Annotated in this window: 39 protein-coding genes and 2 pseudogenes; 25 read left to right on the top strand and 16 right to left on the bottom strand. The window is 39.0% G+C overall.

Annotation, left to right across the window (positions count from 1 at the left end; genetic code table 11):
• The first annotated feature begins 422 nt into the window (after positions 1-422).
• From J4N24_RS24575 to J4N24_RS24625, 11 genes are all read left to right on the top strand, one after another.
• Positions 423-1,484 (top strand): Ldh family oxidoreductase, encoded by a 1,062-nt coding sequence (locus J4N24_RS24575; protein ID WP_207536392.1) that lies wholly within the window; start codon positions 423-425, stop codon positions 1,482-1,484.
• Between the two features lie 69 nt (positions 1,485-1,553).
• Positions 1,554-2,552 carry a glycoside hydrolase family 43 protein gene (locus tag J4N24_RS24580; RefSeq protein ID WP_207536393.1) on the top strand — a complete coding sequence of 333 codons (999 nt, stop codon included), beginning with the start codon at positions 1,554-1,556 and terminating at the stop codon, positions 2,550-2,552.
• A 197-nt stretch (positions 2,553-2,749) separates the two neighbouring features.
• Entirely contained in the window at positions 2,750-4,426 is a 1,677-nt protein-coding gene (locus tag J4N24_RS24585; RefSeq protein WP_207536394.1) for a sodium/sugar symporter, read from the top strand.
• Positions 4,427-4,665: 239 nt separating this feature from the next.
• Positions 4,666-6,927 carry an NADP-dependent malic enzyme gene (locus J4N24_RS24590; protein ID WP_207536395.1) on the top strand — a complete coding sequence of 754 codons (2,262 nt, stop codon included), beginning with the start codon at positions 4,666-4,668 and terminating at the stop codon, positions 6,925-6,927.
• A 76-nt stretch (positions 6,928-7,003) separates the two neighbouring features.
• Positions 7,004-7,588: a Holliday junction branch migration protein RuvA gene (gene ruvA, locus J4N24_RS24595; protein ID WP_207536396.1), complete on the top strand. Its 585-nt coding sequence runs from the start codon at positions 7,004-7,006 to the stop codon at positions 7,586-7,588.
• 37 nt (positions 7,589-7,625) lie between these two features.
• The gene (sov, locus tag J4N24_RS24600; RefSeq protein ID WP_242691802.1) at positions 7,626-14,675 is read left to right on the top strand and encodes a T9SS outer membrane translocon Sov/SprA; all 7,050 of its coding nucleotides are present in this window, start codon (positions 7,626-7,628) and stop codon (positions 14,673-14,675) included.
• Positions 14,676-14,722: 47 nt separating this feature from the next.
• Positions 14,723-15,100: a glycine cleavage system protein GcvH gene (gene gcvH, locus J4N24_RS24605; RefSeq protein ID WP_207536397.1), complete on the top strand. Its 378-nt coding sequence runs from the start codon at positions 14,723-14,725 to the stop codon at positions 15,098-15,100.
• Positions 15,100-15,492, top strand: a complete 393-nt coding sequence (locus J4N24_RS24610) for a VanZ family protein (RefSeq protein ID WP_207536398.1) — start codon at positions 15,100-15,102, stop codon at positions 15,490-15,492. Before gcvH ends, J4N24_RS24610 begins: the two co-directional genes overlap by 1 nt.
• Before the next feature lie 190 nt (positions 15,493-15,682).
• On the top strand, positions 15,683-15,898 hold the full coding sequence (locus tag J4N24_RS24615) for a FeoA family protein (protein ID WP_207536399.1): 216 nt from the start codon (positions 15,683-15,685) through the stop codon (positions 15,896-15,898).
• A 13-nt stretch (positions 15,899-15,911) separates the two neighbouring features.
• Positions 15,912-18,026 carry a ferrous iron transport protein B gene (gene feoB / locus J4N24_RS24620; RefSeq protein ID WP_207536400.1) on the top strand — a complete coding sequence of 705 codons (2,115 nt, stop codon included), beginning with the start codon at positions 15,912-15,914 and terminating at the stop codon, positions 18,024-18,026.
• Between the two features lie 8 nt (positions 18,027-18,034).
• Positions 18,035-18,640 (top strand): SprT-like domain-containing protein, encoded by a 606-nt coding sequence (locus J4N24_RS24625; protein ID WP_207536401.1) that lies wholly within the window; start codon positions 18,035-18,037, stop codon positions 18,638-18,640.
• Here J4N24_RS24625 and J4N24_RS24630 read toward each other — a convergent pair.
• The 9 genes from J4N24_RS24630 to J4N24_RS24670 all read right to left on the bottom strand — a co-directional run bounded on the left by J4N24_RS24630 (position 18,637) and on the right by J4N24_RS24670 (position 31,680).
• Positions 18,637-19,740 (bottom strand): glycosyltransferase family 4 protein, encoded by a 1,104-nt coding sequence (locus J4N24_RS24630; protein WP_207536402.1) that lies wholly within the window; start codon positions 19,738-19,740, stop codon positions 18,637-18,639. The genes J4N24_RS24625 and J4N24_RS24630 overlap by 4 nt on opposite strands.
• Before the next feature lie 21 nt (positions 19,741-19,761).
• A complete protein-coding gene (locus tag J4N24_RS24635) occupies positions 19,762-21,027 on the bottom strand; it encodes a glycosyltransferase family protein (RefSeq protein WP_207536403.1) in 1,266 nt (421 codons plus the stop codon).
• 12 nt (positions 21,028-21,039) lie between these two features.
• Positions 21,040-22,020, bottom strand: a complete 981-nt coding sequence (locus J4N24_RS24640; protein ID WP_207536404.1) for a Gfo/Idh/MocA family protein — start codon at positions 22,018-22,020, stop codon at positions 21,040-21,042.
• Between the two features lie 8 nt (positions 22,021-22,028).
• On the bottom strand, positions 22,029-23,138 hold the full coding sequence (locus J4N24_RS24645) for a DegT/DnrJ/EryC1/StrS family aminotransferase (RefSeq protein WP_242691803.1): 1,110 nt from the start codon (positions 23,136-23,138) through the stop codon (positions 22,029-22,031).
• A gap of 150 nt (positions 23,139-23,288) precedes the next feature.
• Complete coding sequence (locus J4N24_RS24650; protein ID WP_207536406.1) at positions 23,289-24,881, bottom strand: gliding motility protein RemB; 1,593 nt, start codon at positions 24,879-24,881, stop codon at positions 23,289-23,291.
• Positions 24,878-26,827, bottom strand: a complete 1,950-nt coding sequence (locus J4N24_RS24655) for a polysaccharide biosynthesis protein (RefSeq protein ID WP_207536407.1) — start codon at positions 26,825-26,827, stop codon at positions 24,878-24,880. Before J4N24_RS24655 ends, J4N24_RS24650 begins: the two co-directional genes overlap by 4 nt.
• A 56-nt stretch (positions 26,828-26,883) precedes the next feature.
• Positions 26,884-27,876 carry an MraY family glycosyltransferase gene (locus tag J4N24_RS24660; protein WP_207536408.1) on the bottom strand — a complete coding sequence of 331 codons (993 nt, stop codon included), beginning with the start codon at positions 27,874-27,876 and terminating at the stop codon, positions 26,884-26,886.
• A gap of 176 nt (positions 27,877-28,052) precedes the next feature.
• Positions 28,053-29,123, bottom strand: a complete 1,071-nt coding sequence (locus tag J4N24_RS24665; protein WP_207536409.1) for a lipopolysaccharide biosynthesis protein — start codon at positions 29,121-29,123, stop codon at positions 28,053-28,055.
• Positions 29,124-29,127: 4 nt separating this feature from the next.
• A complete protein-coding gene (locus tag J4N24_RS24670) occupies positions 29,128-31,680 on the bottom strand; it encodes an SLBB domain-containing protein (protein ID WP_207536432.1) in 2,553 nt (850 codons plus the stop codon).
• A gap of 265 nt (positions 31,681-31,945) precedes the next feature.
• On the opposite strand from J4N24_RS24670, the gene J4N24_RS24675 reads away from it, so the two are divergent.
• Positions 31,946-33,520: an NHL repeat-containing protein gene (locus J4N24_RS24675; RefSeq protein ID WP_207536410.1), complete on the top strand. Its 1,575-nt coding sequence runs from the start codon at positions 31,946-31,948 to the stop codon at positions 33,518-33,520.
• Between the two features lie 221 nt (positions 33,521-33,741).
• Here J4N24_RS24675 and gmd read toward each other — a convergent pair whose 3' ends face one another.
• The gene (gene gmd, locus J4N24_RS24680) at positions 33,742-34,878 is read right to left on the bottom strand and encodes a GDP-mannose 4,6-dehydratase (protein WP_207536411.1); all 1,137 of its coding nucleotides are present in this window, start codon (positions 34,876-34,878) and stop codon (positions 33,742-33,744) included.
• Between the two features lie 187 nt (positions 34,879-35,065).
• Positions 35,066-35,938: a glucose-1-phosphate thymidylyltransferase RfbA gene (gene rfbA / locus J4N24_RS24685; protein WP_207536412.1), complete on the bottom strand. Its 873-nt coding sequence runs from the start codon at positions 35,936-35,938 to the stop codon at positions 35,066-35,068.
• A gap of 1,028 nt (positions 35,939-36,966) precedes the next feature.
• On the opposite strand from rfbA, the gene J4N24_RS24690 reads away from it, so the two are divergent.
• From J4N24_RS24690 to J4N24_RS24740, 10 genes are all read left to right on the top strand, one after another.
• Positions 36,967-38,325: a lipopolysaccharide biosynthesis protein gene (locus J4N24_RS24690; protein ID WP_207536413.1), complete on the top strand. Its 1,359-nt coding sequence runs from the start codon at positions 36,967-36,969 to the stop codon at positions 38,323-38,325.
• A gap of 29 nt (positions 38,326-38,354) precedes the next feature.
• The gene (locus J4N24_RS24695) at positions 38,355-38,960 is read left to right on the top strand and encodes an acyltransferase (protein ID WP_207536414.1); all 606 of its coding nucleotides are present in this window, start codon (positions 38,355-38,357) and stop codon (positions 38,958-38,960) included.
• 38 nt (positions 38,961-38,998) lie between these two features.
• Positions 38,999-39,841, top strand: a complete 843-nt coding sequence (locus J4N24_RS24700) for an alpha-1,2-fucosyltransferase (RefSeq protein WP_207536415.1) — start codon at positions 38,999-39,001, stop codon at positions 39,839-39,841.
• A 47-nt stretch (positions 39,842-39,888) separates the two neighbouring features.
• Positions 39,889-41,139 carry a hypothetical protein gene (locus J4N24_RS24705; protein WP_207536416.1) on the top strand — a complete coding sequence of 417 codons (1,251 nt, stop codon included), beginning with the start codon at positions 39,889-39,891 and terminating at the stop codon, positions 41,137-41,139.
• Between the two features lie 124 nt (positions 41,140-41,263).
• A complete protein-coding gene (locus J4N24_RS24710) occupies positions 41,264-42,034 on the top strand; it encodes a hypothetical protein (protein WP_207536417.1) in 771 nt (256 codons plus the stop codon).
• Between the two features lie 18 nt (positions 42,035-42,052).
• A complete protein-coding gene (locus J4N24_RS25960; protein ID WP_207536418.1) occupies positions 42,053-42,802 on the top strand; it encodes an EpsG family protein in 750 nt (249 codons plus the stop codon).
• Between the two features lie 411 nt (positions 42,803-43,213).
• The gene (locus tag J4N24_RS24725) at positions 43,214-44,314 is read left to right on the top strand and encodes a hypothetical protein (RefSeq protein WP_207536420.1); all 1,101 of its coding nucleotides are present in this window, start codon (positions 43,214-43,216) and stop codon (positions 44,312-44,314) included.
• A 52-nt stretch (positions 44,315-44,366) separates the two neighbouring features.
• The gene (locus J4N24_RS24730; protein ID WP_207536421.1) at positions 44,367-45,227 is read left to right on the top strand and encodes a glycosyltransferase; all 861 of its coding nucleotides are present in this window, start codon (positions 44,367-44,369) and stop codon (positions 45,225-45,227) included.
• Between the two features lie 4 nt (positions 45,228-45,231).
• A complete protein-coding gene (locus tag J4N24_RS24735; RefSeq protein ID WP_207536422.1) occupies positions 45,232-46,380 on the top strand; it encodes a glycosyltransferase family 4 protein in 1,149 nt (382 codons plus the stop codon).
• Positions 46,381-46,383: 3 nt separating this feature from the next.
• Entirely contained in the window at positions 46,384-47,277 is an 894-nt protein-coding gene (locus tag J4N24_RS24740) for an NAD-dependent epimerase/dehydratase family protein (protein WP_207536423.1), read from the top strand.
• 107 nt (positions 47,278-47,384) lie between these two features.
• On the opposite strand, the pseudogene J4N24_RS24745 reads toward J4N24_RS24740, so the two are convergent.
• Positions 47,385-47,591, bottom strand: a pseudogene (locus J4N24_RS24745) (IS66 family transposase); the annotation flags it as partial.
• A 159-nt stretch (positions 47,592-47,750) separates the two neighbouring features.
• On the opposite strand from J4N24_RS24745, the gene J4N24_RS24750 reads away from it, so the two are divergent.
• The 3 genes from J4N24_RS24750 to J4N24_RS24760 are packed head-to-tail and all read left to right on the top strand — an operon-like array spanning position 47,751 to position 50,876.
• Positions 47,751-49,010: a tyrosine-type recombinase/integrase gene (locus J4N24_RS24750; protein WP_207536424.1), complete on the top strand. Its 1,260-nt coding sequence runs from the start codon at positions 47,751-47,753 to the stop codon at positions 49,008-49,010.
• A 20-nt stretch (positions 49,011-49,030) separates the two neighbouring features.
• The gene (locus J4N24_RS24755) at positions 49,031-49,879 is read left to right on the top strand and encodes a tyrosine-type recombinase/integrase (RefSeq protein WP_207536425.1); all 849 of its coding nucleotides are present in this window, start codon (positions 49,031-49,033) and stop codon (positions 49,877-49,879) included.
• Positions 49,866-50,876 carry a site-specific integrase gene (locus tag J4N24_RS24760; RefSeq protein ID WP_207536426.1) on the top strand — a complete coding sequence of 337 codons (1,011 nt, stop codon included), beginning with the start codon at positions 49,866-49,868 and terminating at the stop codon, positions 50,874-50,876. Before J4N24_RS24755 ends, J4N24_RS24760 begins: the two co-directional genes overlap by 14 nt.
• Positions 50,877-50,963: 87 nt before the next feature.
• Here the strand turns inward: J4N24_RS24760 and tnpC are convergent, their stop codons facing one another.
• The 4 genes and pseudogenes from tnpC to rfbD all read right to left on the bottom strand — a co-directional run bounded on the left by tnpC (position 50,964) and on the right by rfbD (position 53,884).
• Positions 50,964-52,277 carry an IS66 family transposase gene (gene tnpC, locus J4N24_RS24765; RefSeq protein ID WP_207536427.1) on the bottom strand — a complete coding sequence of 438 codons (1,314 nt, stop codon included), beginning with the start codon at positions 52,275-52,277 and terminating at the stop codon, positions 50,964-50,966.
• A 49-nt stretch (positions 52,278-52,326) separates the two neighbouring features.
• A pseudogene (gene tnpB, locus J4N24_RS24770) lies at positions 52,327-52,654 on the bottom strand (IS66 family insertion sequence element accessory protein TnpB).
• Positions 52,655-52,758: 104 nt separating this feature from the next.
• Positions 52,759-52,926: an IS66 family insertion sequence element accessory protein TnpA gene (gene tnpA, locus J4N24_RS24775; protein WP_207536429.1), complete on the bottom strand. Its 168-nt coding sequence runs from the start codon at positions 52,924-52,926 to the stop codon at positions 52,759-52,761.
• A 91-nt stretch (positions 52,927-53,017) separates the two neighbouring features.
• On the bottom strand, positions 53,018-53,884 hold the full coding sequence (rfbD, locus tag J4N24_RS24780; protein WP_207536430.1) for a dTDP-4-dehydrorhamnose reductase: 867 nt from the start codon (positions 53,882-53,884) through the stop codon (positions 53,018-53,020).
• Positions 53,885-54,246 lie beyond the last annotated feature (362 nt).

Consider the following 54,246-nt stretch of genomic DNA (forward strand, 5'->3'; position numbering starts at 1 on the left):
ATGACCAAATACGGTCTGGATGCAGAACACATCGTTAAAGCTGTTCAGAAAGTAATTGCAAGAAAGAAGAACGCTTAATAAACACAAATAAAATTGGATAAAGGCACCGGGGGAGCTTCCCTTTGGTGCCTTTGTTGTTTACAAACTTCCCCAAAAAAGCTACACTAGAACATTCCAGTCAATTAACTAAGAAGAAAGATCCAGAGCTAAACCATGTTCTCCTTTTAAGCATATCTCAACCCTATTTGAACCGTATCTTAACCGACTTCGAAACGACCAGAGTAGTTGAAAGTGTAGACAAAGGAGGTTTAAAATATATTTCTTTATAGTAAAAATAGAAGGTTTGTTAATAAATAGCCTCTTGCTTTTTGCTGATTAAGATGAGCTCTCCTATTTTTACAAAAACACACAAGTCAACCCGAATGCCAGTACCAGAGCAAAAGAGATTTAAGGCAACAGATCTAATTAATTATTCAACTCAATTATTGGAACTTGAAGGATTGGGATTTGCAATGGCAAATACTGTAGCGAAAACGCTTGTTGAAGCAGATATGATGGGACATAGTACTCATGGTTTGCGATTACTCCCTGCTTATCTGAAGGAGTTAGAAACAGGGGGAATGGCTGCTACTGGAAAAGCTACGGTGCTGAAAGACTTCGGCGGCACTATTACACTTGATGGAAACTTTTTACCAGGGCCCTGGCTGGTACATCAGGCTATTGATCTTGCTTTAGAGCGTATTAAAGAACACCCGGTAGTAACTGTAGTGATCAAAAAAAGTCATCATATTGCCTGCCTTGCCACCTATCCTGAAAGGGTAACAAAAGAAGGTTTGTTAATGATGCTCACCTGTTCAGATCCTAACACTAAAACTGTAGCTCCTTTTGGGGCTATTACTCCTGTATTAGGCTCTAATCCTATTGCAGCCGGTATTCCCGCTAGAGCATCCACAGTTATTTTTGATATAAGTACCTCAGAAACAGCAAATGGCCAGATTCAACAAACTGAAGCAGAAGGTAAGCGCCTTCCTCATCCCTGGATCGTAACTAATGATGGAACGCTCTCTGATGATCCTGCGGATTTTTTAAATACCCCCGGTGCTTCTGTTCTCCCTTTAGGCGGAACTGCTACTGGTTATAAAGGGACTGCACTTGGTGTATGGGTAGAAGCCCTTACCAATGGTCTAAGTGGTTACGGTCGCAAACAAAATCCAGGTCGATGGTGTGCTTCTGTATTCCTTCAAATAATTAATCCTGCAGCTTTTGCTGGTGAGGACGAATTTTTGCAGGAGACCCAGTTTCTGAACGAAGCTTATCTAAGCGCAAAACCCATGGAAAAAAGTCAGGTCAGGTTGCCCGGAGAACGGGCTTTAAGATTAAGAGACGAGCAGATGAAGAATGGTTTGATAATGACCGAGAGTTTATTCAAATATTTACAGACTAACCTTGCTCAGTACCAACCAGCCTTTCCTGAGCCGTTTTAATTGTTCCTTTAACAATTATTTGAGAGATGGAAAAAATGCCTAAATTTAGCGTTATAAACACTAATTTAGATGAAACGGATCTTTCTACTAATTCCACTATTATTTCTGGTACTGCAGCTTTCTGCGCGTAAAAAGCCTATTTGGGCCTTTTGTTATTTTAAGGGGAATGGTGTGGATGGATTACATCTGGCCTACAGTGAAGATGGTCTTAATTGGAAGGCCTTAAAGAAAGACAGCTCGTTTCTTCGTCCGCAGGTAAGTAAAGATAAATTAATGCGCGACCCTAATATTGTTAAAGGAAAGGACGGCCTTTACCACATGGTATGGACAGTTAGCTGGACCGATAAGGGAATTGGTTATGCAAATTCAAAGGATCTGATTCATTGGTCAGAACAACGATTCCTACCGGTAATGGCCTATGCTCCAACAGTAAGAAATACCTGGGCTCCTGAAATTACCTATGATGATAAGAATGATCAGTATATGATCTACTGGGCAAGCACAATTCCCGACAAGTTTACGGAAACAGCCAGTACGATGGAAGCGGGCTACAACCACCGGATCTATTATACAACTACCAAGGATTTTAGATCATTTAGTGATACAAAAGTTTTATATGATCCTGGTTTTAATAGTATCGATGCAACTATTTTGAAGGACGGAAAAAGGTGGGTAATGTTCATCAAAGATGAAACGAGGGAGCCAGCGCAGAAGAACATCAAAATTGCTTTTGCAGATAACCTTACAGGTCCCTACACAAAGGCCAGTGCTCCGATTACCAAAAATTACTGGGCAGAAGGACCAACAGTATTAAAGGAAGGAGATGAGTGGATTGTTTACTTTGACAAATATCGCGATCACAAATACGGAGCAGTATCTTCAAAGGATTTAGAAAACTGGGAAGATATTTCGAACAAAATATCCCTTCCAGGGGGTATCAGGCATGGCTCAATTTTTCAAATATCGAAAAAGGACTTAGCCAAATTGAAGCGGCTTTCATCAAGTAACCTCTTGTTTTACAGCTTTTTGAATAAGCATAACAGTTCAGGATGGCTGCCTGAGAAATAAAATCACTCGGGCTAAAAAAATATCGGAAATATTCCTACTTTAAGCCCCGGAAATAAGAGTGTTTTCCGGACACTAAGTGTCTCCACCAATTATCAGGAATTTTTAGGTGTACTATTGACAATTAAATTGTTTTTTCTCACCTTGTAGTTCCAATTATCTTGAAAAATTAATTAATATTTATATAAACCTTTCTTCAAATGAATAGGCTCGAAACGAAAGATTACATTGTTTTTCTAATTTACTTTCTCATTGTATCCGTTTACGGTATCTGGATATATCGTCGTAAGCGCTCTGAGAGTTCAGGCTCGAAAGATTACTTCCTTGCCGAAGGATCTTTAACATGGTGGGCAATTGGTTCATCACTTATTGCATCAAATATCTCCGCAGAGCAATTTGTGGGAATGAGTGGTTCAGGATTTCAGGTAGGTCTTGCCATTTCAACTTACGAATGGATGGCTGCTTTAACCCTTATTATAGTAGCTACGTTCTTTATTCCGGTATATCTTAAGAACAAGATCTTTACGATGCCTCAGTTCCTGCACCAACGTTATAATGGTACAGTAGCGATGATCATGGCTGTGTTCTGGTTATTACTTTATGTAATCGTTAACTTAACATCTATCCTTTATTTAGGAGCTATTGCTGTTCAGGGAATTTCTGGTCTGGACAGAACCTATATCATGTATGCCCTTGCTATTTTCTCCATCATCATCACATTAGGAGGAATGAAAGTAATTGGTTATACAGACGTAATTCAGGTATTCTTCTTAATCCTTGGAGGTTTGGCTACAACTTATCTTGCATTAAACCTGGTTGCTGAACACTACGGATCAACAGGGGTGGTAAATGGTTTTAACCTGATGATGCAGAATGCTGATGACCACTTCCATATGATCTTTAATAAAGAGGATAATGAGAAGTTTATGGATCTTCCGGGCTTAACAGTACTATTAGGTGGTATGTGGATTGTAAACCTTAACTATTGGGGTTGTAACCAATATATCACTCAGCGTGCTTTAGGTGCTGATTTGCCAACTGCTCGTAATGGTATCCTTTTCGCTGCTTTCTTAAAGCTTTTGATGCCGATCATCGTGGTATTACCTGGTATTGCAGCTTATATCCTTTATAAGGAAAATGCAAGTGGGTTCCATCAGGAAATGACTGAAGGTGGAAAAGTATTGGCTGACAAGGCATATCCTTCCATGCTTAACTTGTTGCCAGCAGGTCTTAAAGGTTTATCTTTTGCTGCTCTTACTGCTGCTATTGTGGCTTCATTGGCAGGAAAAGCGAATAGTATTGCAACTATCTTTACCCTTGATATTTATAAAAAGGCGATCAATCCTGAAGCTAGCGAAAGCAAATTAGTTAATATTGGTAAGATCACTGTGGTGATCACAATGATCCTGGGTGTAATCATTGCACCTCACTTAGGTATTGAAAAGGGTGGATTTAAATACATTCAGGAATATACCGGATTCGTTTCTCCAGGTATCTTCGCCATGTTCTTGTTAGGTTTCTTCTGGAGAAAAGCTACCTCTAACGCAGCTCTTTTTGCAACAATAGGTGGTTTTATCATGTCTTGTATACTGAAATTCTTGCCTGGATGGATGGATCTTTCTTTCCTTTACCCTGCAGGTTTTGCAGTTCCAAACGCAGATGGTATTTATGAAATTCCTTTCCTTGACCGTATGGGATTCGTATTTATTTTCTGTATCATCGGTATGTACATTATCAGTATGGTAGAAAATAGCAAAGGAGACCGTGTAAACGGACTAGAGGTTGATAAATCAATGTTTAAAACCCACCCAAGCTTTACAGCGGGTTCATTACTTATTATCGGAATACTAGTTGCACTTTACACTGCATTCTGGTAGTAGGTCAGAAACATCAGATAAAGAAGAGGCTGAGCGCATGCGTTCAGCCTCTTTTGCTTTTATAACAAGTTTTTCGAGTGCTTTGTCACCTGAATTTGAGTAAGCTCATTTTTTTCTTAAACATCTATCTCGTCTTTTGTCAGGTCGGGGAAAATCAGGTTAATACATAACCTTTTAAAAACCACCTCGTACTTTAATAAAAGATGTTATTTTTACGCACGCTCAACCAAAAAGTGTTTATGTCTAAATTAACGCGCAAACAGGATGCTTTAGATTATCATTCTACTGGACGTCCTGGTAAAATTGAGGTAATTCCAACGAAGCCTACCCATTCTCAAAGAGATCTTACTTTGGCCTACTCGCCAGGAGTAGCAGAACCATGCCTTCAGATAGCTGAAAATGTAGATGACGTGTATAAGTATACGGCTAAAGGAAACCTGGTGGCTGTTATTAGTAATGGCACAGCAGTATTGGGACTTGGCGATATTGGCCCTGAGGCTGGAAAACCAGTCATGGAGGGAAAGGGGCTCCTTTTTAAGATTTTTGCAGACATTGACGTATTTGATCTCGAGCTGAATACAAAGAACGTTGATGAGTTTGTACAGATAGTTAAAGCTCTCGAACCAACGTTTGGCGGTATAAACCTCGAGGATATTAAGGCGCCTGAATGTTTTGAAATAGAAAGAAGACTGAAGGCTGAGATGAATATCCCGGTAATGCATGATGACCAGCATGGTACAGCAATCATTTCCTCTGCGGCATTGATCAACGCTTGTGAGTTACAGGGTAAGGAGATCGATAAAGTTAGAATAGTAGTGAATGGGGCAGGTGCTGCAGCAATCTCATGTGCAAGATTATATGTTAGCGTTGGTGCTTCTAAGGAAAATATCGTCATGATCGACCGCTCCGGGGTTATCCGCAAAGACCGCGAGAAGCTTGAACCGATTAAGGCTGAGTTTGCAACAGATCAGGATCTAAACACTCTCGAAGAAGCTATCCTGGGAGCAGATGTATTTATAGGCTTGTCTACAGCAGATGTTTTAAGCGCAGAAATGCTTAGCACAATGGCAGAGAAGCCCATCGTATTTGCTATGGCAAATCCTAATCCGGAAATTGCTTATGATCTGGCAGTTGCTACCCGTAGTGATATCATTATGGCTACCGGTCGATCCGATTATCCTAACCAGGTGAATAATGTACTGGGATTCCCTTATATTTTCAGGGGTGCAATGGATGTACGGGCAACTACTATAAACGAAGAAATGAAGATTGCTGCGGTGCGGGCGATTGCTGAAATGGCCAAGAAGCCAGTACCTGAAGCAGTAAATCTTGCCTATAACATTCAGAACCTGCGCTATGGAAAAGACTATATCATTCCTAAGCCAATGGACCCCCGATTAATTACAGCAGTATCTCCGGCTGTGGCAAAAGCTGCAATAGAGTCAGGAGTAGCCCGTAAGGAAATTGAGGATTGGGATGCTTACACAGAAGGACTGAGATTGCGTCTAAGTAAAGAAGACGCGCTCCTGAGATCACTCAACCTGAAGGCTAAGTCAGCTCCCAAAAGAGTAGTCTTTGCAGAAGCTGATAATTACAAAATTTTAAAGGCTGCGCAGATCGTGAAAGATGAAGGGATTGCAACACCAATCCTCCTAGGGAACAAAGAAGCTATCTCCCATATAATTAAAGAAAATTGTCTTGATCTTACGGGCGTCAGGATAATTGATCCGAAGGATGAAGCTGAAAAGCTTGGTAAATATGCCGAGTTCCTCTATAAAAAAAGGCAAAGAAGAGGTGTAAGTCCGCAGATGGCTGCAAGGCTTGTTACCGATCGTAATTATTTTGGTTCATGCATGGTAGAGTTTGGAGAAGCCGACGTGCTGATATCAGGACTAACCAAAGATTATGCTACCACCGTAAAACCTGCATTACAGGTTATTGGAACAAAGCCAGGAGTTGACAGGGTAGCTGGAATGTACCTGATGCTGACTAAGAAAGGTCCTATATTTTTTGGAGACACCACGGTTAATAAAAATCCTACAATAAATGAGCTTGTAGATATTACTGTTTTAATTGAAAAGGCTGTACGTACCTTTAATGTTGAACCCCGGATTGCAGTTCTTTCCTATTCCAATTTCGGAACAGTAGAGGGTGAGGTGCCTGAAAAAACCCGCGAAGCGGTGCGAATACTTCATGAAGATTATCCTGAAATGGTAGTAGATGGGGAAATGCAAGCTAACTTCGCCATTAATTCTGAGCTACTGAAGAATAATTTTCCGTTTAGTACGCTACGGGATCAACCGGCTAATACCTTAGTATTTCCCAATCTTGAATCAGGCAATATTGCTTATAAGTTATTACAGGAATTAGGAGAGGCGGAAGCAGTAGGACCTATTCTTTTGGGATTGAATAAACCGGTTCATGTTTTACAGATGGACAGCTCTGTGAGAGAAATCGTCAATATGGTTACAATTGCCGTTGTTGACGCTCAAAGTAAGTAAGACGTAAGGATAAGGGGATCCGCGTTAGCTCAGGAAGCAGATTTTGCTAGCAATTAAACAATTTATATAAGTATAAATGTACGCGTATATTGATGGAAGGTTGGTCTTTAAATGTCCAACCTATGTAGTATTGGAAGCCGGAGGAATAGGCTATCAAATTAATATTTCCTTAAATACCTACTCAAAACTTCCGTCAGAGGAACGTTGCAAGCTCTATGTTTGGCAGCACGTTAAGGAAGATGCCCATACATTATACGGCTTTATTGAAGAGGGGGAAAAACGTCTTTTCCTTCATTTAATCTCAGTATCAGGGATTGGTCCGGGAACAGGCAGAATGATCCTCTCTTCAATAACTCCTGAAGAAATACAAACTGCAATCGTAAAAGGTGACCTGCCTCTTATTCAACGGATCAAAGGAATTGGTCCTAAATCGGCTCAACGAATCATCCTTGAATTACAGGATAAGCTTAAAAAGGAGGGATTGGAGAGCCTGACAGCATTGCCTCAGTATAACTCGGCCCGTGACGAAGCCCTTTCTGCGCTTGTTATGCTAGGATTTGGTAAAAATCAGGCAGAGAAAGCATTAGATAACATTTTAAAGAAACAAGCTGGAACAATTACCGTAGAAGACCTCATTAAAGGTGCTTTGAAAGCCCTCTAATAAATTATAATACAGCTCTTTAAAATATTTACTGGTTTTGAAAAGATCATCTACTTTCTCTTTTTTAATAACTAGCTTTTTGTTATTCTTCTCTGCTGCAACTGGTGTTTTCGCACAAAATACCAGTCCAACAGACAGTTTGAAGCTGAGGTATCCCTTCAGCGATAGCAAGCTGATGGAATTGAACCCGAAGCCTGGCTTTTATTTGCCAAACCCCTCGAACATTCAGCGAACGGTTGAGTTCGATGCGGTTAATAAACGCTATATCATTCGTGAAAAGATTGGTGAAAGGACGTATCGTCCTCCCCAATATCTGACTATCGAAGAATATCAGCGCTATGAGAATGAACAGATCAAACTGAACTATTGGAAACAGCTTTCAGAAGCCCCCATTAAGGAAGCAAGAGAGCCAGGGTTTGTTCCTAGTGTAAAGATCAACAGCCGTTCTTTCGAGAGGATTTTTGGTGGGAACAGCATTGATATCAGACCTCAGGGAACTGCCGAACTAACCCTTGCAGGCCGTTTAAATAAAACAGCCAATCCGCTTTTTAACGAAAGACAACGTCGTCAGGGAAACTTCGATTTTGATCAGCGCATCCAGATGAACGTACTGGGCCAGATCGGTACCAAATTAAAGATCAATACTAATTACAATACCGAAGCGCAGTTTGATTTCGAGAATCAGATGAAGCTTGACTATACCGGTAAGCCTGATGAGATCGTACAAAAGATTGAGGCGGGAAACGTTAACCTTCCTTTAGCTTCAACCTTAATTAGCGGAAGCCAATCGCTCTTTGGTTTAAAAACTCAACTTCAGTTCGGTAAGCTGAACGTTACTTCTATTTTTTCCCAGCAAAAATCACAGCAGAAAGAGATCACTATTAACAATGGTTCTCAGCAGAATGAATTCAGGATCACCGGCGATAATTACGAAGCGAATAAACATTATTTCCTGGCACATTACTTCCGTGATCAGTACAATAATGCTCTTAAAAACCTGCCTCTTATAACGTCAAATGTTAATATCACGCGTATTGAAGTTTGGGTGACCAATAGAAATAATAGTACGACAGACTCCAGGGATATTGTTGGTTTGATTGACCTGGGAGAAAATCGTCGGATAAGTAATCCTAATCAGGTGCAGGGCGGACCATCCTTCGTGACTTTGCCGGCTGCCGGTCCTTTAAGTGATCCCGACTTTGGAAGGAAACAATCGAATAACCTTTTGACTCAACTATCTCAGGATCCTGCTAACAGATTAACGAACTCTAATAGCATTGGAACTTTCTTTCAGGGAAATGGCGCTAATGATAACTTTTCAAAGTTGTCTTATGCCCGTAAGCTAACAGAGAGGGAGTTTACGCTTAATCCTCGATTGGGATATATATCTTTAAATACTGCTCTTAATGCCGATGAAGTTTTAGCGGTAGCCTTCCGCTACAATTATAATGGAGAGGAGTACCAGGTAGGGGAATTTTCTACAGACGTGGCGGTAAACAATGAAACACCAAATGCTCTATTTGTAAAGCTACTTAAAGGAGAAACGCTGAAAACCTCATTGCCTACCTGGGATTTGATGATGAAGAACGTTTACTCGTTAGGCGCCTATCAAATCAGTCGCACTGCATTTAATCTGAACGTATTTCGTCTGGATGAAAGAGGAGTCGAAAGTCCTCTGGTTTCGGAGGGATCGCGGACAGCAGGAATGAGATGGCTTCAATTAACTAATCTGGATACGCTTAACCAGGCTGGAAGTCGCGGTTCTGATGGTTATTTTGATTTTATAGAAGGAATCACCATCGACCCGATAAATGGTCGTTTAACTTTTCCTTTAAAAGAACCTTTCGGAGAAGATCTGGAACCAAAGTTTGCAGAAACAGATCTTAGAGAAAAATACGTTTTTAAAGAGCTGTACGACTTGACAAAGGCTGATGCGCAGCAACTCTTTACCAATAAGAACCGCTATATCATCAAAGGAACCTTTCAGTCTGAAGTAAGTTCTGAGTTCCAGCTAAATGCGATAAACATTCCTCAGGGATCCGTGCAGGTATACGCAGGAACACTGCCTTTACAGGAGGGAAATGATTTCACGGTCGACTATAACAGCGGAAGAGTAAAGGTACTCAATCAGGCCCTTTTAAATTCGGGCCAAACTATCCGGATAAAAATGGAGAATGCCGAGTTGTTCGGGTTACAGCAACGATCTTTATTTGGTACCCGCTTCGATTATCGAGTGAATCATAAGTTGAATCTGGGCGGTACCGTAATGAACCTTACAGAGAAGCCGCTTACTCCTAAAATAAATATTGGCGAAGAATCTATCTCTAATACTATTTGGGGAATGGATGCCAATTACTCTTCAGACTCCCGCTGGTTAACCCGCCTGGTGGATAAACTGCCGTTTATCTCTACGAAAGAAACTTCTTCGATCACTTTCTCGGGCGAGTTTGCAAACATGATCCCTGGTCACCCCAATGCTTTAAATATTGCCGGAAGTAAAAATGGTGCAAGTTACCTGGATGACTTTGAAGGAAGCCGTTCTATCATCGACTTAAAGAGTGCCATAGCATGGCAAATATCAGGAACACCAGCCCGGTTCCCTGAGTCGCAGTTGTCTAACAATCTGGATTATGGAAAGAACAGGGCTCGATTAGCATTTTATAATATTGACCCGATCTTCTTCAATACAAGTAATACCCTAACCCCAAGTAATATAAGGGGCAACAGGAATGAAAGGTCTAATCACTACGTCCGTGAAGTTTTAGAGCAGGAAGTATTTCCATTTAAACAGTCCACTACCGGACAGCCTTTGATGCTTCCAACACTTGATCTTGCTTATTATCCAACCCTTCGCGGTCCATATAACTTTACCACTACCGGCTTAAATCCTAATGGAACACTAAGCAGACCTCAGGACCGTTGGGGAGGTATTTTCAGAAGGATTGAGACGAATGACTTTGAGGCGTTAAACGTAGAGTTTATAGAGTTATGGATGATGGATCCATTTATCTACAAACCGAATGCTCAAGGTGGCGATATGTATTTTAACCTCGGTAATATCTCTGAAGATATTTTGAAGGATGGCTACAAATCATTAGAGAACGGTTTGCCGCCGGATGGGGATCCAAGTAAAACCATAGAATCTGTTTGGGGACGTGCTGCAAAACTTCAGCCCGTTGTTCAGGCTTTCGATAATGATCCGGCTGCAAGACAATTTCAGGATATCGGTTTAGACGGATTGTCTGATAACGACGAGCGGCAGAAGTTTGCAACTCAGTTAAATCAGATCCGTGGACAGATCGGTGCACAAGCGGCGGCAGAATTAGAAGCTGACCCTGCATCAGATAACTTCCAATATTACCGCGGAAGTAACCTGGACAATCAAAACGCGGGGATTTTGAAGCGTTATGAGCGTTATAATGGTTTGGAAGGAAACTCAAAAACAACAGAGCAATCACGTGCGGAGACTGGAATAGAAAATACGGCTTCAACACCATTGCCTGATGCCGAAGATATTAACCGTGATAATACTTCTAACTCTGCCGATGCTTATTGGGAGTATAAGATCTCTATTCGTCCTCAGGATATGGTTGTGGGACAGAATAATATTACTGATAAGGTAACGAATACAGTAACTCTCGCTAATGGAGAGAAAAAACAGGTCTCCTGGTATCAATTTAAAATTCCAATATCCAACGGGGTTCCAGTTGGAAATATAGAAGACTTCAAATCTATCCGTTTCATCAGAACTTACCTGACCAATTTTACCGATACTACCATCATGCGCTTGGCAAGAATGCAATTGCTTAGAGGAGAATGGAGAAGGTTTAATGCCGATGGTACGCGTGATAAAGTTATTGCAGATCCCGCCCTTATGACTAACGGTACTAATCCTCCAGCAGATAATTCAAGTATTGAAGTGGCCACTGTAAGTATTGAAGAGAATGGAAAGCGTACTCCGATCCCTTATGTAGTTCCTCCTGGAATCCAAAGAGAGCGTGATTATAGCAACTTCCGTGGTCAGACTCAACAGAATGAGCAGGCACTTGCAGTAACGGTTAAAAACCTGAGAGATGGTTATGGAAGGGCAGCATTCAGAACTACCTACCAGGATTTCCGCTCTTACCGTAAGCTGGAAATGTTTGTCCATGCAGAAGGTGATAATCTTCGTGATAATGATGTCAGTGCTATCCTTAGGATCGGAACAGATAATCAGGATAATTACTACCAATACGAACTTCCTCTAAAGGCCAGTCCTTATGGATCAAGTGATCCTTATGCTATCTGGCCTGAAGCGAATAATCTAAGTATTGATCTGGCTAAATTCCAGCAAGCTAAAGCTGCCAGGAATAATGCTCAGGCTCCTCTTGACAGGCCTTTTACTTTTACAGACGGAAATGTGACCATCACTATTAAAGGTCAGCCGGACTTAAGCAAAGTAAGAGTGTACATGCTCGGGGTGAAAAATCCTTTACGAAACGCTGCAAATACGAGCGGAGATGATGGGCTGGAAAAGACTGCTCAAGTTTGGTTTAATGAGCTACGCCTTACAGATTTTGATGAACGGGGAGGTTGGGCTGCTACTGCCCGTATGAATGCAAAGCTTGCTGATTTCGGTGATGTAACCGTTTCCGGAAGCAAAAGCACCATTGGCTTTGGCTCTATAGATAAGCGTGTCAGCGAAAGAAACAGGAGTGATGATTCCTTCTTTGATCTGTCCAGTAGTTTGGAGCTAGGGAAGTTCTTTCCTGAAAAAACGGGAATAAAGATTCCTCTATTTATTAACTGGTCAAGTCAGTTGAGTGTCCCTCAATATGATCCACGTTCGCAGGATATCGAGTTAAAGAACTCTCTAATGGGACTTTCTTCTAACGAGAAAGATGCCGTACATAAAATAGTAGATAATTTTACCGGCAGAAGAAGTATCAACTTCACTAATGTCAGGAAAATCAAAACAAACCCTGATAGTAAAAGCCGTATCTGGGATATCGAAAACTTCAGTGGGACCTATGCTTTTACTGAGTACAATCATAGGGACTATATCAATGAGACATCCTTGCAGAAAACCTATAAGGCCGCTTTGGCTTATAATTTCTCTGGGCAACCGAAAAGTATTACTCCTTTTGCGAAGCTTATTAAATCAAAGAACCTCGACTTGTTGAAGGACTTCAATCTAAGCTTAATGCCTTCTACCCTTAACTTCAGGGTGGATCTCGACCGTCTTTATTCCGAAAGTAAGCTAAGGGATATCGATACATCAATTATTGGTGTAAGAAGTAAGCCGGCTTACAACAAGAACTTCCAGATCACCAGATTGTACGGAATAGGATGGAACTTAACCCGTTCTCTGCAATTGGATTTCAATGCTACTAATTACGGTATTGTTGATGAGAGACTGGGAGCTAATAACAGGCAGAACCGCGATACTATCTGGACAAACTTAAAGCGTCTGGGCAGAACAACGAATTACAATCACGCACTCAATGTAAACTATACAGTTCCATTAAGTAAGATCCCTGGTTTAAGATGGACAAACCTGGTAGCGAGGTATGGTACCAATTTTAATTGGGAGTCTGAACCTTTGGTAACTCTTAGAGATCCTTCCATTGATTTCGGAAACACCATTCAGAATTCAAGAACTATTCAGCTGAACCCGACTCTTAATTTTGTAACGCTTTATAATAAGCTGGCTTTTGTAAGAAATGCTACACGACCAGAGGCAGGCGGTTTTAAAAAGGCATTCGTTACTGCTTTAACAAGCATTAAGAATGTAACCGGAGCTTATGCCCGCACAGAAGGAATCTTTATGCCAGGATACACGCCAACTACAAATATTCTAGGCTATAGCTTTAATGCAAATGCTCCCGGATGGGATTTCATATTCGGATCTCAACATGATATTCGTGGAAGAGCAGTAGCCAACGGCTGGCTTACAATGGATAGTTTGCAGAGCAGGCTTTATGTAAAGACAAGGAAGGAAGATTTGAATTTCCGTGGATCTTTAGAACCAATAAAGGATTTGAGAATAGAGCTCACTGCTTTAAAAAGTCAGAGCTTCAATTATTCATCTACGTTCAAGTATGATACAGTAAGAGCAGTTTTTGATAATCAAAATCCGATAACAACCGGTGATTACAGCATTTCTTTCTTCTCTTTAAAAACAGCCTTCTCGGGGGATAACAAGGATAATACCTCCCGTCTTTTCCGTCAGTTTGAGGCTAATAGAAGAGTGATCTCTCAACGTTTAGGTGCAAGGAATCCAAATTCTACCGGGTCTGATGCTAATGGTTATGCTCAAGGCTATGGTGCAAACTCCCAGGATGTAGTAGTATCGGCATTTGTAGCGGCATATACTGGTAAGGATGCGGGTAAAGTAAGTTTAAGAAGCTTCCCTAAAATTCCAATTCCAAACTGGCGTATTACGTATAATGGCTTGACCAAGCTGGAGCTGTTCAATAGGATATTCTCTTCCTTCGATATTAATCATACCTATCGTTCTACTTACAGCGTGAATAGCTTTAGTTCATTAGCCCGCTATGGTGAAAACTCAGGTTTCTCCAGCGTATTCGATGCCAATCAAAATTTCTTGCCTCGCTACCAGTTCTCTCAGGTACTGCTTGCCGAGCAGTTCGTGCCACTTTTGGGTATTGACTTCAGGCTAAAGAACAACATGAGCATGAACTTTGAGTATAGAAAGTCGAGGGCTTTAAGTCTTAGTTTAGCTAACAGTCAGCTTGCTCAGCAAAGGGATAACGGTATCATATTCGGTTTTGGTTATAGAACGGCCAATCTGAGATTGCCATTCGGGCTATTTGGTGGAAGAAAGCTGAATAATGATATCAACTTTAAAATGGACTTCGGATTGAACGATCGCAAGACAACGATCTTCAGAGCAGATGTAGAGAATGCAGAAGTATCATCAGGAGCCAAGACCATAGGCTATAAGCCTTCCATAGATTATGTGCTGAACCAGAAGTTTAACCTGAGGATCTATTACGATGGTACGATCACCAAGCCGTATACTTCTCAGACTTATAATACTTCGTTCACAAACTTTGGAGTTAGTTTAAGATTCATCCTGCAATAAAGGGCGTAATTTGATTATTTCTTTATTTTTACCCAAAATTTAAGAATATGAATTTTCCTGCAGAATTAAAGTATACAAAAGATCACGAATGGATCAAGGTTGATGGAAACGAAGCCTACGTAGGTATTACAGATTTCGCTCAACGCGAGTTGGGTGATATCGTTTACATCGACATCAATACAGTTGGAGAAGAAGTAAGTCAGAACGAAGTATTTGGTACTGTAGAGGCTGTAAAAACCGTTTCTGACCTGTTCATGCCTTTAACAGGAAAAGTTCTTGAGATCAATGCCCAATTAGATAGTGCGCCGGAATTAGTCAATCAAGATCCTTATGGGGATGGATGGATCATTAAAGTAGATATTAGCGGAGCTGATACTGCGGGACTACTATCTGCCGATGAATATAAAACGCTAATAGGCCAGTAATGGTAAATACATTAAAGCACCAGTATCTGGCCATTATATGGTCGATAGTGGTGCTCATCCTATGCGACATGCCAATGGATGCAGCTGGAGGAGTACCAGCCTTCGAAGGCATGGATAAGCTTGTGCATACCATCTTTTTCTTTGTGCTAACAGTATTACTGTTCTATGGCAAAATCAGGCAACAAAGAAGCTACTACTTCCGTATCACCACCATTTTTAAGATCTTTTTCCTTACAGCAGCTTTAGGGGCAGGTATAGAAATTCTTCAATGGAAGGTATTTACCTATCGCTCCGCAGAATGGTGGGACCTTCTCTGTGATATGGCTGGCGTAGGAATGGGAATATTTAGTTATATATTTTTACATAGGAACGGACATGAAAAGTTTATTTAGGGTTGGATTAGTAGCGGTGGTTTTATTTTCAGCAAGCTCTTGTTCTATATTTAAGAAAGATTGCAACTGCCCCCATTTCAAGCAACAGGCAGCAGTTAGGAGGTAAATTCCCCTCTTTCTCCCCTTTTTAACAATCTTATTTGGATTTATTTCAAATAAGCTTAACTTTGTTTCGGTTTAGAAATTAACAATGAAGCTTTCTCAATTAGAAGCCGGACAATCTGGTATTATTAAAGAGTTTACAGATCTTGAAATGTCAGTTAAGTTAATGGAAATGGGATGCCTTCCCGGCGAACCTATCGTAGTTGAAAGGTTTGCACCTCTTGGTGATCCAATGGCCATCCGCGTTTCCGGTTATCAATTGAGTCTTCGTAAAAATGAAGCTTCAACTATAATATTGCACTAGAGAAAAACGGTAAGTGAGTGGTGATCTGAAAGTTGCACTGGTTGGAAACCCAAATACAGGAAAATCTACACTTTTTAATCTTTTAACAGGCTTAAACCAGAAAGTTGGAAACTTTCCTGGTGTTACTGTTGATAAGAAAACAGGCTTTTGTAAGCTTCCCGACGGCAGAAATGCAGAGATCATAGATCTTCCGGGCACCTACAGCTTATACCCTAAAAGCAAAGACGAAACAATTGTATTCGAAGTATTAGCTGATACAAATAGTCCTTCACATCCCGACTTAATTGTAATAGTTGCTGATGCATCTAATCTAAAGCGTAATTTGCTGCTTTATACCCAGGTTGCAGATCTTAAAATCCCGGTTGTTATTGCGCTGAATATGATGGATCTGGCAAGGAAAGCCGGAACCGAGATCAATTTGGATGAGCTTTCCGCAAGGCTAGGGGTCCAGATAGTAAGTATTTGCGCCCGGAAAGGAGAGAATGTCGATGCTTTGAAGGAAGCAATTGCTTACGCTCCTGCAACTCCTTTACAGGCCGATACAATAGAAGTCGAAGTTCTAGCGCCTGGATTGATCAGCAAAATACAGGAAGAAATCCTTGTTGACAAGCCATACACGGCATTACAATACGCTCATCAGCATGAGAACTTAAGTTTCCTTAGTCCCACCCAAAGCGATAGGATAGAGGAGATAGAAAAAGAGTTTTCGTTCCATTCCTCTAAGGCCCAGGCAGCAGAAACTATTGCCCGTTATAATTTCATTAATGATATACTTTTCGATACCGTTAAGTTTAAAGCTGAGGCCGAGAACGAAAGTATAAGTAACCGTATTGATAAAGTTCTTACGCACAAAATTGGCGGATTCGTCATCTTCTTCGGTATACTGTTTCTTATATTCCAGGCCATATTTGCCTGGTCAGAGTATCCAATGACGCTGATTGAAAACCTGTTTTTATGGCTAACAGATAGCGCACATAAGGTACTTCCTGAGGGAGCCCTTACTAATTTACTAGTAGATGGAGTTCTGGCAGGATTGAGTGGAGTACTTGTATTTATCCCTCAGATAGCTATTCTCTTTGCCTTTATCTCTATTCTTGAAGACACAGGTTATATGGCCAGGGTGACGTTCATGATGGATAAGATCATGCGTAAAGTAGGCTTAAATGGTAAATCAGTAGTGCCATTAATTGGAGGTTTGGCATGTGCTGTTCCTTCTGTAATGAGCGCCCGCACTATCGAGAACTGGAAGGACCGGATCATTACGATCATGGTTACTCCACTGGTAAGTTGTTCTGCCCGTTTACCCATTTATACCCTCTTAATATCACTGGTTGTTCCCGATGGTAAAGTACTTGGTATTTTTAGTCTCCAGGGATTAGCATTAATGAGTATGTATGTGCTGAGCATGGTTTCGGCAGTATTTGTGGCTTGGGTGATGAAATTTCTTATCCGCTCTAAGGAGAAAGGTTACTTCATTATGGAGCTTCCGGTATACCGTATGCCCAGATGGAGCAACGTGGGACTAACCATCTATGAGAAAGTAAAGGCTTTCGTCTTTGAAGCCGGAAAGGTGATCGTAGCTATTTCCATTGTATTATGGGTGTTGGCTTCTTACGGTCCTCCTGCAAGACAGAAGGCAATAGAGCAAAAGTATTCCTCTCAGGAAATGCTGAAGTCGTATTCTGCAGAAGAGCTGGAGGCGATGAAGTCATCAGAAAAGCTCGAGAACTCTTATGCAGGGGTAGTAGGGCAAGCAATAGAGCCTGCTATAAAGCCATTGGGATTTGATTGGAAAATTGGTATAGCATTGATCACATCCTTTGCAGCACGCGAAGTATTTGTAGGTACAATGGCCACTATTTATAGTGTAAGCAATAACGATGCGACAGAAGACTCCGTAAGGGATAAGATGAGGGATGCAAAAAATCCTGAAACAGGTGAGCCGGTATTCACCTTTGCCGTAGGATTATCACTGATGGTATTCTATGCGTATGCCATGCAGTGTATGAGTACTTTGGCTATTGTATACCGCGAAACAAAAAGTTGGAAATGGCCTGCTATACAATTAGGCTATATGACAGCTTTAGCTTATTTTGCAAGCTTATTAGTGTATAATTTGCTGAAGTAAGTATAGTTGTGGATAAAGTAAAGGTGCTTTCAAAATACCTCCCTCCGGAAGCAGCTCCTCTGGTTGCTAAATGGATCGATTATTTCAAATGTGAATTCAAGATTTCGAGGAATAGAAATACCAAGTTCGGAGATTACCGTTCCCCTTTTGGAGGGCAAAATCATCGTATTTCTGTTAACTATGATTTAAATCCTTATGCCTTCCTGGTAACCACGGTACACGAATTTGCTCACCTTCTAACCTGGAACGAGCATAAGGGTCGTGTAAAGCCGCACGGAACAGAGTGGAAGCATAACTTCAAGCGCATGATGCAACCCTTTTTCGATCTCCAGGTTTTTCCCGCTGATCTTAAGAAGGCTATAGCTAGTTATTTAGAAAACCCTGCAGCTTCCAGTTGCAGTGATCTTAACTTATTCCGTGCCTTAAAGCAATACGACCAGAAACAAACGATTTTAATCGAGGCTCTACCAGTTAAATCTGTTTTCCAAATAAAAGGCGGACGTCAGTTTACCAAAGGAGAGCAGGTAAGGAAACGCTTTAAGTGCGTAGAAAACGGAACGGGAAGAGTTTATTTATTTAGTCCGTTAGCAGAGGTGTTTCCAATTGGAGATTAGGCTTCCAACTCCCTTCCAAACTTCTTCCTAAACACCTCTTTATAAAACCCAACAGTTTCTTCAAAATTCTTGTTAATGGAATATTCACCTGCCTTTTTCAATCCTTTTTGTATCATAGCTTCTCTAACAGGTTTGGAATCCAGACTTAAAATTGCTTCAATATAAGACAGGTGATTAGAATCCCTATCTACAATTAAAGCAGCATCCCCCGCAACTTCTTTCAACGCCTCATTCCCAGCACATACAACCGGGCACCCTGCCTTCATCGCTTCAATAACTGGCATTCCAAATCCCTCATAAAGGCTCGGGTATAGCAGGCAATAAGCCAGGTTATAAAACTCGTTTAACTGATCTACCGAAACTAGATCATTATGCTTCCACCTGGCCCTACCTACTCTATTAAGGATATTTTTTTCTGAATCGGAAAGCGGTCCGCCTCCAATCAACAGTAATTCAAAGTCCCTCAGTTTCTCAATAACTTTAATGCATACCTCGAAGTTTTTATAGTGAGCTCTTCCGCCAACAAATAGAATTGTCTTGCTTCCTGGAAAATCCCCAATCTGTTTCAAAGGGTAGAACTGGTTAGAAAAACCATGATAGATCGTCTTAATTTTCTTTGGATTTGTCTTAGGATAAATATGAAGCAGAGCCTTCCGTGTTGTTTCAGAAACACAAATAATACCATCTGCCTGTCTAATTGCCGACTGTTGCAGAAATCTTTTAAATCTCGCTCTCCAGCCTGTAACCATCCCTAATTCTGCCGCTAAATCGTGGATGGTAATGATATTACAAATATTCCTCCGCAGGCTATAACGTAAATAACTGGAGTGGAACAAGCTGTAGGCTGGCAGTCTGACAAGTAAAGGGAGTAGGCGAGCTAAGGTTAAGGGAAGGTTACTATCAGGAATACACTTACCTTTCCAGGTATCTTCCAGAGATAAAATTGACTTGGAATCCTCCCTTCGAATCAATGATACATTTTCAAGACGACTCTGCTGCCACTTTCGAAGAAAAGCTTCCCAACAAACAGAGATTCCCCCAATGCGTTGAAGGGAAAAAATAATATCATCTAGAAATATTTGCGGTACTTGCTTTTTCAATGTGCTAGTTCCAAATCTATATTAAACTAACCTCTTAACCACCTTTACTAACTTTTCGGCCTCTGCTTCCCTGCTAATCCCGTACAAAAACCTCTCGGAGCGCGGAATTATAAAGCTTTCTCCTTTCTGATGCTTCTCCCACAGCTCTTGCATTGCTCCATAACACTCATTCTCACTATAACATACATAACCCGCATGTTGCTCTTTAATACTTTTCTCTACATTACCTTGGTCACTCGAAGGGAGCAAAATAGGCTTTTGTAATGCTAAGTAATCCAGATGCTTCGAGCTATCAATTTCAGTTCTGTCTCCGTATTTAAGGTGAAGAAAAGCAGCTGCAGTATAAGCAATTTCAATTGCTTCTAGTAAAGATAGTCTTCGTGTGATTTTGATAAACTCTGTCAATCCAAAATTAATAATCGTTTCAGGAAGTAGAGCATTGGATAGGGATCCCACAAAGAGAACCTCTAACTGACCTTGCGCTATTTGCTTAGATGCTATCAAATGGGATAAAGCCCTGAAGAAACTTAGATCAGTGAGCTGGTCATTGTACAGGGTTCCCAGATAAACAATCCTGAAGACAGGATAATGAGCAATAATACGCTCTGTTTTTATCACCTGAAGGTTAGCTCCATTTAGAAGCACACCTATCTTATCCTGGTATTTAGGTGGGAAAAGCTTCTTAACGGGTTCGCTATCACAAAATGCTTTTTCCGCAGTGGCTAGGCATAGTTCTTCCGTCTTTCTCTGCAGCTTGTTTTTTATCCTGCCAATCAATGCGTTCGAATCTAAAGGGATATAGGTATAGGTCCATGGATCCCGGTAGTCAAGAATGACTTTGCAGTTCTTTTCCCTGGCTAATTCAGCTGCCACCTTAAAAAGACTATAAGGAAATCCAGAAGCTATTAGTACATCTTGGGCTTGCAGTGGATAGGATTTAAAGTACTCTTTGAGCGAGTTTGCCGGATAATAAAAGTCACAACCCTTTATTAACAAAGATAAGAAGCCTAATAAAGTGGTAGCCTTCCTGTTATTCCCATTCCCAATAAGCTTTGCAATTAGCTGTTCAATTTTGTTTTCCCTTAATTCAAATGATAAGATATCATCACCATCACCCTCGTATTTCAGGATGCCCTTCGATTTAGCTTCAGTATCTCTTGCTAATAGGGGAGGGTTAAGGATTTTTACTGCTAAACCATGCTTAGATAAAGCAGAATAAAAAGATAAGATGCGGTTTCTAGCAGTTGTGTTAATATCAATATTATAAGGAGACAAAATATAGATCATTGCTATTGCTGGTTAACCACTGTCCCTAAATGAATAGATTTCTGTGATAATATCAATCACCCTTAACACCTCTTCGCTGGATACATCTTTTTTCTTTTTGCCCCGAATAATATCAATTACGTCTGCAATAATTAATGCGTGATTATTTCCAGGGTGCTGATTTAAATCCATTTCACTAGCATCATATTCTTTCACATCAAAATAAGTAATGGTATCCATGTATTGTCCCCCAATTTTTATTGTTCCCTTTTCTGCTATTACCGTAAGAGTAGTTTCCAGATTATGATTCATTACTGCAGTGGTATAGGTTAAACTTCCCATACCCCCTGAAATGAAATCAAAATTGACGAAGCCGGTATCCTCAACCTCTGTCAGATTCTGGTGTCGGAAATTGTTGAACTTTGCTTGGATATTCTTGAAGTCACCAAATATCCAGTAGAGCAAGTCAATGCAGTGAGAGAATTGAGTGTAAAGAGGACCTCCGTCAAGGGTTCTGGTACCTCGCCAGGAAGCTTCCTGATAGTACCGTTCATCTCTGTTCCAGAAGCCGTTCACTTGCACCAGGAAGATTTTTCCAAGTCTACCGGTCTCCACCATTTGTGTTAACCACCTTGCGGGATAGGAATACCTGTTAGGCAACACGGTGAACCAATTTTTCCCAACTTCATCTGCTTTTGCTATTATTTTTTCTGCAGCATCCTTATCTAAAGCCAAGGGCTTTTCAATTAACACATGAAGTTTTCGTTGCAGCGCCTCCAGAGCTTGCGTAGCATGAAGACCATTAGGAGTAGCAATGGTAAGAATGTCTGCTTTAATGCCTGATTCCAAAAAGGCATGGATGGAGGGGAAGTAATGAGCACCGAGAGAAGCAGAGATAGGCTTTGGGTCTATAACCGCAACAAGTTTAACATCGGGAAGGTCCTGGAGAATACTAATATGTCGCCTTCCAATGTGTCCCGCCCCTGCAACAGCAAATCGAACTAGTTCTACCATATGTAAGTTTAAAAGGCTCTGATAGCATCTGTTATATACTCCAAAGCATCTAGCTCTAATTCAGTATGCATGGGTAAAGATAAAACCCTTTTACAAAGGTTTTCAGTCACAGGAAGATGAACATTAGCAGATTCAAGAGAGGAAAAAGCCTTTTGTTTATGAAGAGCTAAGGGATAATAGATCATGCTGGGGATACCCTTGGATGACAGGTAGGCTTGAAACTGAACTCTATCTACAGTTTCAGCTAAGGTAATTGTAAATTGATTAAAAACATGAGATGAGTGCTGGGACTGTTGAGGTAGCGCTAGCCAGCCCAAATTATCTAAACTAGAATAATACCAGTTGGCAGCCGATCTTCTGCTTCCAATATACTCCTTGATGTACTTGAGTTTAATATTTAAAACAGCTGCTTGGATAGTATCTAAACGAGAGTTCAAGCCAATCCTTTCATGGATGTATTTAGTTTTCTGTCCGTGATTAGCAATCATCCTGGCTTTTTCAGCAATATCCTCATGACGGGTTATCAAGGCTCCACCGTCGCCAAAACAACCCAGGATTTTAGACGGAAAAAAGGATGTACAACCTATATGCCCAATAGTACCTGCCTTACGCAATGTTCCGTCGCTGAAAGAATAGTCAGCACCTAAAGCCTGTGCGGAATCTTCTATTAAATATAGATCGTGTTTTTGAGCAATTTGTAAAAGAGGCTCCATCGCAGCACATTGTCCAAATAGATGAACTGTAATGATCGCTTTTGTACGGGGACTAATTGCTTTTTCTACAGACCCAGGATCAATTGTAAAACTAAGCGGATCAACATCAACGAAGATGGGTACCAGATTTAAAAGAGAAATAACTTCAGCGCAGGACACATAGGTGAACGAAGGAACAATAACCTCCTCGCCCGGAGAAAGTTCAAGGGCCATCAAGGCTATCTGCAGAGCGTCTGTCCCATTAGCACAGCTTACTATTTCTGTACCTTGTAAGTATTCCCCCAAATGTCCTTCAAATTCATTTACCTGAGGACCGTTAATGTACTTTGATGAAAGCAGAACTTGCTGTATTGCCTCATCAATGTCACCCTTAATTCTTTGATACTGACCCTGCAAATCAGCCATAAGAATTTTTGGCTTTATCAAGGCCTCCATACTCTTGCAAATATTATCATGTCTGTGGAAAGATCCAAAGTCTTGGGAAAGATGTCGTCTACTAAACGCTAAAGATAGTATTAAGGCGTGAATAATAGCAATAGCAACAGTTTAAGTCGATTAAAAGTCCTGATAAATATCTCTAAACGAGCTTCTTAGGCCCAGGGTAAACCAGGTAGTTTTATCGTCACCTAAACTATTACTTTCTTTTCTTATAACAGCGCCAGCTTCAAGCCTTAAGTTAATCTTAGGATTCATCAGGAAGGACACTCGTCCATCCAGGTAAGTGAAATTAGTTTTAAGGCCTTGAGCAATGCTGTTGTCGTAATTAGCTATTCTCGTATTGTAAGATTTAAAGATATTCTTACCATAGTTAGAGCCATTTTGATCCAAGCCATAAACAGCAAAATTCCCCTGAGCTCTCAGCTGCCATCTTTTCAGATTATAGTTCCAGATACTCACAAACTCTTTGAAATTAGCACCGAATGGATGGGCGAGAGGTTGGTTATAGTGGCCATAATTAAGCAGACTGCTGCGCTGAGAATAAGTAAATGGTCTGGCTAGATTAAACTCAGCCAAAAAGTTTAAATCCTTAACCTTGAATGCATCAAATCCTTTAACGCCAAGCTGACCAGCAAATTTATTTGCCCAGTAGCCGTTTCCTGCAAATACCTCTTTTGCTGTGAACTCATCTAACAAAACTTGTCCGTACGCAGTCAGGTTTCTTGCAACCTTATATTTGGTATTAAAGCCTATCAATGCATTATCCGGAGAGCCGTTATATCCCTCTACAGTGCGGAGGAAAATAAGCGGAGTAAGATAACTAACATCAAAACCTCTTTTGCCAGCCTCATCAGCGTCTTGCCAAATAATAGCTTCAAAGAAGCCTAAAGAAAATCGTTTTGTCACATTCCAATCCAGGTAATGGAACGCGCCCCATTTTTTTCTAAAGCCGTTATCATAAGAGAAAGGAGCAGCCGTCAAATCCTCCAGCTGGGCCCAAATGTTGGTATATTGAACATTGCCGAGAGTGGTAACGATCTTGAAGAATGGGTAATTGGTAGCCACGTCAGAAAGGAGCATAGAGCGATAACCGTCCCCAATGAAATTCTTGTCTTGTCCCAGGCTAAAGGAGAAGTATTTGTTAGGCGTGTAGTTCAGTACTGCAGATGCATAAGCCCAATCCTTAACCACCCGGCTTCTTCCAAACTTATCGTTAACCTGGCCGGGAATAACGTTTGTGCTATCAATAAAGCTCCTTAAATAGGCAGGAAACCTGCTTTGGTTTTCAAAAGCGCTGGTATAGAAGCTAAACTTCTTTCCGATATTTCCCTGCACCTGAAAGCCTCTGGTGTTAAGCCAGGTGTTGCTTTTATTTGTGAAATCTTTGCCCACCTGAAAATCAGGTAAGAAGTCGATATAGACGTTGAAGTCCTCCCTTTCAATTTGAATAAGGTGTTCTGAAAAGAGCTTTCTGTGAACGAGGGAACGATGGGTGCTGTCAGTGTTTAGATTATAAACAGAGTCCAGGGCTTTATAAGCCTTATGACCAAAGTTGATGGGCTTTAAAGCCGTATGAATATTAGAATCAATGGAATAAATAACAGAATTTATCCTTTGGTAAAAGTTGTAGTCGTATTGGAAGGTTTGAGATTGTGCGAAACTTGCGGTGTATAGTATTAAAAAAAAAGCTACAAAAAATAATCTTCTCATTTCATCTGTGTTTCCTTGATCTCCTCATCAAGGTCTTCATATATCGAATTATTGCTTTTAAACTCCGGAACAATTTCCTTCATTTTAGCAACAACCTGCCAATCCTGCGACTGTGAGCCAAGCTTAATCAATTCCTCTATCTGATTGCTGATTGTTTCGAAATTGTACTCCCTCGTTTTCGCCACCATGATCTTTTCATGGTGAGTGGGCAAAGTATTCTCTTTATCATTTAAAAGCTCCTCATAAAGCTTTTCCCCAGGGCGAAGACCACTATATTCAATTTTAATGTCTTCCTCCGGTATAAGTCCCGACAATCTGATCATCTTTTTAGCAAGATCAATGATTTTAACAGACTTGCCCATATCAAAAATGAAAATTTCACCACCCTCACCCATAGATCCAGCTTCCAGAACCAACCTACATGCTTCTGGAATGGTCATAAAATACCTGGTAATTTCCGGATGAGTTACCGTAATCGGACCACCACGTTCTATCTGTTCCTTAAATCTCGGAATAACAGAACCATTAGACCCAAGTACATTTCCAAAACGCGTAGTGATGAATTTAGTTTTTTTATTCGCTCCTTCCTTATTCAGATGAGACAAACCATTGGAGTAGATAACGTTTTGCTGTCTAAACGAGTTGTAGAGCGACTGAACATAGATTTCGGCCAGCCTTTTAGAAGCTCCCATCACATTAGTTGGGTTAACAGCCTTATCCGTAGACACCATCACGAACTTCTCTACACCATATTTCACAGAGAGATTAGAAAGGATTTTTGTCCCCATTACATTTGTCCGAATAGCTTCAGAGGGATGGTGCTCCATCATTGGAACATGTTTATAGGCTGCAGCATGATATACATAATCCGGTTTGAACGTTTCAAAAAGAAGCTCCATCCGGTGCTTATCCCTTACGTCACCGATAAAGGCATGGCAGGTTGTATCAATATTCTTATCATCCAACTCTAATTGTAAAGCGTGAAGAGGAGATTCAGATTGATCGCTTAAAATCACCAATTGCGGATCAAATTTACATACCTGCCTTACAATTTCACTTCCTATAGAACCGGCGGCACCAGTAACCAATACTCTTTTTCCTTTTAGCTGGCCTGAAATAAGATTATTGCTGATCTGGATAGGTTTTCTTTCAAGTAATTCTTCGATATTGATATTATGGATCTGACGAGTATTGATATGTCCGTTAAGCCATGTCACGGCTGGCGGAAGTGTTAAAACCTTAATATCATTCTCCAGGCATAGATCAACAAAAGCATTTTTCCTTTCCAGGGAAATATCAGCCGCTAATAATACGTCGGTGATCTTCCCATCCGCTGCAAGTTTTTTTAATTCAGAAGGAAGATAAATCTTAATACTATCGATAGCTTTCCCGCGCATCCGTTCGTTATCATCAAGGAAGGCTACTACCTGCATGTTCAACTTTCTGTCGTGATCTAGCGTCCTTTTAACCGCTATTCCTGTTTCTCCTGCACCGTAAATTACGACTGCTTTTCTGTCCAGTCTTAAATTTTTGATATATAAGAAGCAATACTTAACCAATACTCTGTAGGTAATCAGTAGCAGAAAGCAGCAGAGACCATTTATCACCAATATGGAATTCCCAATGATAAGTGGCTTGTCCTGAGTTACCTGAAATATATTCCAAACGAAGAACAACGTATTACTTATAACAATTGAAAACAAGATCCTAAACGAATCCTGAGCACTAGTATATCGTATTATTCCTGCGTATGTCCGAATTGCTCCAAACACAGCACAATTGATTACAGTGAATATAATAAGGTTGCGTTGAAGCTCATTCAGATCAATAAAGGAAATATTGAAGTTGAACCTTACGAAATAAGCAAAGGCAAGGGAAAATAGTGAAACTGTGAGGTCCAGACAAAAAATTATCCACCTTGGAACTATGTTTATACGATTGAGCATAGAGGTAGCATTTTAAAGTTGACAAATATAGTGACTTAAGTTTTAGTATTTGGTAATTAAAATTCAAAAACTTGCTTTTTTATTAATCGCTCCTGTCCCTCGATTAACAATCGAAGACCTATGAAAATAATTCCCGCTAAAACTATCACGACTAATAACGAAGGAACCTGCTCAAATGAAACAGGACGAATTAAATAAATTAGTATGAGGTTTATGATTAATTGCGTTATGGCGTAAAGAAAAGACACAAATAGATGTGGGATTTTTTTTTCGTTTGCTAGGAATTGATAGAAATGACTCCGATGGGCCTCAAGAATATTTTCTCGTCTAATAACACGAAATAGAATAGTGGTTACGGTATCTAAGCCATACACCATCAAAAGAAGTACAAACGCATAATTATGGGTTTCCCGTATCAATTGGATGATAAGGAATAGTATAATAAAGGCTATACTAACACTACCAACATCTCCGGCAAAGCATTTGGCCTTTTTTCTGAAGTTGAAGAAATTGAAGACCAGCAGAGCAAGAATAGCTGATATGATTAAACTGTTAGACGTGAATTGAGAGTGATATTGGTTAACGATTAGAAGTGAAACGAGAGTTATAAGACTATAAGCTCCTGTGATTCCATTTATACCATCCATGAAATTGTAGGCGTTCTTTGTGCCTACTATCATTATAAAAAGAACAGGATAATAATAAAAAGGAATAGATAGGTCTAAGTTGTACAACAGTAGCCCAACAGCTAAAAATTGAAAAATAGAGCGAACTCCACTCTTTAAGGATGTAATGTCGTCAACAAAGCTAATTGTGGAAATTAATACTAAGCCTAGAACAAACCACTGAAATTGAAATCCAGACTGAACGAACCATAAAAGGACTGCAATTGGAAATATTATTCCTCCTCCACGGATAGTGATTCTTGTATGAGAACTTCTATGATTAGGCGTGTCGATTATGTTACACTTATCTGCAATTTTAAAATACAAGATTTCTATCGCAAAAAAAACAACTAAAAGCGATAAGGAGGCACGCAAGTCTGACATTTTAAAAAATAGGGGTATTGTGAAATTAAGTCCCAATTGCAAATGTATTATGTATTCTACTACTTTTCAATTTTATGATTTATTTAAAAGATTGTAAATCAAAAACAAGTACACAAACTAAAGTCGAGATATTTAAGAAAACATATATCGATTTCATGTCCTAATCACACAACACATTAGATACTACCTAAAAGAATTTGTTTAAGTATTTTTCTTATTACTAATAATAAGACTGTTAGAACACCCAAAACAAATGCTCCAATAACCATAGCCTTTAATTTTCCTATCCTATCCATTTCTAATGGAAGAATAGGTCTATCTATTATTTGTATAAGTGGAGTCTCTTTTCGTAAAGCTATTCTTGATGATTCTAAGTTTTTCACTAGTTCGCTTAAAATAGCTTGGTTTGCTTGTACATCAACTTGTCGTCGTTGGGAAGGGACCTTAAGTATTTGAAGGGCCGCATTAGCATTAGGATTATAGTCATTACTTACAGCAACACCACTTAGAGCAAGATTAAGTTGGCGTCTAACTGAGTCGGTTTGACGCTGTAAAATCGTAAGATTTTCTAGGGACTTTTTAGTCTTGGTCTCTATATAAAAATTAGAGACAACCTTTGCTAATGTTTCAGCAAATTCCTTTGAAAATGCCTCGTCTATTGTCTTTACCCTAATTGTTATAATACTAAGTTTTTTATCTACTTTTTCAATTGAAAGATTGCTCGAAATAATTCTTTTGTAAATGGAATTAAGTAAGCTATCCTTTGATCGTGAATTTCCTGGATTATAATTTTTAAAGGTTAAGAAATTACTCGACTTTTCATTTCCCTTATATGAAATCTTTGAGAAATTTATATAACGATCTGCCAGTATTTCCTTTTTTCTGCTGAAATTTCCCTCTGCCAGAAGTGATTTTTGAACTATTGTTCGAGACTTTAGTAAAGCCATTAGATTATCTCCTGTAAATGCGTCTCCACCTCCACTTCCCAAATCTAAGCCAAACTGACTTGCCAGACCCAGGGCTCCTCCTAAGCTTCCCCCAGAGTTCTGTTCCTCCAGAACAAAACTAAGCTCGGCAATAAATGTAGTCTTCTTATTATAAGCATATAGAAAACCTAGTAGGCCTCCTATTCCAGATAAAAGAAGTATCAGGAACCATTTTGACGATATATAAACTAAGAGAGATTTCCCATGTTTTATTAGATCTATGAGGGAAATCTCATCATTATTTTCTGCATTATTTCCCATTCTTTTATTTAACGCTATTTAATATTCCAATTATGATGGCTCCCATTGAAGCTACGGCTGTCGCTAGTCCAATAGTTTCGCCTGCAGTTAATTTTCTTTTTTCTTCCTTTGTAGGCACGAATATTTCTGCTCCAGATTTAACAATTGGGTAATTGTTAAATGTTAAAAATTTTTTGGTAGACTGAATACTGCCGTTTGGGTACAAGACGTAAGCCCTTTTTTTCAAAGCTTTTTGGCTAAATCCACCTGCATTAGAAATGTATTCCTTAAATCCCTTGTGAGAATCGTAAATAACAGTGACAGGAGATAAGACTTCACCGTTAACCTTAACAGTCTGAAGTTGTTTAGGAACCATTAATACGTCCCCTTCTTCTAGGATCAAATCAAATTTAGCTTTGGGATGCTCCATGATACGATCTAGATTGATACCCACCAGAGATGATCCTAAAATATTTTCATCAACTCTTTCAGTGGAATCATTTACGGTAGATTGAAGCCTTTTTAGTCGATCCACTTTTTCAACCTCAGTTTCTTTGCTACTAATTCTATTTTTCCCAGTTCCTTTTTCCGCAGCATCTCCTCTTTTGAAAGAGGCTCCGTCTAAATAAGCCAGGTCAGTAAATCCTCCTGCTCTAGCTACCAGATCAGAAATACGCTCATCTTTTCTAGTAATTGTATAAGTTCCAGGGTAAAGCACTTCTCCTTCAACTCTCACATTCCTCTGAGTTTCATATCCTGCTGCATTTCTCACTACTACAATATCAAATGGTTGTAATACGAATCTAGGTCCCTGAATTCGTAAATCCTGATCTACATCTACCTGAAATACCTGTGCTGTTTTGGAATTTGCTGCCCCTGCATCGGCATCTCTAACTCGTCTTGAGATCTCAATCCTCCTTGCACTTGCTCCTTCTTTAAATCCACCAGCTTGCTGGATTAGATCTTCCAAACTTTGGTTTTCAGAAAATGCAAATTGCCCAGGGTTTCTAACTTCTCCCTCAATAGTCACTCTATACTCGTCTCTTAAATCAAAAATAGAAGAGATAGTAATTGAGTCCTCTCGTGAAAGTGCTATATCAGCTGCAGTTTGATTCAAGATCCTTCCTAAATCAAATGAAATAAGTTCCGAAGTATTATCTGTTCTTAAGCGTTTGATATATCCTCTCGGTAAAAAAGCATCCTCTTTTACACCTTCAGCTTTCTTAATCAATTGGGAAAGCGTTAGCCCTGGTTCTAGTTCGTAAGCTCCTGGTCTGAATACTGCACCTTCAATTACTACTCTATTTTCAAAGCGTTCAAGGATGGGCTCCGCAAAGTACTTATCTCCACTATTTGGAGTATAAGTTGCAAACTCATTTGCAAAAACGTCGGTAATGCGCCGCTCTTTAGCTGTGTTTTGAATTACCTTGATTCTTGCAGTATACGCTTCCGTTGTAAAACCTCCTGCAAACTCGATGATATCCCTTAAGCGATCTTTATCTAAGGCCTCAAAGATATATGGTCTTTTAACTTCTCCGCTGAACTGAACTCTTTTACGATAGGTAGGGATACGAATAACGTCTTGATCTTGTAAACGAACATTATTGCGTTGAAATCCTCTAAGTAAAAAATCATAGACGTCAATAGTTGAAACAACACGGCCGTTACGAATAACTTCTATAGTTCTGAATGATCCATTCTCCGTTGGACCTCCCGACGCATATAAGGCATTGAAGGCTGTAGCAAGAGAAGGTAGGGTATAGGTTCCCGGACGGGTGACTTCACCTACTAGGGTTACTTTAATACTGCGGATGTCTCCTAGAGAGATGGCTACTTTAGTATTACCGCTATTAATGTTAGAGTAAATTGTAGCGAGTCTAGAACGAATTCTGGCTGTAGCCTGTTCCATTGACAAGCCTGCTACCTGAACTACTCCTACATATGGAATATTGATCCTCCCCTCTGGAGAAACTACTAGTTTATAACTAGCTTCTGAGTATCCATAAATGTCGATATTGATTTGATCATCAGGACCTATTGAGTAATTTGCAGGGGTTGCAATTCGCAAGTTGGGTTCAAATGTGATTTTTGAATTTTTGAACAGATCCGATCCAAATACTTTAGGCTTAAAAGCATTTAACGCTTCCTCTGCTTTTTCCGGATTTAATTCTACCTCTGATGAATCTGGTTCGTAGTTAAGTTGTCGCCCGCTAGTGTTATTGCTTCGAACATTCTTGTCATTTGAATTATTCTGGGTATTGCCACTTTTAGGCTTCTCGGTTGTATTTTGATTCTGCTTAAGTTTATTAACGCGTTCTCTTAGTTTTGAGATTTCCGAAGGAGCCATCCCCCTTGCAGATGCAACCTGCTCTAGTTGAGCTTCACTTAGTCCGCTTGCTTCAACTTGCTGGATAAATTGACGTATTTGAGCATCAGATAGCTCATCTACTCTAACAGAACTTAGGTTTTGAGTATTTTGAGCTAATACAGGCAAGGCAAACAGAAACAGAACAGAAAGTATTAACAGTCTGCAAATTTTATTAAGCTGTAACCTTGCAACAGATTTAGATTGTATCATATAAAGAGCATTCTCGCTTAAACCCATCTAGATAGATCGATTAATCGGTTTCTGAAAAATCGAACAAAAATAGAAAAATTAAGAGAAAGGGTTGAGGAAAAGTAGAATTATTTGAAACGTTTCTAGGAACAGAAAATATCTTCTGTATTAGGGATCTATGTTATATTCAAATAACACCATTGTCCAAGACTAATAGAATTTTTTAAGTTAAGCTAGCAATACCAATTACGAAAAATTTACATTTGCCCAGAATCTAATAATACTTATGTCACAAAATCGGAAAAACCTTATCTTATTTCTAGCCATGATTATTATGGCTTCCATGACAGCTTGCGAAAAAAATGATGAGCTAAAGAGGCAAATCTCTGAATTAGAAACAAGGGTAAGTGGTATCGAGAGTCAAATCAGCGAAATTAATAAGAATCTTATTACTCTGTACCAACAGGATAAGCTCACAGGAGAAGAGGTTGCCGCATTGAAAGCCCTAACTGGAGCGCTATCCACAATCACCACTGAGATAAAAAGTCAAGTTTCGCTCAATGCAGCAGAAATTGAGAAATTAAAAGCGGCAATTGCTAATGCAGCTACTTTAGTTCAATATGAGCAATTAAAGGCTACTCTCAATCAACTAGAAGTGCTTATTAATAATAATCACATTGAGCAGTTAGCGACTGATGAGGCAACAAAGAAACTAAACTCAATTGTTATTCAACTATCTGCGGATGTGGAACACCTAAAATCTGTTGAACAAGTTATTAGACTTGATAGGCCAATCAACGTAACAGCTACAAAAGGATCTTACGGAAATAGGATAATAATCAGCTGGACGCCAATGCCTCTTGCTAAAAATTACCAGCTATTTAAATTTAACAGTCTTAAAGAGCAATACGAGATGATCAGTGAAGGTTCAGATACTACATTTACTGATGTGAGCTCATTTAATGCATATGAGAAGGTATTTTACAAGGTTCGGGTTGTGAACAGTTCTACCGCCTATAGTGAGTTCAGCGATGTGAATTTCGGGTATACCTCAGGCCTCAAGTACAGTCTATACTTATATTTTGGATATGAGGGAAGCGCTCCAGGCTTATTTTCTTTTGCCATGCATGTCGCAACGGACGCTTCTGATAATATTTTTATCAGTGATGAAGGGAATAACAGAGTTCAAAAGTTTGATCGCTCGGGTAACTTTATGGAAGTCTTTTACAATGGCAGTGGTGCCAGAGCAGTTGCATTCCTCAAAAATGGTAATACTATTGTAACAAGAACCCAGAGTAGCTCTTATATACAAATTCTTAGCCCTCAAAAGGCCGTGGTCAGTGAGTGGGGTACTTATGGCACAGGAAACAGTCAATTTGAAAACATAGAAGAGATAACTTTGGATGATGAAGAAAACCTATATGTTGTAGATGGTACTAACAACTACGTGAAGAAGTTTGACAGCAATGGAAATTTTCTGCTGAAATTTCAAGGGGCAACCAGAGTTGCAAATCAATCAGATACAGGTTATCCTTTTGGTATTTGTTTTTTGAATAACAAACTTTTTGTAACTTCCTCAAGGAATTCTTTAGTTAGAGTGTTTGATAAAGAAGGAAATCTAATTAAGACCTGGGATGCTGGGAGTATTGGTTATGCGATAAAAGCTCATAAGGGACGGTTATACATAGCTTGTAGCGGTTATATTCTCAAAACAGATGAAAACGGAGAGGTAAAGGAGAAGATTGGTGAAGGGCTTCTTGGTAATTATGGTATTATAACAGGTTTGGCTGTCAATAGCAGGGATGAAGTTATTGTAAGTAACGTCTACGCCAGATCGATAAGGGTTTTTAAGGCTCTATAATCTATTTGCTGCTATCTCATAATACTCGTACTGGTCTTATAGTAAATTTTGACCGGTACGAGTAATTATCATTTCTAAGCTCCCAAAAAACATCTTATAAGTATTGTTTTAAGCTGCTTCACAAAGAAATAGGTGATTCATTTAGATCAACGGGAGCACACAAAAAAACCGCCTCAAGTTCCCTGAGACGGCCTATTCCTTCACAAATAAGAGAAAACCTTTTATTCGAAATAATTCAAAATGTTATATCCACCTTGTTTCAGATACTCATCTTTCTTAACCAAGTTTAAGTCAGACTGCATCATGTCTTTACATAGTGCTTGCAGGTCATATTTAGGCTGCCATCCAAGCTTAGTTTTAGCTTTAGTTGGATCACCTAATAATAGATCTACTTCAGTTGGACGGTAGTAACGAGGGTCTACTTTCACTACAGTCTGACCGATTTTTAAAGCGTCAAGGTTTAATCCAAGATCTAATGCTTTAACCTGATCGACGTCAATGATCACACCTTTTTCGTTTTCTTCCTGACCGCTGAATTCGATTTCGATTCCAAGTTCAGCAAAGCTCATTCTTACGAAGTCACGAACAGTTGTAGTAACACCAGTTGCGATTACATAATCTTCAGCAACATCTTGTTGAAGGATCAACCACATAGCTTCTACATAGTCTTTCGCATGTCCCCAGTCGCGTTGAGCAGAAAGGTTACCAAGGTGTAAGCAGTTTTGCAGACCTAAAGCAATTTTAGAAGCTGCACGAGTGATCTTACGTGTTACGAAAGTTTCCCCTCTGATCGGACTCTCGTGGTTGAATAAGATACCGTTACAAGAGTACATGCCATATGCTTCACGATAGTTCACTGTGATCCAGTAGCCGTACATTTTAGCTACAGCGTATGGAGAACGTGGGTAAAAAGGAGTGGTTTCGCTTTGTGGAACTGCCTGTACTAATCCGTAAAGTTCAGATGTTGAGGCCTGGTAGATACGGGTTTTCTGAGTCAATCCTAATAAACGAACGGCTTCAAGGATCCGTAATGTTCCGATTCCATCAGCGTTAGCTGTATATTCTGGAGTATCGAAACTCACTTTTACGTGACTCATTGCAGCAAGATTGTAAATCTCATCTGGCTGAATTTCCTGGATAATACGGATTAAGTTGGTTGAATCAGTTAAATCTCCGTAATGTAACTGAAGTTTAATGTTCGTGTCGTGTGGATCCTGGTAAAGGTGGTCTATACGATCAGTATTAAACAAAGAAGCACGTCTTTTCAGACCGTGTACCTGATATCCTTTTTTTAGTAGGAACTCCGCCAGGTACGCACCGTCCTGACCAGTAATTCCAGTGATTAAAGCTACTTTCATTAATCCTTTTTTATTGATTGAATAATTGTTGAATTGTTCTTTAGTAAATGTCCTGTGAAAATAGAAAAATTATTTCGTTTATGAAGTATAATTGAAAAAATCCTATTTTGTTTGCGCTCTCTTTGTATTTTTCATAAAAATATTGCAGATTCTCTCTCTACCAGAACAAATCGGCCTATAGAGGGTATTACAAGATATCGTGCTGCAGGATTCTCAGAAGATACTGACCATAGCCACTCTTCACCAAAGGAGCTGCCACTTCTTTCAATTCTTCAGCAGTAATAAAGCCCATACGATAAGCAATCTCCTCAATACATCCGATTTTCAAGCCTTGACGTTCTTCAATCACCTGTACAAACTGACCTGCTTGCATTAGTGAATTGAAGGTTCCCGTATCCAACCATGCAGTACCGCGACTCAATACACCAACTTTCAGCTTTTCTCTGCGTAGGTATTCTTTATTTACATCAGTGATTTCATACTCTCCCCTAGGTGAGGGCTCTATGTTCTTTGCGATCTCAATAACTGAGTTATCGTAAAAATACAATCCAGGAACAGCATAATTTGATTTTGGTTTTTCTGGCTTCTCTTCAATAGAGATAACCTGATTATTTGCATCAAATTCAACTACACCATAGCGCTCAGGATCAGCTACCGGATAAGCAAAAACTACACCTCCTTCTGGTTCTTTTAGCTCCTGTAATAAAACAGATAGACCATCCCCATAGAAAATATTATCCCCTAAAATTAATGCAACGCTGTCGTCTCCAACAAATTCTTCGCCTATTACAAATGCCTGAGCCAGACCGTTTGGCTGTTCCTGCACAGCGTAAGTGAATTTGCAACCAATGCGACTTCCATCTCCTAAAAGCTTCTCAAAGTTTGGCAAGTCATGAGGGGTGCTGATGATAAGGACTTCCTTTATTCCCGCCAACATCAAAATAGACAGCGGATAATAGATCATCGGCTTATCATAAACCGGCATCATTTGTTTACTTGTGGCAAGGGTTAGGGGATGTAGTCTTGTACCTGATCCTCCTGCTAGTATAATTCCTTTCATTATTAACTGAATTAATATTTAATCAAAAATGATTTTTGAAGAGCACATCTTGTTAGCTATAAATAGGCCACGACTGTTACGTCAATAGGTGTCATAAATGATTTCTATTAAAATGTGAATCCCGCGTTAAGTAAACTTGGTTCTCAACTATTTTCTAAATACTCGAATTAAAGATTTACAAGAATGTCCATCACCATGTCTAATGTTTCGTCTTACACTCGAAAACAGATTCTTTAAACTGTTTTGTTCGAAGGACATTAAAGCAAAACATGCCCTCCTTGATACCGTATAATCCGAATGTTTTACTCATAAATGAAAAAGTTGATAAATAAGGGGTAAAAGTAGTTTTTTTTTCCAACTCTTATTTACAATTTGTTCATTTCTGGCTGCTTAGCAAGCTTTTTAAAGTCCTAAGGATCCGACGCTCAAACATTTCTATGCACCATTGCCCATGCGTATAAAACTTTGAAAACGTACTGTCAAAAAAGTTCTAAAGGCCGCACAAAGCATTGAAAATGAACACAATTGTGGGGTGGTCAGGGGTGCGGCTCGTGGTGTATTGATATCAAATCGCCTTTTTAATAGTTTCGAGAACTCGTAAACAAAGCAGTCTGAATCGGGGAGGCTACACTTCCTGGTACAAATGCCGTCTCCGACGTGGTTAAATCTGGTGAAGTAATGTAATGGGCATTAATGGTTAGGTGTAATGGGATATTTCCAAATTTAGCTGCTCGGATTATTCATTTAATTTAAATTAAAAAATTACCTGATTTTTTCCTAGTTTTGCATCTTTTAAATTACTTAGTCATCTGTTGTAGATTTACATGGCTGGAGTTCAAAATATACGATAGGTTATTCAAAAAGAATAACAAATAATATGGATGTTTAAGAAAAGAAAAACTTTAACAGATCGGGTAAGGCGTATTAGGTTAGTTCAGTTTGCGATGCAACAGTAGTTGATAGTCAATGACCATCTTTGATTTATATAAAAACCTCTATCATATAAAATTCAATTTCATAACAGTAAGATGATCAATTCTTTGACCATGTCTATAAAAAAATTCTTCAAAGGACATGAGAGAACATTAAGTGCAAAAAGAAACATATTAGTCTCGTTGCTATGTAAAGGTGCCTCCATGGCTGCTACTTTCTTTTTAATACCAATGACTATTAATTACATACAACCTCGTCAATATGGAATTTGGTTAACTTTAAGTTCGATTATAAGTTGGTTTAATTTTTTTGATGTTGGGTTAGGACATGGATTAAAAAATCGACTGGCTGAAAGTAATGCTTTGAACCAAGATCAGGATTCGAAAGCGTATATAAGCTCTACATATGCAATGATTGGTGCAATCTCATTAATCGTTTTTATATGTTTTGCAGTTATTAATCCTTTTTTAAGTTGGAATAGCATACTTAATGTCGATGATTTAAGCAATAGTTATATAGCTACCCTTTCTTTAATTGTGATGGGTGGCTTTTGTATCCAACTAGTCACGCAGCTAATATTCAGTGTACTTACTGCATTTCAATTGGTTTCAACTGTATCTGTTGTTAATGGGCTAGGACAAATACTTTCTTTATTGGGTGTTTTTTTGCTTATTAGATTCACCACGCCGACTTTACTCTACTTAGTATTGCTTCTCGTAAGTATTCCAATCTTTTGTCAACTCGTTACTTCATTTGTAGTATACCTAACACGCTTTAAAAAATTTTCACCGCAGATATCGCACATAAAAAGAAACTATGCTAAGGGTTTGTTGAATATAGGAGGAAAATTTTTTTTTATCCAAATAGGCGCTCTTATTCTTTTTCAAACAGATAACATTATTCTAACACAGGTTCTTGGGCCAAAAGAAGTAGCTATATTTAATGTTACCTATCGCTTGTTTTACTTGATAGTGGCATTCTTTACGATTTTTATGGATCCGTTTTGGGTTGCATTCGCTGATGCTTATATAAAGAATGACTTAAGCTGGATCAAAAATGCATTTAGCAAGATATATAAAGTTTGGCTAGCATCAATTGTACTGGCAGTTATTATGCTATTGTTATCTCCTTATATTTATAGGGTATGGGTAGGTGAAAGCATTAAAATTGACTTTCTAACATCTGCAAGCATGGCTATTTATGCAGTAGCCATATGCTGGATGACCGTACATAACTATTTCATAAATGGTGTCGGTAAAATTAGATTGCAATTGATATTATATGGAATAAGTGCTTTAATTAATATACCGATAGGAGTATTGTTTGCCCGGTGGTGGGGCATAAGCGGTTTAGTTTTTTCGAATATTCTTATTGTTCTAGTGATGGGGATGACATTTTATTTTCAGTGCCGTAGAATTTTGAATGGTACGGCTAAAGGTATATGGAATAAGTAATATAAAATAAATTATTGGTCATTTCGAGAATGTCTCTGTTTAGATTCCTTAAAAAAAAGCATTTTGAATGGTATGTGAAGTATACCCATTTTATTACAAAGATACTGTTTCGCTTAAACAAGGTTGAGTTTAGGCGCTTCACGGCAGTGGGAGTGCCGATACTTGATATAGATAAAAATGGTAGGTTAAAACTCGGAGATGACGTCGGTTTAGTTAGTGAAGCTAAATATGCAACACTTGGCAGAAGTAACCGTTGCAAATTTGTTGTTTGGTCAGGAGCGAATCTTATAATAGGAAATAAGGTTGGAATGAGTAATGCAACTATCGTAGCTACATCATCGGTAAGTTTAGGAGATAATATTTTAATTGGAGGAGGTGTAACAATTGTAGATAGTGATTTTCATTCTCTCAATTATAATCACTGGCACACAGATTTAGATTATGAGTATATGAGAAAATTTCCAGTTGTGATAAAAGATAACGTTTTTATTGGTATGAATTCGATTATTTTAAAAGGAGTAACAATTGGTGCCAACGTAATTATTGCTGCTGGGTCGGTCGTATTTAAAGACATTCCTGACAATGAAATATGGGGAGGTAACCCTGCTAAGTTTATTAAAAGAAGGGACTTATAGTGGATATTGTAGTTGTTTTTAATGGTTTAGGAAACCAAATGTCGCAATATGCATTTTATCTTAATAAAAAGCGTATTAATAGGTCAACCTATATAATTAATTTTTGTAGTAATGAAAGTCATAATGGCTTTGAGTTAGATAAAGTATTCAACATACGGTTAAAGAAGACTCCTTTAGAATTCGTGTTGTTAATAGTTTTCAAGTTTCTATTGCTGAATAAGTATATTACGAGACCGATCAGAGCTTTTCTAAAATTGTTGGGATGCAACATTATTTTCGAAAATTTCGACTATACGTTCAACTCCGAGTATTTATCTCCTTCCAACAAAATAACCTTCTATTACGGAGGCTGGCATTTAGAGAAATATTTTAGTTTTTCGGAGCGGTTAATAAGAGAAACATTTAAGTTCCGGGAACTTAGAGCGAATGATCTTATTAATATAGGGCATGTTAATGAAATCCGAGGTTCTAATAGCGTTTCGATTCATGTAAGAAGAGGTGATTATTTGAATAATGAAAATGCGTCATTATTTGGTGGAGTTTGCACCTTGGAGTATTTTATGAGGGCTATACAACTAATCAAAAGTGAGATAGATAGACCTCACTTTTTTGTCTTCTCGAATGACATGAAATGGGTAAAAGAGAATCTTCTCCTCGACAAAGTGACCTATGTAACTAATAATAAGGATGATAACTCTTGGAAAGATATGTATCTAATGTCAATTTGTAAACATAATATTATTTCAAATAGCACATTTAGCTGGTGGGCAGCATGGTTGAATAATTATGATGCTAAGATTGTGATAAGTCCTTCAAAATTTTTAGCTACTGATACCTCAACTGATTTTTATCCTGAATCCTGGACAAGGATAGATATTTAACAATAACAATTAAACTTATATTTAAGCTGTATTTTTACTCCGGAAGTATGAAAAATGTTATTTTCACTATTTGCGCAAAGAACTACCTATCACAAGCTCTTGTACTTAAACAATCTTTAAAAACTACTAATCCTGACATAGATTTTGTGATTTTTATTGCAGATACTCCATCTGGTATAGAGGATGAAGATGTTGTCTTCCCTAACGAATCATGGATTCCAGAATGGAAGAATATGGCTTTCAAGTATAATGTAATTGAATATGCTACATCAATTAAACCATTTTGTATTAACCTGCTCCTGGAAAAGTACGATAATCTTGTATTTGTAGATCCAGATACTTACGCTACCCATAGTTTTGATTATATTTTTGATTGCCTGAAAACTTCTGATGTAATGATTACTCCCCACTATAACAATATTCAGGAAGTTTTTACAGGTGCTGTTCCCGAAGAAGAGATATTATTTGTAGGTATTTATAACCTGGGATTTTTAGCATTAAAAAGATCAGAAACAACAAATAAGCTAATCAAATGGTGGATGAACAGGTTGCGTGAAAAATGTTATGCTGATAAGTTTGACGCTCTCCATGTTGATCAGAAATGGTTTGATTTTATTCCAGCCTTTTTTCCTGACCAGGTAAAAATATCTCATCATTGCGGAATCAATACGGCAATCTGGAACTTGCACGAAAGGACGCTTGTTAATAAGGACGGTAGGTACTTTGTTCGGAATATTGAGACTGAGGAGGAATTTCCACTATTGTTCTTTCATTTTTCTGGATTCAATCCTAAAAACCCTTCGTTGATTAACAGAAGACATCCTAAATATAACACAGAAGCCTTTCCTGAATACAAGCCGTTATTTGAAGAATACACAAATTTATTGTTCGATCTTGGGTACGAACGATTTATGCAGCTTTCTTACGGTTTTAACGTTTTTAGTAATAATGAAAAAATAATTCCCCTCCACAGGAGACTTTACAGAGAGATTGAGAAGAGCATAAATTGCAAAGACCCATTTAATGTAGATGAAAATTTGTATAAGATCTTCAAAGAAAGTAAGTTGTTAACAGGTGAAAAGGTGTTAGATGCAAACTATTCAAATCCAAACTTGATTACCAATAGAGATAGCCAAATAAGAAAAGTATTTGTAGTGCTTAAAATTTTTAAAAAAATTATCGGGGTGAAGTATTATTCATTCTTTTTAAATTTTTTCTCAGTACACTACAGGTTCGAAAAGAATACATTTTTACTTAATCAAGATAGCGTTAATTACTATTCAAAAAAAGATGCCTAAAAGTTCTTTAGATTACTCTGTTGTAATATGTGCTCTCGCTAGAGATTGCGAAGATCAACTGCGACAGAATATTCCACGTATAGAAGAATTACGACGGTATTTTCGGTCTTCACATGTTGTGGTTGTGGAAAACGATAGTAAGGATTTGACTAAGCAAGTGTTATGGGAATGGGAGTCATCTAGTGAAGGGGTTAAGATAATATCAAAGGATTACAAGTTACCTACGATTCCGGCGCCAACATCAAAAAACGTTATACCATCTACAAGTTATTACAGAATTGAGAAGATGGCAACTTATAGAAACCTTTATTTGGAGTATATAAGTACATTGTCCGAAATCGATCTGGTAATTGTTATAGATATTGATATTCTTGATTTTGAACCCGGTGCTATAGTTAGTACGCTTTCAAAGGCCCCAAAAGATTGGGGGGGACTTTTCTCTTTTGGGTACACCAATTTAAAAATTTTCAACATTAAATTTGAAAATTTATATCATGATCTTTTTGCATTAAAAATTGAAGAACCGAGAGATAATACATATTTAACTTTTCAGGAGATGTTTGGAAATAGTAAACTAATTAGCAAGCGATTAAAGCGAAGTAGTTATGTTCCGGTTATCTCTTCGTTTGGTGGGATAGGACTATACAAATACGAGGCAATTAAAGGGCTGAGATATTCCAGTCTGTTGAATGATGATGAATTAATGGAGGGTGTTTGCGAACATATTCCTTTCAATTATCAAATTTTTAAAAATGGGTATAAAAATTATATTTCTCGGGCCCTATTAGTATATTACGGCGAAAGTAACAAATTAATGGTATTGAGAAACTTACTTCCATTAAAGGTTTTCAAGCTATTAGCATTTCTGTTTACATTTAAAAGGCTTAGAGCATAACATTTAAAGGAAATAGAATTGATCTATATAGCCATATTTACGCTTCTGGCCCCTTTAGCAGTTTTAGACCTGGTCAAAGTTCACATTGTATTCCGGCGACTTTTATTATTCCTTATATTTTTGGTTTTAGTATTTGTGTCCGGGATCCGGTGGGAAACAGGGCCGGATTGGGACTCATATTATAATTTTTTTAACGACTACTACAGGTATGCAAGCGGTTTATATATTAACCAATTTGAGCCAGGCTATTCTGCCTTAAACGGGTTAATTAAGTCTATTTGGGATAATTATACTTTTTTTAGCTTTGTAATTGCTTTCTTAACGATAGGAATTAAGCTATCTTATATTAATAAGCATTCTGGTGCAGTACTAATAATAACATTTCTTTATTATTGCTACTATCTGGCAGACATTGCATCGATAAGACAATTTTCTGCAATTGCCTTAACCTTATATTCAACAAACTTTATTATAAGTAAGCGTCCTTTGCTTTTTGTAATTTTCGTAGGTCTTGCCTGTACTATACATATTTCTTGTATCGCATTTTTTGTAGCTTATTTGATATACCATAGGCGATTTTCAAATAGAAGTTTAGTGGTTATATTGATAATTGCTTTTATTTCAGGATTTCTGAATGTTTCTGGGCTTATTTTATCAAAGATAATCGGTCTCTTTGGAGCAGGTTCTATATATGCAGAGAAACTATTACATTATAATGAGGTAGGACTGGACGGGGGGGGGGGAACCCATACGTTAGTTTTTTTTTAGGGGCTATAAAAAGGGCTGTAATTATTCCACTGTTGTTTTATTTCAAAGATAGAGTAGAGGATAAGAAAAGGGAAGTATATCGCGGTTATCTTAATTTGTTAATTGCAGGAAACGTCATATACTTTTTATTTATACTTAGCTTTCCTGATGTTACTCGCCTTTCGTTAGCTTACCTTTATTATGAGATATTCTTGATTGGGTTAATGATAAGTTCAATTCATCGGTTACAATTTAAAGTGTTAGCATTCTCGCTATTGTTAGTGTTTGGCGGATTTCGCTTATATAGCTTTATGGCTCCTTATCTAGATTACTATTTACCGTTTAAGACTTTTCTTAACTGATATGATTTATTGCTGCGAGATAAATAAGACTGACAACGAACATGTTATAATTAATAATTGTTTAATCAATTTGTTAATTGACACTTTCGAAAATGAGTCCATTCATTTCTGGATAGACAGAAAGCATTTTTCGAAGTTTCCAGATAAACCTAAGCAAGTTTCAATAGTTGATGTTGATGTCATTAATACTGAAATTGCAAATAAATGGAAGTGGTTTTTGAAATTAATTAGTGAATTATGGTATATAATAAAAATTTTCTTCTTCGCTTCTAAAGGAAATGTTAGACTTATTTATTTCTGTTCCCTTTCTCCTTTAGGAACATATGCAGTTACACTATTTAGTTATATTCTTTTTAAAAGAATTAGAGTGATTATAACCTTGCACAGTGAACTAGGACTATTAAAAGAGGAGAATAAAAAGAAAATTGTAGAAAGGGTCTACGCGAAGCTTCTATTGGCAGCCTTTAGAAAACAAGTAAGAAATTTAAAGTTTTTAATTCTTAATGAAGAGGTTGCTAATAGTGTAACAAATGAAAAATTCTTAAATGAACGTCAAATTATTAGCATTGATCATCCTTATATATTTGAAGTAATTCCTGAAAAGAGTCCTATAGATGGTGGTCCAATAGTTTTTGGGCATTTAGGTGTTGCTAAATTATCCAAACGTTCTCATCTATTTTTCAAGCTTGCAGAGAGTATGAAAGAAGAAATTGAGTTAGGAATAGTTAAATTTATAGTGGTTGGAAGAGTTCTTGCAGAAATGATGCCCTTCCTAAATAATTATGTCGAATATTCAACTAGTAATAAATTATTGGATAGAGACGAGTATATTAAACAGGCCAGAGACATAGATTATTCGGTATTTTTATACGACGATAAGTCTTATGGCTTCACTAGTAGCGGGGCAATAATGGACGCTCTAGCTTTTGAAAAACCAATACTATCAATACAGTTAGGTATTTTCAATACCATATTTGGGAAAGATTGCCCGCCAGGTTATGTCTATAATAATTTTGAAGAAATGAATATATCGATTCGAAGTGTTATTGACATGCATAAGGCCAATTATACAACTTTTAGAAGCTGTATGACTACAACTAAGGAAAGGTTAACCGTTAGTGCTCAACTGCCTTCTTTTAAAAAGCAATTAAGAGCGTTCTTGTCTTTGTAAGTCATCTATTTCATTGAATTAAATTACATCTTAGATTAATATAAAAAACCTCATGTCGTGTTTGGTTACTGTAGGTATAGCATTTTTTAATGCCGAAAAATATTTAGATTACGCAATTTTATCTGTTATTAATCAATCAGTAGATAATTGGAAGCTGATTTTAATGAATGATGGGTCCACGGATAGGTCTTTGGAGATTGCTAAACAGTATACCTCTTGTTCAAATGTCATTTTAATAGATGATTCGAAGCAAAAAGGTTTATCAATAAGGTTGAATCAGATTGCCGATCTTGCAGATACCCCTTATCTAGCAAGAATGGATGCAGACGATATTATGCACCCTAAACGCCTTGAGAAGCAACTGATATTCCTGCATGAGAATCCCGAGATTGATCTGGTTGGCACAAAAATTATATCTATTGATAATCAAAATATTCCCTATGGTATTAGGGGAAGTCTTGAGATTCCAAAAAGCCGTAAAGAAGCTCTGAAACGTTCTGTTTTTAACCACCCCACAGTTCTTGGAAAAACTAGATGGTTCTTGGAAAATAGATATAGGGATGATTATTGGAGGCTTGAAGATTACGATTTGTGGTATCGAACAGTTGAGAGCTCTAATTTTGCAGTTTTGGATGAATCTTTATTGTATTATAGGGAAGTTAACATACCTTATTTAAGAAAGTATCTACAAAGTAGCCGTTCGATGCGTAGGTTTTTTAGAGAGAAGCGTGAAGCCATAGGAAGTAAGTTAATGATACGTATGATTTTCGTAAGCTTAATTAAAGACACTATATACCTTTTATTTAATATTTTCGGCAGGGAACAGTACTTGGTAAAAAGACGATCTGAATGTTTACCTGCATCAGAGATAGAGGAGCATCTTTCTATAATTAATTCAGTAGTTAAGCGATAAGTTGATGGGTCAAGAAAAAAAAATCTTACATGTTGTCAATATCTCTTTTGTACTTCCCTACTTTATTGGCGATCAGTTTGATTATTTTAAAGAAAGAGGGTATGAGATGCACGTAGCATGCTCCCCTTCCCAACATTTAAATGAATTTGCGTCCTATAAAGGTCTTAGGTTGCTAGAAATAAATGTTTTACGTGAGATTGATGTTGTTGAGGATATTAAAGCGTTAATTTTACTAATTAAATACATCAAACGACACCGCATCAATATTGTTATTGGCCACACACCTAAGGGAGGTTTACTTGCAATGCTCGCCGCTTGGATTTGTAATATTGAAAGGCGAACATATTTTAGACATGGTTTATTGTTTGAAACGGCTGTAGGATTCAAAAGATCTATTTTATTAACTATTGAGCGTATTACAGGGCATTTAGCCAATAAGGTTGTTTGTGTTAGTCCCTCCGTTTTAGAGATATCTGTTCAGAGTAATCTTAGTAGAAAAAGTAGTAACTTATTATTGCACAAGGGAAGCTGTAACGGTGTAGATGCAGCTAAGAAATTTAATCCGAATTTGGTTGACTTATTAGAGCTTCGAGCGCTTAAACTTAAGTACGGAATTCGTGATGGAGATTTTGTCGTTGGATACATAGGAAGGCTTGTGAATGATAAAGGTATTCCTGAGCTTATTGAAGCTTGGAGAATGGTTAATAAAAAAATAACATCGTCTAAATTAATGTTAGTTGGTCCCTTTGAGGAAAGAGATAAAATTAAAGAGGAATATAAAAGGTTAATTGATAAGGACCCTTCCATCATTCATATTGATCTAGTTAAAAATACTGCACCTTATTACGCATTAATGGATGTCTTTATATTGCCCTCCTACCGAGAAGGATTGGGAACTGTTAATCTGGAAGCTTCAGCGATGGAGGTGCCTGTTATAACTACAAGAAGTACAGGTTGTATAAATTCAATAGAGCCAGGAATAACCGGCATTTATGTAGATATTACCCCATTATCAATTAAAGAAGGAATTGAATACTATTTCAGTAACATTGAAATTAGACGAATTCATGGTAAACAAGGGAGACAATTTATTCTTGAGAATTTTCAACAGGAGCGAATTTGGGAGGAAGTAAGGAAAAAAGTAATTGAGTAACAAATGGTTTTAATTACCGGAACAACAGGTTTTGTAGGGAAAAATCTTGTTAATTTTATACATAATAGCTATCAATTAAAGCTATTAGGTCGTACTGATTTGAACGATATTGGAAAGTTATCGTTCAAAGATGCGGAAGTTGTTATCCACCTCGCTGGAAAAGCCCACGATTTAAAAAAAGTTACAGATCCGCAGGAATATTATAAGATCAATTATGAGTTGACAAAGGACCTTTATACGGTTTTTTTAAAGTCTGAGGCTAAGAAATTTGTCTTCGTAAGTTCTGTAAAAGCGTCGGCTGATAGTGTTTTGGATTCTCTTTCTGAAAGCAATATTCCTAATCCGCAAACTCATTATGGGAAATCAAAGCTGATGGCTGAGCAGTTTATTCAAAATGAGCCATTACCTGCAGGGAAATCATATTACATCTTGCGACCATGTATGATTCATGGGCCGGGGAATAAAGGAAATTTGAATTTGTTATATCAGCTTGTAAAAAGGAACATTCCATATCCGTTAGCAGCTTTTGAAAACAAGCGCTCCTTCTTGAGCATTGAAAATTTATGCTTTGTGATAAAAGAGCTTATTGAAAGAGACGATATTGCTTCTGGGACTTATCAAATCTCCGATGACGAGCCTCTGTCAACAAATGAAGTTGTAAGGATTCTTTCGGCTTCAATAAATAAGGATGCAAAATTGTGGCGAATATCGCCTGAATTAATTCGATTAGTTGCAAAGTTAGGCGATAAATTACATCTACCGTTAACAACAGAGCGTTTGAATAAACTCACGGAGAATTATGTAATCTGTAATAAAAAAATAAAGAATGCAATAGGTAAGGACTTACCATTGAATTCGAGGAAAGGACTCGAGATAACTGCCAGTTCATTTAAGTAGATGAACGAATATAATACTCCAGTCTAAATAAAAAATGTACCTACCTAATCGCCTGTCTCTTTTCTACGGGCGAAAGGTAGATGTATCCGCCCGACCAACCGCGTCTTTTAAAGCTCCACTAATTTCTTAAAGTTCTGCGGGTAGAGATCTCTAATATTCTTATGGTTGATCGTCATGATGTTTTCCATTGCGTACTTTAACCACTGGTAAGGATTTACGTCATGTTTCTTGCAGATGGCAAAAAAGGAATAGAGCATTCCTGCACGGGTAGCAGCATCGTGACTTCCTGCAAAAAGATAGTTCTTGCGGCCTAAATTATGTAAAACTATGCATAATTTAGGTTATGACAAGCTAACGGTTATGCAAAGTAACCTTTCAAAAGGCCGTTATGAGCTTTGTAATGGCAAAAGCACTTTACATAATCATGGGTTGTTTCAATGGCCACAATACCGTGGCTGTTAAAACAACTAGTCATGAGAAACCTGAGTAGGATAAGCCACTCTTTCAATCAACTGATCTTCGATGCCGGCGAAGTCCTGAAAAACAAATTGCTGAGGGCAGACGGTACCGTTAAGTGGTATCGGTACCACTGGCGGCGAATGCACCTGTGTTTATCAAGCAAGGGTATCACCGAGTTTAACTCAAACATCGGCAGGCAATACCTGCTAGATCTGTTTGGCGAATTTGACTATGCTGCCCTTCCCAAGTGTGACAAAGATGTAGTGAAGATCATCAACGTGCTTTGCGAGTTTTACGATACCGGTACGCTGGTCAGTTACAAAGAGCGTATCGTGCTCGATGGCACCATTGGCAAACAGATGAAGCAATTCATCAGGCAACAGGAATCCTTGAGACTAAAGCCGTCGACCACCAAAGAACGTGAGCACTACCTGAGCAGGTTTTTGTTATACCTGAAAGACCGAAACATAAACGCAATGAGCGAGGTCAAAAAGGTCATTATTCTGGATTATCTCAAGACCCTGGACAGGCTTAAACCAAGTGTGACACACATGACATTACGCGCGATCCGCTGCTTTTTGAAGTATCTATTTGACCAAGGACTACTAAAGGTCGATTCGTCGACGTTCGTTCCCCGACACAAATACGTGAAGCAAGCACGTCTTCCATCGGTCTATAAAGTGGATGAAGTACAGCGAATGATCTCTGCGATCGATCGTTCAAGGCCACGGGGTAAACGTGACTATGCGATGGTCTTAATTGCTTCCAGGCTAGGTATGCGGGCATCTGATATCGCCGGGCTAAAGTTCGAAAACCTGTTATGGGAACAAAGCCTAATCTCGTATAATCAGTACAAAACAGGTCGGTTGCTTCAGTTGCGACTCCTTTCCGATGTTGGTGAGGCGATCATTGACTACCTGAAATATGCCAGGCCAGTTTCCAAAGAACCCTTTGTATTTTTGACAGGCCGATCTCCGGTTGCACGAGTTTACAGCGGTTCGGTCACTCATGCTGTTCAGGAAGCGTTTAAGGCTTCCAGAAGTTCTTGGCCATGGAGATTCACGGTCAACGCGATATTATTTGCGTATAGACCTGACTTCCATGAAACAGTGCATGTTAGATGCGCCACCTGTACCCGCTGCCTTTTACGAACAGAAAGGAGGCCACTTTTATGCGTAAGCAATTCGCGGGTATCTACGCGCCATATCTGGAGCGATACCTGGCCGACAAACGGCAACTTGGCTTTAAACAAGAAACGGAAGAGGCCATTCTAGGCATTTTCGACCGCTTCACGATGGATCGCGGCGAAATGCATGTGGGCATAACTGCCGACCTTTCACAAGCCTGGTTAAAAGCAAGCGCCGACTTATCCGGTTCCTACCATTACCACCGGGCAGTACTGATCAACCAGCTGGCGGCATTCTTAAATGAACAAGGTATCCCTTCTTACATCGCACGACTGCCGGTATGCAAAGATGACTTTGCGCCGCATATTTACACGCAGGCCGAATTAAAGAAGCTCTTTGATGCTGCCGACAGTTATCGAATCGATAAAGGTACCCGACAATGCATGTTCGCAATGCCGGCCCTATTGCGGTTGATGTATGCAACCGGCTTAAGAGGAGGCGAAGCATTAGCTTTAACTGTAAAGGATGTTAACCTGGAAGACCAGTATCTCATTGTACGTGACAGCAAGAATGGTCAGGAACGGGCGGTCCCCTTTTCAGATTCAATGGCGGTGGTGCTAAAGCAATATGCTTTTTACAGAGACAAGTTACCAGCCAGCCTCATCAAGGACGACCGCTTTTTCCTAGCTCCTGATGGACGAAAGATCAGACGAGCAATGATCAGCAAATGGTTTGGCCGGTTATTATCTGTTGCAGGGATCAGCGCAGGCCGAGGTGTTACGCCGCATGCGCTACGACATAGCTTTAGTGTTCACTCATTGGCGATGATGGCCGAAAGAGGAACAGATATCTATTGTTCCCTGCCTATCCTGGCTACCTATCTTGGGCATAAAGCAATTGAGTCTACCAATCATTACGTCAGGCTCGTATCATCCATGTACCCCGACTTGCTAAAGGACGTCGACAAGATCTGTATCAATGTTTTCCCTAATTCCACTGGCTATGAAACCCACTGACTTTTCGAAATACCTGTCAGGGTTTCTGACCGGGTACCTGGCTCACGAGCGTGGCGCCAGCAAGAACACGATCTGCGCTTACCGGGATACTTTCGTGCTATTCATCGGCTACATGACAACACAAGGGACACCGGTAAACCGGCTTACCCTGGAAGCCATCAGCCAAAGTGCTGTAATAGGTTTCCTTGACTGGTTACAAGCAGAACGCAACAATGGCAATGCGACCAGGAATGCCAGGTTAGCTGCAATACATGCTTTTTTTAGTTATATCCAGTATCAGCAACCTGAGCATTTGTATGAATGCCAAAAGATATTGTCTATACCGATGAAGCGTAAAGCAACTGTTCCGATGAATTACCTAACAATCGAAGGGATAAGGGCACTGCTAAAGCAACATGATATACGCACCGTTAAAGGCAGACGGGACCTGGCTTTGCTGTCTCTAATGTACGATACCGGGGCACGGGTGCAAGAGATCATTGATCTTAAACCAGCCAGTTTGAGGCTCGATGTATTGAACACGATCCGGATCGCGGGGAAAGGCAATAAGACACGCATTGTCCCCATGCTGGAAGACCAAGTCAAATTACTAAAGCCTTACATCGCCGAACACGGGCTTGACCAAGGTGCTAATAATGAACATCCTTTGTTCTTCAACAGCCGTGGAGAGAAACTCACCCGAGCTGGCGTGAATCATATCCTGCTTAAATATGCAGATATGGCCAGGAGCGCAAGGGAGGCTAATTTGCCTGATAAGATCAGTTGCCATGTGCTGAGGCATTCCAAAGCTATGCACTTGTTACAGGCCGGTGTGAATCTAGTATATATCCGTGATATACTCGGGCATGTATCTGTTCAAACCACAGAGGTTTACGCACGGGCAGATTCCCGAGCTAAGCGCGAAGCGATAGAGAAAGCCTACACGTCGGTGGCCCCACATAAAGAACCCGTTTGGCTGTCAAATGATAACCTGTTGGATTGGCTTAAACACTTTTGATATGATGATTATAAATAAAACACCACCAGTTATTATGCAAAGTAGACCACCATGAAAAGGTTGACTGCAGTAAATGCGCGCGAAATATCACGCTGCACTTTGCATAATCATTAGCTTGTCATAACCTAAAGCAATGGGACGGATAGCATTCTCAATGGCATTGTTATCGATATGAAGACTACCATCCTGCAGATACACGCTTAACTTATCCCAGCGTTCCATCGCATACCGCATTGCCTTTCCGATCTGGCTTTTAGGTAAGGTATTTTTAACCTCAGCAAAGATCCATTTACCCAGTTCATTCAGTACCGGAAGGGAGTCGTCCAGGCGCAGGTGTTTGGTTTGCTCTGCATCAAGTTGTTCTTCTTTTGCTTTACGTTCTACTACATAAAGCTGTTGAATAAGCGACAAGGCTTTAGTAGCTCTAATCTTATCATTATCCAAAGCTCGTTCAAACTCTCTTCGGGCATGTGCCCAACAGGCTACTGGCGTTACTTCTGTACGCTGACCTATCTTTTCGTACACGCCATAGCCATCACTTTGCAAGTAGCCTCTAAAATGAGCCAGCATATCTTTGGTAGCCAGAGCACCACGAGTGGGTGGATAGTCCATCAATACCATTCCGTTTAAAGGAGAATGATACACCCAGTACCAGCCCATATGGGCAGCACCTTTCTTATCACTTTCCAGCACCTTAATGCTGGTCTCATCTACCTGTAAATAACCCTTGGCTTTGATATCAAACCTGAGCTGCTGGTAAAGAGGATCGAGTCTTTCCAGAGCTTGTTTTACCCATCCTTCGATCGTAGAAGAGGCAATGGGAATATTCTCCCTTGCAAACCGTTGTTTCTGCCGGTACAATGGGAGGTGATTCATATATTTATCGGTCAGGATCATCGAGAGTAAACCTGCTCCCGGTATACCTTTGTCAATCACTCGTTCGGGAAGCTCTCCAGTCTTAACACCTTCGCCATTTTTACCTGCATACTTATAGCGGATATAACGACGGATAAAGAAACGTGCAGGCTCACACTCCAGTTCTTCAGTTACTTCTTTGCCGATACATACCATTTCTGTTAGGTCTCCCTCTGGGTAGATCTCAACTTCTTCAACTGGAAGATGCGCAGGTAAAGCTGCACGACCTTTATGAGCGGATTGCTTTTTACGGGTATAGCTGATCTGTTCTTTTATTTCCTCCTGCTGCTGTACTTCTTCCTCGGCTGGAGTTTCAAATGGTAAAACACCTTGAGCCGGATCGCCTTCAAAGCGTTCGCGCTTTTGGCCGAATTGAAGGCGTTTAAGAAGATCAACCTGATGTTTTAAGTGAGCGTTTTCTTCCTCACGAGCATGGATAATAGCAATTAATTGCTCTTTTGAGAGATTTTCCAGTGCCGTATCCATGGCATGAAATTACTCAAAAAACCGCTTTTAAACAAGAAAAAAGGCACTTTTATATCTGATAACGGCGCAATTGTCTGCTCTTTTGCACCTGTATCCCTTCAATCATCAGCACCAGGTCTGCCCAGCTTAACTCCTGTCTTTTAGGTAATGGAAAGCTGCCTTGTTCCAGGCGTTTGTAGTATAATACAAAGCCTCCGTGTTCCCAATGCAGTAGCTTGATATGTACGCTGACGATTTAAAAAAACGAATACATCTCCGCTGGTAGCATTTCTGTTCAGTTCAGAAATCACCAAACCGCATAAACCGTCGAACGATTTCCGCATATCGCAGTAACCCTGGTATAGGAAATAACGATGAGTGGAGTTAAGACTGAACATTAACCAAGGCTGATCAGCTGTGAGATTGTTTTTAAATCAGTTGAGGATACTTTTATCCGAACGCCATTGGGGTAAATTAGTTCAATAGAAGAAGATACACTGGCCTAGGGCTTTATTGGAACAAAACCTTTCTGACTGCTTTGGTTAATACGAGTAATCCAGTAACTAAAAGTACTTTCTGTTATTCCCTGTTGCTGGCAATAGTCCTTTTTCTTCAACCCGCTTTCTCGCCACCTTCTTACTTCAGCCTCCATTTCTTCTCTTGATTTCATTGCTTTCTATTTTTTTAGCAAAAGAAATCATCGAGATCAGTTCAAGCAATATGGGTTGGTCAGGTGCTTACGGTAGATATTGCTTCTTTTCTTATCCTCTTTCTGCCTCTAATCTCTCAATACATATTCTCAAACTATCTCTCCAGTATGGAATTTCAATTCCAAAGGCATTCTTGATCTTCGACTTATCCATCACCGAGAAAGCCGGGCGAACAGCTTTAGTAGGATATTCGGAAGTTTTTAAAGGGAGTGCCTTTACTTCAACTTCACCTAGATCAAATATGGCTTTTGCAAAATCAAACCAGGACGTCACTCCTTCATTGCTGTAATGATAGGTACCAAACTGCTGATTATCATTAGCGATGATATGTAAAATAACGGTAGCCAGATCAATGGCATAAGTAGGCGTTCCGATCTGGTCTACGATAATTCCTAACTGATCTCTTTCTTTGCCTAAACGGAGCATCGTTTTTACAAAGTTATTGCCGAATTCAGAATATAACCAACTGGTACGTAGGATGTAGTGTTTTTTAGTGTGCTCTGGAATTACCAGCTCTCCTTCAAGTTTAGTTACACCGTAAACGTTGATAGGCTCTGCTTTATCTTCTTCAGTTAAAAGAGCAGGAACATTTCCACCAAAAACGAAATCGGTAGATACATGGATCAAAGTGGTATGATAATCAGCACAAAGTTTTGCCAGATTCGCAGCTCCGTCTTTGTTCACTTTACGGGCAATTTCTACTTCATCTTCCGCCTTGTCTACCGCAGTATAAGCCGCGCAATTGATGCAGTACGCAGGTTTATGAGTGTCGAATGTTTTTTGAAGGACTTCAGGGTTTAAAATATCAGCGTCTTCTTCCGAAAGGAAAACGATGTCTGTAAATCCTTTTTCTTTTGCAACTAGCTGAAGGCATGAACCTAATTGTCCTGTACCTCCAAATACAATAGTTTTACTCATTAATGGATAAGATGATCAGTAATTAAAGTGTAAAAATAGCTTTTTTTATTGAATGCTGGTCCTTGGGTTATTGTATAGCTTATTTAGAAGTAGCAAATCTGACACTTTCTACCCCCTTTCTTCAGTTCTCGCTCATACCTTGTTTACCCTTTCTTCAGCTAAACAGGCCGGAAACGGGGTATGACCTGAACAAGAACTGAAGAAGTACTGAACAAGAGCTGAACAAATGGTTCGCTGTCTAGTCCTAGTATAGCTTTACACTCGTCCTGGATTAATTTGACATCGTCCTGAATAGGACTTAACATATCCTGATTAAGGATTACATTTTATTTAGCTCGAATATAGCAATTGTTCTTGCTGAA

The sequence above is a fragment of the Desertivirga arenae genome (assembly GCF_017355785.1).
Lineage (GTDB): Bacteria > Bacteroidota > Bacteroidia > Sphingobacteriales > Sphingobacteriaceae > Desertivirga > Desertivirga arenae.

Excerpts from the sequence above, each read along its gene's own strand:
- J4N24_RS24575 (WP_207536392.1), top strand. The coding sequence starts at position 423 with ATGCCAGTACCAGAGCAAAAGAGATTTAAGGCAACAGATCTAATTAAT.
- J4N24_RS24580 (WP_207536393.1), top strand. The coding sequence starts at position 1,554 with ATGAAACGGATCTTTCTACTAATTCCACTATTATTTCTGGTACTGCAG.
- J4N24_RS24585 (WP_207536394.1), top strand. The coding sequence starts at position 2,750 with ATGAATAGGCTCGAAACGAAAGATTACATTGTTTTTCTAATTTACTTT.
- J4N24_RS24590 (WP_207536395.1), top strand. The coding sequence starts at position 4,666 with ATGTCTAAATTAACGCGCAAACAGGATGCTTTAGATTATCATTCTACT.
- ruvA (WP_207536396.1), top strand. The coding sequence starts at position 7,004 with ATGTACGCGTATATTGATGGAAGGTTGGTCTTTAAATGTCCAACCTAT.
- gcvH (WP_207536397.1), top strand. The coding sequence starts at position 14,723 with ATGAATTTTCCTGCAGAATTAAAGTATACAAAAGATCACGAATGGATC.
- J4N24_RS24610 (WP_207536398.1), top strand. The coding sequence starts at position 15,100 with ATGGTAAATACATTAAAGCACCAGTATCTGGCCATTATATGGTCGATA.
- J4N24_RS24615 (WP_207536399.1), top strand. The coding sequence starts at position 15,683 with ATGAAGCTTTCTCAATTAGAAGCCGGACAATCTGGTATTATTAAAGAG.
- J4N24_RS24635 (WP_207536403.1), bottom strand. The coding sequence starts at position 21,027 with ATGATCTATATTTTGTCTCCTTATAATATTGATATTAACACAACTGCT.
- J4N24_RS24640 (WP_207536404.1), bottom strand. The coding sequence starts at position 22,020 with ATGGTAGAACTAGTTCGATTTGCTGTTGCAGGGGCGGGACACATTGGA.
- J4N24_RS24645 (WP_242691803.1), bottom strand. The coding sequence starts at position 23,138 with ATGGCTGATTTGCAGGGTCAGTATCAAAGAATTAAGGGTGACATTGAT.
- J4N24_RS24650 (WP_207536406.1), bottom strand. The coding sequence starts at position 24,881 with ATGAGAAGATTATTTTTTGTAGCTTTTTTTTTAATACTATACACCGCA.
- J4N24_RS24655 (WP_207536407.1), bottom strand. The coding sequence starts at position 26,827 with ATGCTCAATCGTATAAACATAGTTCCAAGGTGGATAATTTTTTGTCTG.
- J4N24_RS24660 (WP_207536408.1), bottom strand. The coding sequence starts at position 27,876 with ATGTCAGACTTGCGTGCCTCCTTATCGCTTTTAGTTGTTTTTTTTGCG.
- J4N24_RS24665 (WP_207536409.1), bottom strand. The coding sequence starts at position 29,123 with ATGGGAAATAATGCAGAAAATAATGATGAGATTTCCCTCATAGATCTA.
- J4N24_RS24670 (WP_207536432.1), bottom strand. The coding sequence starts at position 31,680 with ATGATACAATCTAAATCTGTTGCAAGGTTACAGCTTAATAAAATTTGC.
- J4N24_RS24675 (WP_207536410.1), top strand. The coding sequence starts at position 31,946 with ATGTCACAAAATCGGAAAAACCTTATCTTATTTCTAGCCATGATTATT.
- gmd (WP_207536411.1), bottom strand. The coding sequence starts at position 34,878 with ATGAAAGTAGCTTTAATCACTGGAATTACTGGTCAGGACGGTGCGTAC.
- rfbA (WP_207536412.1), bottom strand. The coding sequence starts at position 35,938 with ATGAAAGGAATTATACTAGCAGGAGGATCAGGTACAAGACTACATCCC.
- J4N24_RS24690 (WP_207536413.1), top strand. The coding sequence starts at position 36,967 with ATGATCAATTCTTTGACCATGTCTATAAAAAAATTCTTCAAAGGACAT.
- J4N24_RS24695 (WP_207536414.1), top strand. The coding sequence starts at position 38,355 with ATGTCTCTGTTTAGATTCCTTAAAAAAAAGCATTTTGAATGGTATGTG.
- J4N24_RS24700 (WP_207536415.1), top strand. The coding sequence starts at position 38,999 with ATGTCGCAATATGCATTTTATCTTAATAAAAAGCGTATTAATAGGTCA.
- J4N24_RS24705 (WP_207536416.1), top strand. The coding sequence starts at position 39,889 with ATGAAAAATGTTATTTTCACTATTTGCGCAAAGAACTACCTATCACAA.
- J4N24_RS24730 (WP_207536421.1), top strand. The coding sequence starts at position 44,367 with ATGTCGTGTTTGGTTACTGTAGGTATAGCATTTTTTAATGCCGAAAAA.
- J4N24_RS24735 (WP_207536422.1), top strand. The coding sequence starts at position 45,232 with ATGGGTCAAGAAAAAAAAATCTTACATGTTGTCAATATCTCTTTTGTA.
- J4N24_RS24740 (WP_207536423.1), top strand. The coding sequence starts at position 46,384 with ATGGTTTTAATTACCGGAACAACAGGTTTTGTAGGGAAAAATCTTGTT.
- J4N24_RS24750 (WP_207536424.1), top strand. The coding sequence starts at position 47,751 with ATGAGAAACCTGAGTAGGATAAGCCACTCTTTCAATCAACTGATCTTC.
- J4N24_RS24755 (WP_207536425.1), top strand. The coding sequence starts at position 49,031 with ATGGATCGCGGCGAAATGCATGTGGGCATAACTGCCGACCTTTCACAA.
- J4N24_RS24760 (WP_207536426.1), top strand. The coding sequence starts at position 49,866 with ATGAAACCCACTGACTTTTCGAAATACCTGTCAGGGTTTCTGACCGGG.
- tnpC (WP_207536427.1), bottom strand. The coding sequence starts at position 52,277 with ATGGATACGGCACTGGAAAATCTCTCAAAAGAGCAATTAATTGCTATT.
- tnpA (WP_207536429.1), bottom strand. The coding sequence starts at position 52,926 with ATGAAATCAAGAGAAGAAATGGAGGCTGAAGTAAGAAGGTGGCGAGAA.
- rfbD (WP_207536430.1), bottom strand. The coding sequence starts at position 53,884 with ATGAGTAAAACTATTGTATTTGGAGGTACAGGACAATTAGGTTCATGC.